The 52,069-nt window shown below is 39.1% G+C and carries 53 protein-coding genes; 52 read left to right on the top strand and 1 reads right to left on the bottom strand.

The window, feature by feature from the left end:
• The first annotated feature begins 268 nt into the window (after positions 1 to 268).
• The 10 genes from AC3A54_RS24365 to rsmI all read left to right on the top strand — a co-directional run bounded on the left by AC3A54_RS24365 (position 269) and on the right by rsmI (position 7,343).
• On the top strand, positions 269 to 487 hold the full coding sequence (locus AC3A54_RS24365) for a sigma factor G inhibitor Gin (RefSeq protein WP_308081643.1): 219 nt from the start codon (positions 269 to 271) through the stop codon (positions 485 to 487).
• 96 nt (positions 488 to 583) lie between these two features.
• A complete protein-coding gene (locus tag AC3A54_RS24360; RefSeq protein ID WP_487656530.1) occupies positions 584 to 2,029 on the top strand; it encodes an aminotransferase class I/II-fold pyridoxal phosphate-dependent enzyme in 1,446 nt (481 codons plus the stop codon).
• Positions 2,030 to 2,059: 30 nt separating this feature from the next.
• The gene (gene tmk, locus AC3A54_RS24355) at positions 2,060 to 2,680 is read left to right on the top strand and encodes a dTMP kinase (RefSeq protein WP_487656529.1); all 621 of its coding nucleotides are present in this window, start codon (positions 2,060 to 2,062) and stop codon (positions 2,678 to 2,680) included.
• A gap of 144 nt (positions 2,681 to 2,824) precedes the next feature.
• Positions 2,825 to 3,154, top strand: a complete 330-nt coding sequence (locus tag AC3A54_RS24350) for a cyclic-di-AMP receptor (RefSeq protein ID WP_308081640.1) — start codon at positions 2,825 to 2,827, stop codon at positions 3,152 to 3,154.
• Positions 3,155 to 3,201: 47 nt separating this feature from the next.
• Positions 3,202 to 4,209: a DNA polymerase III subunit delta' gene (gene holB / locus AC3A54_RS24345; RefSeq protein ID WP_335545152.1), complete on the top strand. Its 1,008-nt coding sequence runs from the start codon at positions 3,202 to 3,204 to the stop codon at positions 4,207 to 4,209.
• Positions 4,202 to 5,029: a PSP1 domain-containing protein gene (locus AC3A54_RS24340; RefSeq protein ID WP_308081638.1), complete on the top strand. Its 828-nt coding sequence runs from the start codon at positions 4,202 to 4,204 to the stop codon at positions 5,027 to 5,029. The genes holB and AC3A54_RS24340 overlap by 8 nt, the downstream gene beginning before the upstream one ends.
• Before the next feature lie 13 nt (positions 5,030 to 5,042).
• Complete coding sequence (yabA, locus tag AC3A54_RS24335; RefSeq protein ID WP_430115443.1) at positions 5,043 to 5,414, top strand: DNA replication initiation control protein YabA; 372 nt, start codon at positions 5,043 to 5,045, stop codon at positions 5,412 to 5,414.
• A gap of 61 nt (positions 5,415 to 5,475) precedes the next feature.
• Complete coding sequence (locus AC3A54_RS24330) at positions 5,476 to 6,216, top strand: tRNA1(Val) (adenine(37)-N6)-methyltransferase (RefSeq protein WP_487656528.1); 741 nt, start codon at positions 5,476 to 5,478, stop codon at positions 6,214 to 6,216.
• Positions 6,206 to 6,493: a GIY-YIG nuclease family protein gene (locus tag AC3A54_RS24325; protein ID WP_308081635.1), complete on the top strand. Its 288-nt coding sequence runs from the start codon at positions 6,206 to 6,208 to the stop codon at positions 6,491 to 6,493. The genes AC3A54_RS24330 and AC3A54_RS24325 overlap by 11 nt, the downstream gene beginning before the upstream one ends.
• Complete coding sequence (gene rsmI / locus AC3A54_RS24320; RefSeq protein WP_487656527.1) at positions 6,471 to 7,343, top strand: 16S rRNA (cytidine(1402)-2'-O)-methyltransferase; 873 nt, start codon at positions 6,471 to 6,473, stop codon at positions 7,341 to 7,343. The genes AC3A54_RS24325 and rsmI overlap by 23 nt, the downstream gene beginning before the upstream one ends.
• A 33-nt stretch (positions 7,344 to 7,376) precedes the next feature.
• On the opposite strand, the gene abrB is transcribed toward rsmI, so the two are convergent.
• Positions 7,377 to 7,661, bottom strand: coding sequence for a transition state genes transcriptional regulator AbrB (gene abrB, locus AC3A54_RS24315; RefSeq protein ID WP_308081632.1), 285 nt, complete (start codon positions 7,659 to 7,661; stop codon positions 7,377 to 7,379).
• Positions 7,662 to 8,169: 508 nt separating this feature from the next.
• On the opposite strand from abrB, the gene metG reads away from it, so the two are divergent.
• The 42 genes from metG (at position 8,170) to lysS (ending at position 51,704) form a co-directional block, all read left to right on the top strand.
• Entirely contained in the window at positions 8,170 to 10,137 is a 1,968-nt protein-coding gene (metG, locus tag AC3A54_RS24310; protein WP_487656526.1) for a methionine--tRNA ligase, read from the top strand.
• 513 nt (positions 10,138 to 10,650) lie between these two features.
• Positions 10,651 to 11,418 carry a TatD family hydrolase gene (locus AC3A54_RS24305; protein ID WP_335546534.1) on the top strand — a complete coding sequence of 256 codons (768 nt, stop codon included), beginning with the start codon at positions 10,651 to 10,653 and terminating at the stop codon, positions 11,416 to 11,418.
• 236 nt (positions 11,419 to 11,654) lie between these two features.
• Positions 11,655 to 12,836 (top strand): ubiquitin-like domain-containing protein, encoded by a 1,182-nt coding sequence (locus AC3A54_RS24300; protein WP_487656525.1) that lies wholly within the window; start codon positions 11,655 to 11,657, stop codon positions 12,834 to 12,836.
• A gap of 209 nt (positions 12,837 to 13,045) precedes the next feature.
• On the top strand, positions 13,046 to 13,609 hold the full coding sequence (gene rnmV, locus AC3A54_RS24295) for a ribonuclease M5 (protein WP_487656524.1): 564 nt from the start codon (positions 13,046 to 13,048) through the stop codon (positions 13,607 to 13,609).
• Positions 13,602 to 14,480: a 16S rRNA (adenine(1518)-N(6)/adenine(1519)-N(6))-dimethyltransferase RsmA gene (gene rsmA / locus AC3A54_RS24290; protein ID WP_335546528.1), complete on the top strand. Its 879-nt coding sequence runs from the start codon at positions 13,602 to 13,604 to the stop codon at positions 14,478 to 14,480. Before rnmV ends, rsmA begins: the two co-directional genes overlap by 8 nt.
• A 114-nt stretch (positions 14,481 to 14,594) precedes the next feature.
• Positions 14,595 to 15,482: a sporulation peptidase YabG gene (gene yabG, locus AC3A54_RS24285; protein WP_308081626.1), complete on the top strand. Its 888-nt coding sequence runs from the start codon at positions 14,595 to 14,597 to the stop codon at positions 15,480 to 15,482.
• 235 nt (positions 15,483 to 15,717) lie between these two features.
• Complete coding sequence (veg, locus tag AC3A54_RS24280) at positions 15,718 to 15,981, top strand: biofilm formation stimulator Veg (protein WP_307282979.1); 264 nt, start codon at positions 15,718 to 15,720, stop codon at positions 15,979 to 15,981.
• A gap of 155 nt (positions 15,982 to 16,136) precedes the next feature.
• Entirely contained in the window at positions 16,137 to 16,322 is a 186-nt protein-coding gene (locus tag AC3A54_RS24275) for a small, acid-soluble spore protein, alpha/beta type (protein ID WP_335546524.1), read from the top strand.
• 265 nt (positions 16,323 to 16,587) lie between these two features.
• Positions 16,588 to 17,457 (top strand): 4-(cytidine 5'-diphospho)-2-C-methyl-D-erythritol kinase, encoded by an 870-nt coding sequence (gene ispE, locus AC3A54_RS24270; RefSeq protein ID WP_335546523.1) that lies wholly within the window; start codon positions 16,588 to 16,590, stop codon positions 17,455 to 17,457.
• Between the two features lie 54 nt (positions 17,458 to 17,511).
• Positions 17,512 to 18,339, top strand: coding sequence for a pur operon repressor (gene purR / locus AC3A54_RS24265; protein WP_308081623.1), 828 nt, complete (start codon positions 17,512 to 17,514; stop codon positions 18,337 to 18,339).
• 1 nt (position 18,340) lies between these two features.
• Positions 18,341 to 18,715 (top strand): 2-iminobutanoate/2-iminopropanoate deaminase, encoded by a 375-nt coding sequence (gene ridA / locus AC3A54_RS24260; protein WP_335546521.1) that lies wholly within the window; start codon positions 18,341 to 18,343, stop codon positions 18,713 to 18,715.
• Positions 18,716 to 19,342: 627 nt separating this feature from the next.
• Positions 19,343 to 19,633, top strand: coding sequence for a septation regulator SpoVG (spoVG, locus tag AC3A54_RS24255; RefSeq protein WP_007084183.1), 291 nt, complete (start codon positions 19,343 to 19,345; stop codon positions 19,631 to 19,633).
• Positions 19,634 to 19,840: 207 nt separating this feature from the next.
• The gene (gene glmU, locus AC3A54_RS24250; RefSeq protein WP_335546518.1) at positions 19,841 to 21,214 is read left to right on the top strand and encodes a bifunctional UDP-N-acetylglucosamine diphosphorylase/glucosamine-1-phosphate N-acetyltransferase GlmU; all 1,374 of its coding nucleotides are present in this window, start codon (positions 19,841 to 19,843) and stop codon (positions 21,212 to 21,214) included.
• 23 nt (positions 21,215 to 21,237) lie between these two features.
• Positions 21,238 to 22,194, top strand: a complete 957-nt coding sequence (locus AC3A54_RS24245; protein ID WP_309857088.1) for a ribose-phosphate diphosphokinase — start codon at positions 21,238 to 21,240, stop codon at positions 22,192 to 22,194.
• Positions 22,195 to 22,350: 156 nt separating this feature from the next.
• Positions 22,351 to 22,980 carry a 50S ribosomal protein L25/general stress protein Ctc gene (locus tag AC3A54_RS24240; RefSeq protein ID WP_335546515.1) on the top strand — a complete coding sequence of 210 codons (630 nt, stop codon included), beginning with the start codon at positions 22,351 to 22,353 and terminating at the stop codon, positions 22,978 to 22,980.
• A 138-nt stretch (positions 22,981 to 23,118) separates the two neighbouring features.
• Positions 23,119 to 23,679, top strand: a complete 561-nt coding sequence (pth, locus tag AC3A54_RS24235; RefSeq protein WP_487656533.1) for an aminoacyl-tRNA hydrolase — start codon at positions 23,119 to 23,121, stop codon at positions 23,677 to 23,679.
• Between the two features lie 141 nt (positions 23,680 to 23,820).
• Positions 23,821 to 24,051, top strand: a complete 231-nt coding sequence (gene fin, locus AC3A54_RS24230; protein ID WP_308081618.1) for an anti-sigma-F factor Fin — start codon at positions 23,821 to 23,823, stop codon at positions 24,049 to 24,051.
• A gap of 130 nt (positions 24,052 to 24,181) precedes the next feature.
• On the top strand, positions 24,182 to 27,718 hold the full coding sequence (gene mfd / locus AC3A54_RS24225; protein ID WP_487656523.1) for a transcription-repair coupling factor: 3,537 nt from the start codon (positions 24,182 to 24,184) through the stop codon (positions 27,716 to 27,718).
• Positions 27,719 to 27,875: 157 nt separating this feature from the next.
• On the top strand, positions 27,876 to 28,412 hold the full coding sequence (spoVT, locus tag AC3A54_RS24220; protein WP_335546509.1) for a stage V sporulation protein T: 537 nt from the start codon (positions 27,876 to 27,878) through the stop codon (positions 28,410 to 28,412).
• A gap of 97 nt (positions 28,413 to 28,509) precedes the next feature.
• Positions 28,510 to 30,171, top strand: a complete 1,662-nt coding sequence (locus AC3A54_RS24215; RefSeq protein WP_487656522.1) for a putative polysaccharide biosynthesis protein — start codon at positions 28,510 to 28,512, stop codon at positions 30,169 to 30,171.
• Complete coding sequence (yabN, locus tag AC3A54_RS24210; RefSeq protein ID WP_487656521.1) at positions 30,155 to 31,621, top strand: bifunctional methyltransferase/pyrophosphohydrolase YabN; 1,467 nt, start codon at positions 30,155 to 30,157, stop codon at positions 31,619 to 31,621. Before AC3A54_RS24215 ends, yabN begins: the two co-directional genes overlap by 17 nt.
• Before the next feature lie 17 nt (positions 31,622 to 31,638).
• Positions 31,639 to 31,911: an RNA-binding S4 domain-containing protein gene (locus AC3A54_RS24205; protein ID WP_308081614.1), complete on the top strand. Its 273-nt coding sequence runs from the start codon at positions 31,639 to 31,641 to the stop codon at positions 31,909 to 31,911.
• 76 nt (positions 31,912 to 31,987) lie between these two features.
• Positions 31,988 to 32,290, top strand: coding sequence for a sporulation protein YabP (gene yabP, locus AC3A54_RS24200; RefSeq protein ID WP_308084278.1), 303 nt, complete (start codon positions 31,988 to 31,990; stop codon positions 32,288 to 32,290).
• Positions 32,287 to 32,919, top strand: a complete 633-nt coding sequence (yabQ, locus tag AC3A54_RS24195; protein WP_335546503.1) for a spore cortex biosynthesis protein YabQ — start codon at positions 32,287 to 32,289, stop codon at positions 32,917 to 32,919. The genes yabP and yabQ overlap by 4 nt, the downstream gene beginning before the upstream one ends.
• 13 nt (positions 32,920 to 32,932) lie before the next feature.
• Positions 32,933 to 33,316 carry an FtsB family cell division protein gene (locus AC3A54_RS24190; RefSeq protein ID WP_308081612.1) on the top strand — a complete coding sequence of 128 codons (384 nt, stop codon included), beginning with the start codon at positions 32,933 to 32,935 and terminating at the stop codon, positions 33,314 to 33,316.
• 94 nt (positions 33,317 to 33,410) lie between these two features.
• Entirely contained in the window at positions 33,411 to 33,836 is a 426-nt protein-coding gene (locus AC3A54_RS24185; RefSeq protein ID WP_308081611.1) for a S1 domain-containing RNA-binding protein, read from the top strand.
• A 398-nt stretch (positions 33,837 to 34,234) separates the two neighbouring features.
• On the top strand, positions 34,235 to 36,703 hold the full coding sequence (gene spoIIE / locus AC3A54_RS24180) for a stage II sporulation protein E (protein WP_487656520.1): 2,469 nt from the start codon (positions 34,235 to 34,237) through the stop codon (positions 36,701 to 36,703).
• A 327-nt stretch (positions 36,704 to 37,030) separates the two neighbouring features.
• A complete protein-coding gene (locus AC3A54_RS24175; RefSeq protein ID WP_308081609.1) occupies positions 37,031 to 37,768 on the top strand; it encodes a VWA domain-containing protein in 738 nt (245 codons plus the stop codon).
• The gene (locus AC3A54_RS24170) at positions 37,737 to 38,747 is read left to right on the top strand and encodes a protein kinase domain-containing protein (protein ID WP_487656532.1); all 1,011 of its coding nucleotides are present in this window, start codon (positions 37,737 to 37,739) and stop codon (positions 38,745 to 38,747) included. Before AC3A54_RS24175 ends, AC3A54_RS24170 begins: the two co-directional genes overlap by 32 nt.
• Before the next feature lie 155 nt (positions 38,748 to 38,902).
• Positions 38,903 to 40,291, top strand: coding sequence for a tRNA lysidine(34) synthetase TilS (gene tilS / locus AC3A54_RS24165; protein ID WP_487656519.1), 1,389 nt, complete (start codon positions 38,903 to 38,905; stop codon positions 40,289 to 40,291).
• Between the two features lie 26 nt (positions 40,292 to 40,317).
• On the top strand, positions 40,318 to 40,863 hold the full coding sequence (gene hpt, locus AC3A54_RS24160) for a hypoxanthine phosphoribosyltransferase (protein ID WP_438825648.1): 546 nt from the start codon (positions 40,318 to 40,320) through the stop codon (positions 40,861 to 40,863).
• 138 nt (positions 40,864 to 41,001) lie between these two features.
• On the top strand, positions 41,002 to 42,951 hold the full coding sequence (gene ftsH / locus AC3A54_RS24155; RefSeq protein ID WP_335546494.1) for an ATP-dependent zinc metalloprotease FtsH: 1,950 nt from the start codon (positions 41,002 to 41,004) through the stop codon (positions 42,949 to 42,951).
• 113 nt (positions 42,952 to 43,064) lie between these two features.
• Positions 43,065 to 43,832, top strand: coding sequence for a type III pantothenate kinase (locus AC3A54_RS24150; protein ID WP_487656518.1), 768 nt, complete (start codon positions 43,065 to 43,067; stop codon positions 43,830 to 43,832).
• A 34-nt stretch (positions 43,833 to 43,866) separates the two neighbouring features.
• Complete coding sequence (hslO, locus tag AC3A54_RS24145) at positions 43,867 to 44,745, top strand: Hsp33 family molecular chaperone HslO (protein WP_487656517.1); 879 nt, start codon at positions 43,867 to 43,869, stop codon at positions 44,743 to 44,745.
• A 21-nt stretch (positions 44,746 to 44,766) separates the two neighbouring features.
• Complete coding sequence (locus tag AC3A54_RS24140; protein ID WP_487656516.1) at positions 44,767 to 45,666, top strand: peptidyl-prolyl cis-trans isomerase; 900 nt, start codon at positions 44,767 to 44,769, stop codon at positions 45,664 to 45,666.
• A 158-nt stretch (positions 45,667 to 45,824) separates the two neighbouring features.
• Positions 45,825 to 46,754 (top strand): cysteine synthase A, encoded by a 930-nt coding sequence (gene cysK, locus AC3A54_RS24135; RefSeq protein WP_335546488.1) that lies wholly within the window; start codon positions 45,825 to 45,827, stop codon positions 46,752 to 46,754.
• A 329-nt stretch (positions 46,755 to 47,083) separates the two neighbouring features.
• The gene (gene folP / locus AC3A54_RS24130) at positions 47,084 to 47,863 is read left to right on the top strand and encodes a dihydropteroate synthase (RefSeq protein WP_487656531.1); all 780 of its coding nucleotides are present in this window, start codon (positions 47,084 to 47,086) and stop codon (positions 47,861 to 47,863) included.
• Entirely contained in the window at positions 47,856 to 48,215 is a 360-nt protein-coding gene (gene folB / locus AC3A54_RS24125) for a dihydroneopterin aldolase (protein ID WP_308081601.1), read from the top strand. The genes folP and folB overlap by 8 nt, the downstream gene beginning before the upstream one ends.
• 2 nt (positions 48,216 to 48,217) lie before the next feature.
• Complete coding sequence (gene folK, locus AC3A54_RS24120) at positions 48,218 to 48,745, top strand: 2-amino-4-hydroxy-6-hydroxymethyldihydropteridine diphosphokinase (protein WP_487656515.1); 528 nt, start codon at positions 48,218 to 48,220, stop codon at positions 48,743 to 48,745.
• Positions 48,697 to 48,903, top strand: a complete 207-nt coding sequence (locus AC3A54_RS24115) for a helix-turn-helix domain-containing protein (protein WP_308081599.1) — start codon at positions 48,697 to 48,699, stop codon at positions 48,901 to 48,903. Before folK ends, AC3A54_RS24115 begins: the two co-directional genes overlap by 49 nt.
• A gap of 11 nt (positions 48,904 to 48,914) precedes the next feature.
• On the top strand, positions 48,915 to 49,916 hold the full coding sequence (gene dusB / locus AC3A54_RS24110) for a tRNA dihydrouridine synthase DusB (protein ID WP_335546485.1): 1,002 nt from the start codon (positions 48,915 to 48,917) through the stop codon (positions 49,914 to 49,916).
• A 303-nt stretch (positions 49,917 to 50,219) separates the two neighbouring features.
• A complete protein-coding gene (gene lysS / locus AC3A54_RS24105) occupies positions 50,220 to 51,704 on the top strand; it encodes a lysine--tRNA ligase (protein WP_487656514.1) in 1,485 nt (494 codons plus the stop codon).
• The last annotated feature ends 365 nt before the right edge of the window (positions 51,705 to 52,069 follow it).

Below are 52,069 nucleotides of genomic sequence, written 5' to 3'. Positions count from 1 at the left end.
TTCTCAGCGCCGATGGTAGTTGGGACGAAAGTCCCTGTGAGAGTAGGACGTTGCCAGGCAAATGAAAAGACAACCTGAAAATGGTTGTCTTTTTTGTGCTTTAATGATAAAAGCCGTGTTTAAGTAAAAAAGTACGAAGTGTTTTAAAAGAAATCGTCTATAGACATACACCCATTTCAACATTTCTACATAGTATATTACAGGATGGAATCGAGATGATTATTCAAAAAATTGTATACAAATGTGAATTGAGGGACAGAATGGATGTATGGAGGTGGAGGGCTTGAGTTCATTTTTAGCACATAGTCATTACGAGGAAACGTGCGTTATTTGTGAGAATCTTAAACCGAAAGGCATACATCTATATACTTCTTTTATCTGTACGGATTGTGAAAGTGATTTAATACAAACAGATACAAATGATCCAAGATATAAATATTTTCTTAAACAACTTAGGAAAATTACCACACCAGAAATTTTCTCTTAACAAGTCCTTTTTAGGGCTTTATTTTTTTGCTATGAAAGGGGAAAGGAAACCACTTTTTTGCTAAAATAAATAAGACTCTTAAAAGGAAGTAATACGATGAAAAAACAAATGAATACGCCTCTTTTTAACGCACTACTTGAACATAACAAAAAGAATCCTATTTCTTTTCATGTCCCTGGACATAAAAATGGACAAAATATTCAAAGCGAAGCAAGCCACTTTTTTGAACAGATATTAAAAATGGATGTAACAGAACTGTCAGGGCTAGATGATTTGCATTCACCTGAAGGAGTTATCTTAGAAGCCGAGCAACTTTTAGCTGAACTTTTTCAAACGAGGAAGAGCTTTTTATTAGTAAATGGATCAACAGTAGGTAATTTAGCAATGATTATGGCCGCTTGCAGAGAGAATGATACGGTCTTAGTACAGCGGAATTGCCATAAATCTGTATTAAATGCTTTAAGATTAGCAAAAGTAAGACCAATATTTTTAGAACCCGAATATGATCACGACTGGAAGGTAGCTACATGTGTTAATGTAGAGACAGTAAAAGAGGCAATTAGTCTTTATTCAAACGTGAAAGCCATCATTCTAACCTATCCTAATTATTATGGAATAGTCTCCGATTTAGAAGGAATTATAAAGGAAGCCCATCTTCATCACATTCCTGTTTTAGTTGATGAGGCACATGGCGCCCATTTTAATATCGGAAAGCCTTTTCCTGCTTCAGCCGTTCAGTTAGGTGCGGATATCGTCGTTCAATCTGCCCATAAAACACTTCCAGCTATGACGATGGGTTCCTATTTGCATGTGAACGGCCACTTAGTTGATGTAAATAAGGTAAAGGATTACTTGCAGATATTTCAATCGAGCAGCCCATCATACCCAATTATGGCATCACTCGATTTAGCGAGAAAATACTTGGCTACATACACACAGCAGGATTTAGTTGCTTTACAAAAGAGCATCAAGCAGTTTAAAGCAGAATTAGAAGACATTCCTGGAATTAAGGTACTAGCATACCCCAATCATCAGGGAGACTTATTAAAGGTAACGATTCAAACTAGGTGTAACTTAAGTGGATTTGAGCTTCAAAAGAGATTGGAAGAAGAGGCTGTCTATACAGAGTTAGCAGATCCCTATAATATACTATTAGTTCTTCCTTTATTAAAAGAAGGTCAAAGGTACCCGTTCGGAGAGACTGGTTGGAAAATAAAAAAGGTGTGTAAAAACTTGCCTTTTCAAAAACAAAAGAGCAAACTGACGATGAGTAAACGAAAAGTCTCAGAACTGGCTATCTCTTATAAAGAAATGGACAACTTAGAGTCAATGGATGTACCTATTGCTGAGGCCGTAGGATTCGTTTGTGCAGAAACAATTATTCCCTATCCCCCAGGAATTCCACTCCTGTTAAAAGGGGAAGAAATAACAAATGAGAGGATTAATCAGCTTCAAAGACTGTTAGAAGCAGGGGCAAGATTCCAGGGAGGCTCCTTATTAACTCTAGGCAAGGTAAAGGTATTTATAAAAAATAAGAAGTAGTTTGCTTTTTTAATATATGGAGGTTTTATTTTGAACAGTGGAATATTTATTACGTTTGAAGGTCCAGATGGTGCCGGAAAAACAACAATTTTAAGTATGGTAGCTAATCACTTTAAAGAGGCCATGGTGACAAGAGAGCCTGGCGGCATCGATATTGCTGAACAAATTCGCCAAGTAATCCTAAACAAAGAGAACACTGCTATGGACCCGAGAACAGAAGCCTTGCTATATGCTGCTGCACGAAGACAGCATTTGATTGAAAAGGTAAAACCTGCTCTAGAAGAAGAGAAAATGGTTTTATGTGATCGGTTTGTTGATAGTTCACTAGCCTATCAGGGGTATGCAAGGGGCCTAGGAATTGATGAGGTATGGTCTATTAACCAGTTTGCCATTGAAGACTTAATGCCCCAGTTAACAATCTACTTTGACATTGAGCCAGAGTTAGGATTAAAACGGATTAACAAAAATAAAGAAAGAGAGATCAATCGTTTAGATTTAGAAAATCTCGAGTTCCATCAAAAGGTAAGAGACGGATATTATCTATTAATGGAACGTTTCCCAGATCGAATTGTGCGTATTGATGCATCCGGTACAGTTGAAGAGGTCTATGAACAAACAGTAAAAATGATAAATGAGAAACTAGCAAAGTAAAGGCCTACAGTAGTTAGGCCTTTTTTTGACATATCAGAATTAATCCCGTGTTCCTATCTATAACAAATGTAAGCAGGACAATAACCTGTTATAATATAGGTAAGAAAACTTTTGCCGAAAAATTAAGAAGAGAGGGTGTTCCACATGAAACTTATCATTGCTGTTATACAAGATCAAGATAGTAACCGATTATCAAAGGCTTTAATAGAAAATAATTTTCGGGCGACAAAATTAGCTAGTACAGGTGGATTTTTAAAATCGGGGAACACCACTTTTATGATTGGGACGGAGGATATTCGAGTTGACCGAGCACTTCAAGTTATTAAAGAAAACTGTAGGGCTAGGGAACAGCTAGTGTCACCAGTTTCACCTATGGGTGGAAACGCAGACTCTTTTGTTCCATACCCCGTAGAAGTAGAAGTCGGCGGTGCAACAGTTTTCGTTCTTCCAATCGAACAATCCTTACATTTTTAATTTGATGAATACCTTAAGCTATCTTAAACAGTAAGTGAGTGATTACAATGGTCAAAACATGGGATCAATTAGAAGAGCTACAGCCAACAGTTCTAAAAATGTTAAAAAACAGCTTAGTGAAAAATCGAGTGGCCCATGCGTACCTATTTGAAGGCATGAGAGGGACAGGTAAAAGAGAAATAGGCATATTGCTAACAAAATCCCTTTATTGTGAAGCGCTAATCGATGGTTACAAACCATGTGAATCCTGCAATAATTGCCGACGAATCAATAATGGAAATCATCCGGATGTTCATATTGTGGAACCGGACGGGCTATCTATTAAAGTCGATCAGATTAGGAATCTACAAGCAGAGTTTGCAAAAAAAGGTGTAGAATCTTTGAAAAAAGTATATTTAATCTCACATGCTGATAAAATGAGTGTAAGTGCGTCTAATAGTCTTTTAAAATTTCTTGAGGAACCTAATCCAGGAACAGTAGCCTTTCTGTTGACGGAGCAAATTCAACAAATATTGCCTACTATTCTTTCTAGGTGCCAAATATTAGCATTCCAACCTTTAGCCCCTCATGTGATGGTTAAAAAACTGGTCGAAAACGGCGTAAAACCAACTAAGGCGCCATTACTGGCTCAGCTTACCAATAATTTGGAGGAAGCTCTTAAATTAAATGTCGATGAATGGTTTGCACAAGCCCAAAAAATAGTGTTAAAATTGTATGAGGTGTTGAAAAAAAATTCGTTGGAGGCAATGGTCACACTCCAAGGGGATTGGTTTTTACACTTTAGAGAAAAAGAACAAATTAATCGTGGTTTAGATCTTTTACTTCTTATTTTTAAGGATTTACTATATATACAGCTAGATAAGCAGGAGCAAATTGTTTTCATTGAAGAAAACGAGCGGTTAAAACAGTTTGCCTTGCAATCATCTGGACGGCGCATATCGGATCAAATGTCAGCTATTCTTGATGCAAAAAGGAAGCTGCAGGCAAATATGAATCCTCAGCTGATGATGGAACAGCTTGTGTTAAAATTGCAGGAGGGATCTTCATTTGTATGATGTTGTAGGAGTACGCTTTAAAAAAGCGGGGAAAATCTATTATTTTGATCCAGGAGAGCTCTCCATTCAAAAGGATGACTTTGTCATTGTTGAAACAGTCCGTGGCGTTGAATATGGAAAGGCTGTCATTGCTCGTAAACAGGTTGAGGAGCACGATGTCGTCCTTCCATTAAAAAAGGTGGTCAGAATTGCGGACCAAAAGGATCGAATGATTGTTGAAGAAAACAAGTTTGCAGCCCAGGAAGCTTATGAAGTATGTAATGAAAAGGTCAATGAACATCAGCTGGATATGAAACTGGTGGATGTTGAATATACATTTGATCGAAATAAAATCATCTTTTACTTTACTGCCGATGGAAGAGTAGATTTCCGTGAGCTAGTAAAAGATTTAGCAGCTATTTTTCGGACACGAATTGAATTGCGACAGATTGGCGTACGTGATGAAGCCAAGATGCTTGGGGGCATCGGCCCTTGTGGAAGAATGCTGTGCTGCTCCACATTTTTAGGTGATTTCGACCCTGTTTCAATTAAAATGGCGAAGGATCAAAATCTTTCATTGAATCCTACCAAAATTTCTGGCTTATGTGGCAGGTTGATGTGCTGCCTAAAATATGAAAATGATGAATATGAATCTGCAAAAGCACTACTTCCAGATTTAGGGGAAATCATTGAAACGCCACAAGGTACAGGAAAAGTAGTAGGATTAAATATATTAGAGCGGGTGCTTCAGGTTGAACTAAAGGAACAAGAGCGGGTTCTGGAGTATACTTTGGATGAAATCACTAAAGAAGGTGCCTTTTCTATACAATCCACAGATTAATGAGGTGGAAGACGTGGATAAAAAAGAAATTTTTGAGTCAGTAAGTAATATGGAAACACAAATTGGACATCTTTACCAGAAGCTAGGAGAATTAAAGCAGCACTTAGCCGAAATACTAGAAGAGAATCATTATTTAAAGCTTGAAAATGAACATCTGAGGCGCCGTTTAGATGTAACCACGGAAGATGACAAGAAAGAAATAAAGAATAAGAAGGGGATAATCCCTGAAGCATCTCCTGGGGTAAAACCATTTGATGTTGGTGAAGGATATGATAACCTCGCCCGTCTTTATCAAGAAGGGTTTCATATTTGTAACCTTCATTTTGGGAGCTTGCGTAAGGAAGGCGATTGTTTATTTTGTCTTTCTTTCCTTAATAAGAAATAACCGAAAGAGGCTGACGAAATCAGCCTCTATTTTCATACATTTTTAGATAGGATGATTACGTGTGGTTAACTTAAAAGATGATGAGCGGCTTGATTATTTACTAGCTGAGAATTTAAGAATTATTCAAAGCCCCTCCGTTTTTGCTTTTTCACTCGATGCTGTATTATTAGCTCGGTTTGTGTACGTACCTATACAAAGGGGAAATCTTATTGATCTTTGTAGTGGAAACGGAGTCATTCCGTTGTTTTTAAGTGCTCGTACTAAGGGGAAAATTACGGGTGTAGAAATACAAGAGCGTTTATATGATATGGCAAATAGAAGTATTGAATATAACGGTCTACAAGATCGACTACATATGATTCATGGAGACATAAAGGAAATACCAAAGCAGCTAGGATATGGAAAATTTGATGTGGTTACTTGTAATCCGCCTTACTTTCCAACTCCGTCAAAGGATGAAATGAATCCCAATGAACATTTAGCGATTGCTCGACATGAGATCCTTTGTACCCTAGAGGATGCGATCAAGGCCTCGAGTCAGTTAGCGAAACAGGGAGGAAAGGTAGCTTTTGTACACCGCCCGAGCAGACTATTGGATATCATCACTCTTATGCGCCAGTACAGACTTGAGCCAAAACGAATTCAATTTGTCTATCCTAAGAAGGGGAAAGAGGCCAATACCCTGTTAGTAGAAGCAATTAAGGACGGCAGCCCTGACTTAAAAATTTCCCCGCCGCTGTTTGTTTATGATGAGGATGATCAGTACACCTCGGAAATAAGGGCAATCTTATATGGAGAATAACAACCACTTCTTTTATGTGCTAACATGTAAGGATGGAAGTCTTTATGGCGGATATACCACGAGCCTTGAGCGCCGAGTGATGCAGCATAATGAAGGAAAAGGGGCCAAATACACTCGGGGAAGAGGGCCGGTAAAACTAACCTATTTTAAAAGGTTTGATAATAAAGGGGATGCACTGAGGGCAGAGCATCATTTTAAAAGTTTAACTCGAAAGAAAAAAGTCGAGTTTTTAATACGCGAAACGGGTGATGAACATGTGGCAGCAGAAAAGCTTTGAGAATGAAGAAAATAAGGGGATTCTATATCTTGTTCCCACTCCGATTGGAAATCTTGAAGATATGAGCTTCCGGGCGATTAGGATATTAAAAGAAGCTGACTTGATTGCTGCAGAAGACACTAGAAATACCAAAAAACTATGTAACTATTTTGAAATTGGCACCCCGATTGTCAGCTATCATGAGCATAATAAAGAAACGAGTGGGGAGAAACTAATTCAAAAGGTACGACAAGGTTTAAAGGTAGCTCTTGTAAGTGATGCAGGTATGCCAGCTATATCTGACCCTGGTTACGAGTTGGTTACGGCAGCAATTAACGAGCAAGTGCCGGTTGTTCCATTACCTGGGGCCAATGCCGCATTAACATCCTTAATTGCCTCAGGAATAGTTTGTCAGCCATTTTATTTTTATGGGTTCTTACATCGCAGCAAAAAAGATAAGCGGGCCGAATTAGAGCTCTTAAAGAGACAAACGGCAACCATTATTTTTTACGAGTCACCCCATCGGCTGAAAGAAACATTAGCCGTAATGCTGGAAGTTCTGGGGAATAGAAATATGGCTGTTTGCCGCGAGTTAACAAAGAAGTATGAAGAGTTTATTAGAGGAACACTTGAAGAAGTAATCGAGTGGGCACATAAAGATGAAATTCGTGGAGAATTTTGTATTATTGTTGAAGGAACAAAAGAAGAGGTAGAAGAGGACACCAACTGGTGGGAAGCACTATCTATTGAAGAGCATGTCAATCACTATATGTCAATTGAAAACATTTCTTCTAAGGATGCTATTAAGCAAACAGCCAAAGATCGAGGTCTGAACAAAAGAGAAGTGTATCAGGTATATCATATTGAATAAAAAAAGCTCCGGCACGTAAAGTGCCCGGAGCTATTATTTTGCTAATTCAAAGTTGCTTTTGATTTCTTCTAGTAATTTCTCTGCACCTTCGCGGCTTAGAATTAATTTCCCGCCAGCAAGAGCTAGGTTATCATCAGAAACTTCACCAGTTACCTGACAAGTCATATTTGGCTTGTATTTTTTTAAGATAATACGCTCATCGTCTACATAGATTTCTAGAGCATCCTTTTCAGCAATACCAAGAGTACGTCTTAATTCAATCGGAATAACCACACGACCTAATTCATCAACTTTACGAACAATACCTGTAGATTTCATTTTAAAGTGATCTCCTCTCATCAATACGAAATTATTTATCTATTTTTATTCGTCATTATTCGACAAAATTCTTACAAATTTATAATACCAGTACTTCCCATATCCGTCAATTACTTTATGTTAAAAATAATAGAAAATTTTTTCCAACAGTACAAACGTTGATTTAATAGGGTTTAACTAAATATTCATACAATTTTCATAGATTTTTAATATTATTGGATTTTCAGATAGTTGCTTTTGCAATATCTACATCATTCGACAAATTTCTACAATAACAGACTTAATCCCCTATATTGTTCGAACATAAGATTTGTTTTATGGGGGCAGGAAAAAGAGTTTTAAAAAAGAGTCAAAAGAAGCGCGTCCTTGCACAAAAGTTTATTTTTCGGTATATTTTGATGATAGAAGCGGGAAAAAAAGGCAATAATGGGTAAATGGGGTTTAGGCTTTTTTACCCGATTATTGTCTATCCCCAGAGCTTGTGCTTTTCTGATGAGGAGGAAAAATAATGGAGGAAAAACTAAAGACCTTTTACCTTACCACACCTATTTACTATCCAAGTGGAAATTTACATATAGGACATGCCTATACGACTGTTGCTGGTGATGCAATGGCACGTTATAAGCGGATGCGCGGTTATGATGTCATGTACTTAACTGGAACGGATGAGCATGGTCAAAAAATCCAGCGTAAGGCCGAGGAAGCAAACATTACACCACAACAATATGTGGATGGGATTGTAGATGGAATTAAAGAGCTGTGGAATAAGCTCGATATTTCCTATGATGACTTTATTCGTACAACAGAGGAAAGACATAAGCAAGTGGTGTCAAAGATTTTTGCGAGACTTTTGGAGCAAGGAGATATTTACCTCGATCAATATGAAGGCTGGTATTGCACTCCATGTGAGTCCTTTTTTACGGATCGCCAATTAGTAGAAGGAAATTGCCCGGATTGTGGCCGAACAGTAGAACTCGTCAAAGAGGAATCCTACTTTTTTAGAATGAGTAAGTATGCCGATCGGTTATTACAATACTATGAGGAAAATCCGGAGTTCATCCAACCCGAGTCTCGTAAAAATGAAATGATTAATAATTTCATCAAACCTGGGTTGGAGGATTTAGCGGTTTCTAGAACTACGTTCGATTGGGGGATTAAAGTTCCTGGCGATCCAAAGCATGTCATTTATGTTTGGATTGATGCTTTATCCAATTATATTACTGCCCTTGGATATGGGACGGAGAATGACTCCAAATATTTAAATTACTGGCCGGCGGATGTTCATCTTGTTGGAAAGGAAATTGTCCGCTTCCATACGATTTATTGGCCGATCATGTTAATGGCGCTTGAGCTGCCTTTACCAAAGAAGGTTTTCGCTCATGGCTGGTTATTAATGAAAGACGGCAAAATGTCCAAATCGAAAGGGAATGTGGTGGACCCTGTTACATTAATTGACCGCTACGGTTTAGATGCTCTTCGCTACTACCTATTAAGAGAGGTACCATTCGGTGCAGATGGTGTTTTTACACCAGAAGGATTTGTTGAAAGAATCAATTTTGACTTAGCCAATGATTTAGGAAACTTGTTAAATCGGACTGTTGCAATGATAGAAAAATATTTTGATGGTGTTATTCCTGAGTACACTGGGTCAGTTGGAGCATTTGATGAGTCATTGTTACAAATGAATCATGAAACCATTCAAAAGTATGAAGAGGCCATGGAGAAAATGGAGTTTTCTGTTGCACTAACATCAATTTGGCAATTAGTCAGCAGGACCAATAAATATATCGATGAAACACAGCCGTGGACATTAGCGAAGGACGGGGAGAAAAAAGGTGAGCTTGCGAGTGTAATGGTACACTTGGCGGAGTCACTACGAAGAATGGCCATTCTTTTACAACCTTTCCTAACTCGTACACCTGGTGGAATCTTTAAGCAACTTGGGATCCATGGTGAGGAGCTTAGAACATGGGAAAGCCTTGAAAACTTTGGATTGATTCCAAGTGGAACAAAGGTTGAAAAAGAGGCGCCTCTATTCCCAAGACTGGAAATTGCTGATGAAGTAGAATTCATTAAAACGAAAATGCAAGGATCAGCTCCAGCAGAGGAAGAAAAGAAAGAGGAAAAGATAGAAGAAAAGCCTGAACCTATGGAAGAAATTTCTATAGATGATTTCATGAAGATTGACCTACGTGTAGCGGAAGTCATTCAGGCTGAACCAGTTAAAAAAGCAGATAAGCTTTTGAAGCTGCAGCTTGATTTGGGTTACGAAAAGCGTCAAGTGGTTTCTGGAATTGCTCAATACTATAAGCCTGAAGAATTGGTAGGACGTAAGGTGATTTGTATTACTAATTTAAAACCAGTTAAACTTCGTGGTGAATTGTCACAAGGAATGATTTTAGCAGGATCAAAAGACGGCCAGCTTTCCCTGGCAACCGTTGATCAAACGTTACCGAATGGTTCCAAGGTAAAATAATTGTTTAATAAAAGCGCCAATTTTGGCGCTTTTCCTTTTAACGTTGTCCAGTTGCAGCGCCTAGGCAGTTTTCATCCTGAATAATCTACCTTGAGTATCTTGTAACAATCATGGCTTGATAAAGCGATGATTGTTACAGCTCGGGTCAAATAACCTTCGGCAATAAAAGTCAAAATGCGGACTTTTTTTGCCGAAGAACATGTGCCTGTCGGGACTGCCCAAGGCGCTTCCGCTTTTCTATGTTTCACGTGAAACAATATTCGCTAAATTTTGTCTTTTTATTAAAGGCTGTGTTAAAGAACAGTGCTGATTTTTACAACCTGTTGATTGGAGCGGAAGGCACGAAGACTCCTGTGGGAGTATGGTTCAGGGGAGACCCCGCAGGCGCTTTTCGCCGAGGAGGCTCGCCGAAACACCCACGAACCGCTTGTGCCTGGAGCGGAAATCAACAGGCAAGGTTAACAGAGCCTTATTAGAAAAATAGAAAGTATTGCAGAAAAAAGGAGAAAAGATATGCTATTCGACACACATGTACACTTAAACGCTGATCAATATAATGAAGACTTAGAGGAAGTAATTGCTAGGGCACAGGAAGCGGGAGTTACCAATATGGTGGTTGTCGGGTTTGACCGTCCAACGATTACAAGAGCAATGGAATTAGTGGAACAATATGAGTTTTTGTATGCCTGCGTGGGCTGGCATCCCGTTGATGCCATTGATATGACAGATGAGGATTTACTGTGGATTGAGGAATTAGCTTCACATCGAAAGGTAGTGGCCATTGGCGAAATGGGCTTGGATTATCATTGGGACAAGTCTCCTAAAGATATTCAAAAAGAGGTCTTTCGTAAACAAATCAGGCTGGCTAAAAAAGTGAAGCTACCCATTGTGATTCACAATCGAGAGGCAACTGCAGATATCGTTGATATTTTAAAGGAAGAGGGGGCAGAAGAAGTAGGAGGAATCATGCATTGCTTCAGCGGAAGTGCAGAAGTAGCAAAGGAATGTGTGAAAATGAATTTCTACATTTCGCTTGGCGGCCCTGTTACCTTTAAAAATGCAAAAAAACCAAAGGAAGTTGCAGCGGAAATCCCTTTAGATAAACTGTTGATAGAAACAGATTGTCCATATTTAGCACCACATCCATATCGAGGAAAGCGCAATGAACCGGGATATGTGAAGCTAGTTGCCGAAGAAATTGCCGAAATAAAGGAGTTGACATTTGAAGAAGTAGCGGATGCAACGACACGAAATGCTAAAAAAGTATTCGCCATAAAATGATAAGGGAATTTGTCGAAGAGACCGGAAGCTTGTCTTAATTTTTTCTGATAACAAAAAGTTCTACATGTCTCCTTTTCTACATAGGATAAACGTGTCGAGAAGTTTTTCTTTGCAAAGATTCCAGTTTTGTGCATAATTAGAAATACCTTCACAGGTGATGCAGGGATTGACCGCCGACAATAGGTTTTCCATAATCTCTCCAAGAAAAGGAGGCGTTTTTCATCGTATTCCAAAACATGAAAAACCTGTTTCCCAAGTCTTTGAGTGGAAGGTCATGGGTCATTATTTTTGCTAGTTTCGTAGTATTGCTAACTACTTTCGGAGTTCTGTTTTTTGAAGGATCGAAGAATACAGTAGCGATAACACTAAATGGCAAAGAGATGGTCGTGAACACACATGCTGATACAATCGATGAATTATTAGATGAAATGGATGTATCGCTTCGCTCACAAGACTACTTGTATCCAAAGGCAAACACTAAGGTGAAGGACCACCTTAAAGTCGTTTGGAAGCAAGCAAACAAGGTTCACATTGTCAAAGACAACGAGAAGAAAACGATCTGGACTACAGCCCAAACGGTGGCTGAGCTCTTAAAAGAGCAGAAAATTGCATTAAACGGACATGATCAAGTTTCACCAAAACCACAAACGGCAATAAAAGATAAGATGAATATAGATATAAAAATTGCTTTTCATCTTACATATGTGGACGGCGGTAAAGAACAACAAGTTTGGACCACTTCGGCTACGGTCGCTGACTTTTTAACACAACAGGGAATTATACTAAATGAATTTGACCGAGTTGAACCGTCATTAACAGAAACCATCTCAAAGAATGGTGTAGTTAACGTCATTCGAGTAGAAAAAGTCACCGATGTAGTGGAAGAACCAGTTCAATTTGCCGTGGTTACGAAAAAGGATGAAAGTCTAGAAAAAGGTAAAGAGAAGGTCCTAAGTGCAGGAATGCATGGCCTCGTGTCAAGAAAGTACGAAGTTGTACTGGAAAACGGCAAAGAGGTAGCTAGGAAACTAGTAAGCGAGCAAAATCTAAAAGAGAAAAAAGATAAAATTGTGGCTGTCGGAACGAAGGATCTGGCTTTACAGGTTTCCCGTGGCGCAGTAGAAACGGGTAAAGAGTTTTATGTAACTTCAACTGCGTATACTGCTAATTGTAATGGTTGTTCCGGTCGTACGGCAACAGGTCTCAATTTGCGGGCTAATCCGAACATGAAAATTATTGCTGTGGACCCTAGAATCATCCCGCTAGGAACAAAGGTGTATGTGGAAGGCTATGGCTATGCAGTAGCTGCTGACACAGGTGGGGCAATAAAAGGATACAAAATTGATGTATTCATGCCCTCTAACCAGGATTGCTATCGATGGGGACGCAAGAAAGTAAAAATTAAAATTTTACAGTAGTTTATTCTGTGCAGAGGGTCCTTCCTCTGCATTTTGCTTTTTTCGAGTTTTTCTTTATACTTACATCGATACATACTTTATCATTTTTTCTTTATTTCTTTACTTTAGTGTATGAATCTGTTCAATAATATAGACGATGGACATTACAGAATTGTTTCAAATTTTTTTCATTTTTTCTTAATTTTATTACGAAGGAATTGGCTTTTATTATGAAGATCAAAGAAATCATTGTGGTAGAAGGGAAAGATGATACCACTGCCATTAAACGAGCGGTTGATGCCGATACAATTGAAACGAATGGTTCAGCTGTCAATCAAGTGACTATTGAAAAAGTAAGACGTGCACAGGGGACAAGAGGGGTCATCATTTTTACTGACCCTGATTTTCCAGGTGAGAAGATTAGAAAGACCATTGCAGAAAGTGTCCCTGGCTGTAAACATGCCTTTTTGACAAAGGCAGCTGCGCTTGCAAAGGGTGGAAAGGGTATTGGAGTTGAGCACGCCAGCCCAGAAGCGATTAGAGAAGCATTGAAGGAGGCCCAAATTTTAAGGGAGACACCTTCAGAGGTCATTACACAGGAAGATCTTCTAACAGCTGGTCTAATTGGTGGAGAAGGCGCCAAAGAGAGAAGAATGCTGATGGGAGAGATTTTAAAGATAGGCTATACAAATGGAAAACAACTGCATAAACGCTTAATGATGTTCCAAATTAGCAAACAGGAATTTGCTGAAGCAATAAGAGTTGTCCAGCATCGGGAGGAAGAATATGAATAAAGATATCGCAACCCCTGTGAGAACAAGGGCTATCTTAGAGAAATACGGTTTTTCATTTAAGAAAAGCCTGGGTCAAAATTTCTTGATTGATACCAATATTTTAAAAAAAATTGTTAGCTTCGCTGATTTGAATGAGAATTCCGGCGCTATTGAAATTGGTCCGGGAATCGGGGCATTAACCGAACAACTTGCCCGCTCGAGTAAGAAGGTCGTGGCTTTTGAAATTGACCAACGCTTATTACCCATTTTAAATGATACTTTGTCGCCATACGCTAATGTCAAGGTTATTCATAAAGACGTGCTAGAGGCGAATGTGCAAAGCATGATGGAGGAGGAATTCCAAGGCATAGAGGATGTAATGGTGGTAGCTAATTTGCCTTATTACGTAACCACACCCATTATCATGAAACTTCTAGAGGAGCACCTGCCCATCCGTGGAATTGTTTGTATGCTTCAAAAAGAAGTGGCTGATCGAATTTCTGCCAAGCCTGGTACAAAGGAATATGGTTCTCTTTCCATTGCCATACAATATTACACAGAAGCTGAGACGGTAATGATCGTACCTAAAACTGTTTTTGTTCCACAGCCAAATGTAGATTCAGCTGTTATCCGGTTAACTAAGCGAAATCAGCCTGCTGTTAGTGTGAAGGATGAGGGCTTCTTTTTCCAAGTGACAAAAGCGAGTTTTGCGCAGAGGAGAAAAACCATTCTTAATAATTTAACTAGTCAGCTTCCTGAAGGGAAACAGAAGAAGGAAGAAATTCTTGCTGCTTTATCGGCGAGCGGGGTTGAACCAACTAGAAGAGGGGAGACGCTTTCCTTAGAGGAATTTGGTATGTTAAGTGATCAACTATATCCATACTTCCATTAAGACTCTTATAAAAGGGTCTTTTTCTTTTTCACCAGGACAATGCACTTAGCATAGCCTAAGGAAGAGAAACTATCTAGAAAAGGCCCTTTTGCTGGTCTTATTGGAGTGACGGCAGTGAATATAAAAATAATGGATATTGTCGGTAGAAAATCATATAACTGTGATATTCTATTTCGCGTTATTGATATTCAACATATAAACGGCCAAAAAGTTGCTATCCTTTATGGTGAGGATTTTCGTCTGATCGCAGATTCACCTTTCACTGATTTAGTCAGTATTGACCAAAATGAAAGAGTGAAACTGGAACAAGAATATAGAACGCTCGAGGAACAATCATTAAAACTGTTTGAACAGGATGTAGATCTGTTAAGGCAAAGGCAAGAATATGAGGCTACTGGGGGATATGTGAAGCCGAGCAATTACTTTCAAATCCCAGGGAAGGTCCTCCATTTAGATGGAGATCCTGCGTATTTAAAAAAATGCATGACTTTATACGAAAAGATTGGAATACCTGTGCTTGGAATACATTGCAATGAAAAGGAAATGCCTGAGAGAATTGGTGAATTAATTGATTATTATCGTCCTGATATTCTCGTTATCACCGGTCACGATGCGTATTCAAAGGCAAAGGGAAAGATAACAGATATTAATGCTTACCGACATTCCAAACATTTCGTTCAAACAGTTAGAGAAGCTAGAAAAAAGATTCCTCATTTAGATCAACTTGTTATTTTTGCTGGAGCCTGCCAATCTCACTTTGAATCCCTCATTCATGCAGGAGCGAACTTTGCCAGCTCACCATCCAGGATCAATATTCATGCATTAGACCCCGTTTATATTGTTGCTAAAATAAGCTTTACACCCTTTATGGAGAGAATAAATGTTTGGGATGTTCTAAGGAATACACTAACTGGTGAAAAGGGGCTTGGAGGAATTGAAACAAAAGGGGTATTACGTACGGGAATGCCCTACAGGCCACACCACGAGGAAGAAGAAGAATAAGCTTATTAGAGAAGCGGAAGTACTAATAAGTACTGCCCCATTATTCTAATGGGCTTATTTTTTTATGTGTGATACATAATCCACGTCCAATACGGTAACGATAGGAATGTTGAAATTTTAGAGAAAAAGTAGAAGAAAAAGGATTGACAATCATTTTGTTGGACTGATATAATTTATGTTTTTGTTTGACAGAACTATGTCAGTGTGTTATACTTTACACAGTGAGGTGGACCGAATGCCAAAAACCTTAGCCGATATTAAAAAGGCTCTCGACACAAACTTAGGGAAAAGGTTACTGCTAAAGGCAAATGGAGGACGTAGAAAGACGATTGAACGTTCCGGTGTTTTAGCTGAAACTTACCCATCTGTTTTTGTTATTGAACTTGACCAAGATGAAAATTCATTCGAGCGTGTTTCATACAGCTATGCGGATGTCTTAACGGAAACAGTTCAAATTACATTCTACGATGAAACAACAGGACATGTAGCTTTAAGTTAGTATATAAGCAATGAGTGGCAGTAAACTTAAAGTTTACTGCTTTTTGCTGTCTTTAGATTACACTAGGTTTGGCTCCAGGAACTCTTGTGATTCCGATTTAATCATTCTCTTTTATCCCATACTAATAATGCTGTGGGCTGAAGGGGGTTGTTTAGATGGCCAGGAGAAGAGGAATTATGTCCGATCGACTGAAAGTAGAGCTTGCAAAAGAGCTTGGTTTTTATGATGTGGTTCAAAAAGAAGGTTGGGGCGGTATTAAGTCCAAGGACGCAGGGAATATGGTGAAGCGGGCCGTGGAACTTGCCCAGCAACAAATGGTCAATCGAGGTTCACATTCTTAATCCTTAAAAAGGTGAGTAAGAATTTCGTTTAAACAAAATCTGTCCCACAGCTGCCAGGGGGCTATGCCCTCTGGTTTTTACATATATTTTGTTTCCAAATTAAGAGAAATTAGTGATAAAATATTAAATTTATTAAGATATATGATAACTGACGTCTTACATTTATCTTTTTGTGGTAAAATAGGACAAAATGTGGATTTTTCGGAAAGCGCCCGTATGCAAATAACTCGCTTAGGGGTGGATAATATAGAAGTAGGTGGACGTAGTGAAGCTTTTAGTAAAAGCACCGGCCAAAATCAATTTAGCATTAGATGTTTTACATAAACGTCCGGATGGCTATCATGAAGTAGAAATGATAATGACTACCATCGATTTGGCTGATCGGGTGGAACTCACCTTATTAAATCAAGATAAAATACATATTCAATCTCATAATCGTTATGTACCTGATGACCAGCGTAACTTAGCTTATCAAGCTGCACAGCTTTTAAAGGACCGCTTTCAGGTAAAAAAGGGTGTTGTCATTACGATTGAAAAAACGATTCCAGTTGCTGCAGGACTTGCAGGAGGAAGCAGTGATGCTGCTGCCACCTTAAGAGGCTTAAATAAGCTTTGGGATCTTGGTTTGACCTTAGATGAATTAGCTGAGCTGGGCTCAGAAATTGGATCGGATGTTTCTTTTTGTGTATATGGTGGAACGGCTTTAGCAAAGGGTAGAGGAGAAATGATTACCGAGCTTCCTGCCCCACCAACTTGCTGGGTTATTCTAGCGAAACCGTTTATTGGTGTTTCAACAGCTGAAGTATACAGAAGACTAGATGTTAATGGAATGAAGCACCCTGATATTCAAGGAATGATTGAGGCCATTAACCAGCATGATTATCAAAAGGTATGCAGTAATATGGGGAATGTCTTAGAGGAGGTTACGTTAAACCTTCACCCTGAAGTTGCCCAGATAAAGGATCAAATGAAGCGCTTCGGAGCAGATGCTGTCTTAATGAGCGGAAGTGGTCCAACTGTATTTGGGATTGTGCAACATGATTCCCGTATGCACCGAATCTATAACGGATTAAGAGGATTCTGTGATCAGGTCTTTGCTGTCCGCTTGTTGGGTGAGCGACACACGCTTGATTAGAGACGTACAATAATATATTCTTTAAGTAGAATATACGGGTTTTGGGGGTTCTTTATGAAATTTCGACGCAGTGAACGTTTGATTGATATGACAAATTATTTACTCGACCATCCTCGTCAGCTTGTTCCACTCACTTTTTTCGCAGAACGTTATGCGTCAGCAAAGTCTTCCATAAGTGAGGACCTAGCGATTGTGAAGGAAACCTTTGAGCAAAGAGGAATAGGGACATTGCAAACCGTTCCTGGTGCTTCGGGCGGTGTAAAATTCTTTGTCAAAGTCAGTAAAGAAGAGGCGGAGCCTTTTGTCAATGAATTATGTACCTTAATTGCAAATCCCGAAAGACTTCTGCCTGGAGGGTATTTATATTTAACCGATATTTTAGGCGACCCTCAGGTTGTGCAAAAGGCCGGACGGATTATAGCATCTGCCTATGCAGATGCAAAAATTGACGTGGTCATGACAGTAGCAACCAAAGGAATTCCCCTTGCTTACGCTGTTGCCAGTCAATTAAATGTCCCTGTTGTTATCGTGAGAAGGGATAGTAAGGTAACGGAAGGGCCAACAGTTAGCATCAATTATGTCTCTGGATCAGCCAAAAGAATACAAACTATGGTTCTTTCTAAGAGAAGCATGAAGCAGAATTCCCGCGTACTTATTGTCGACGATTTTATGAAGGCTGGCGGTACCGTAATGGGTATGATCAGTATGCTAGAGGAATTTAATGCTCATTTAGCTGGAATTGCTGTGTTAGTAGAGGCTGAAAAAATGCAAGAGCGCTTAGTAGATGAGTATATCTCACTCGTGCAGCTCTCAGATGTTGATGTAAAAGGGAAAAAGATAAAAGTAGAAGCAGGAAATTATTTTTCGATATGGAGGAGTTAAAATGAGAACAGTCCAAACTAATCAAGCACCAGCGGCAATCGGTCCTTATTCGCAAGGTATAATCGTAAATAATCTTTTTTATAGCTCTGGCCAAATCCCGTTGACTGCTGAAGGGGATTTAGTAACCGGTGATGTGAAAGAACAGACACACCAGGTGTTTAAAAATTTACAGGCTGTCCTAACAGAAGCAGGTGCCTCTTTTGAAACGGTAGTAAAAGCTACAGTATTTATTAAAAGTATGGATGATTTTGCGGCTATTAACGAAGTATATGGTGAGTATTTCAGCACGCATAAACCTGCACGTTCTTGTGTAGAAGTGGCTCGTCTTCCTAAAGATGTATTAGTAGAAATCGAAGTAATTGCGCTCGTAAAATAATCGAGCGCTTTTTTTTTTGACTGTGTTAAAGAACATTTTTGATATCCTGTTGAGTGGAGCGGAAATCAGCAGGCAAGTTTAACAGAGCCTAAAAGATAAGAAAGTATATAATTCAGCTCCACCAAAATCTTGATAATTGTGGTGTTTTTCTGGAAGAGTGGGTGTAGTTTAGTAATTGGCGAGTAAAATGGGGTTATTGACGAGTAAATCATCGAAAATGACGAGAAAGAAAGAAAATCATATAAAAAAGGAAATTATTAAGGTACTTCAAGAGGTGATCAACACATAAATTTATAGGAGGATACTTGAGCCAGGCTAAACGCCTGGCTTTTTGTATAAAAATTAGGTTATCGAGATTCGAGAAGGTTTCTAATGTTCGTGGAAAGTGATTTTTTTGATAAACCGAAAGTTAATTTTTATACCCTGTAAATTGGAGCGGAAATCGACAGATAAATTTTAACAGAGCCTTTTTATGGGTTAAAAACAGGATATAAGTAGCCATTTTTTACAAATGTTCACTATTTTGCCCTAAATTTTCAAAAAATTTTTTTATTTAAAGAAGGAAAATGAAAATAATTGTTGAATTTATTAAACTAGCTTTTTATACAAAGAAAAGGGTGTGAGCACATGGAAGTAACTGACGTAAGATTACGCCGGGTTAACACGGATGGAAGAATGAGAGCGATTGCATCGATCACATTGGACAATGAATTTGTTGTTCATGACATCCGCGTTATCGACGGAAACAACGGTTTATTTGTAGCTATGCCAAGTAAACGTACTCCAGATGGAGAATTTCGTGACATTGCGCATCCAATCAATTCAGGAACACGCGGTAAAATCCAAGAAGCTGTTTTGGCTGAGTACCACCGTTTAGGTGAAATGGAAGTAGAATTTGAAGAAGCCGGAGCTTCCTAAGGATTTTAGCAACTAGGGCCTTTCTTCTGAGTAAGGCTCTTTTTTATTGCCTATTAATGTCTATTTATAATCCCCTACCAAAATTTCTCCTCCTTAAACAAAAAACTTAATATTATGAAATTAGACACATACCGTTCATTCCTTGAAAACAGAGCCAATTTACGTTAATATTTTTAATGGATAAAAAGGTAAATTGGAGGACTGTCCATGTCTAATCGTTATGCTGTGATTTTAGCCGCAGGGCAAGGTACGCGGATGAAATCAAAGCTTTATAAAGTTTTACACCCAGTATGCGGCAAACCAATGGTACAACATGTCGTTGACCAGATCATGAAACTAAATGTTCAAGAAATGGTCACAATTATTGGCCATGGAGCAGAAATGGTGCAATCACAGTTAGGTGACAGCAGTCTTTACGCCTTACAGGAGCAACAGCTTGGTACTGCACATGCAGTGATGCAGGCAAGTAGTATGCTTGAGGGTAAAGAGGGTGTAACAATCGTCGTTTGCGGTGATACGCCGTTAATAACAGCCGAAACGATGGAGTCAATTTTTAAACAGCATGAAGAATTATCTGCTAAGGCTACAATCCTCACAGCAAAAATAGATAACCCAACTGGATACGGTCGAATCATACGGAATGAAGAAGGCTTAGTTGAAAAAATTGTTGAGCATAAAGATGCTACAGAAGCAGAACGTGAAATAAATGAAATTAACACAGGCACATACTGTTTTGACAATCGAGCATTGTTCGAAGCATTAAGAAGTGTGTCCAATGACAATGTTCAAGGGGAGTATTACTTACCAGATGTCATTGAAATTCTTAAAAAGCAAGGGGAGGTAGTGACTGCCTTCCAAACGAATGAATTTGAAGAAACATTAGGTGTAAATGATCGTGTAGCTCTAGCCGAAGCGGAGAGAATTATGCGCAATCGGACAAATATTGTTCATATGCGTAATGGTGTTACGATTATTGATCCTGCTAACACATACATTGAGACAGAAGTTGAAATCGGACAGGATACTGTCATCTATCCAGGAACCATTATTAAAGGCAACACAATCATCGGTTCTGAATGTCATATTGGTCCAAATTCAGAAATTGATTCTTGTGAAATTGGAAATGAGACAGTTATTCGCCAATCAGTAGCACATAAAAGCTCAATTGGTTCACACGTTAATATTGGTCCGTTTGCACATATTAGACCGGATTCAAATATTGAGGATGAAGTGAAAATCGGAAACTTCGTGGAGATCAAGAAGGCCGTTTTCGGAAAAGGAAGCAAAGCTTCTCATTTAAGCTATATTGGTGATGCGGAAGTAGGAAGTGATGTAAACCTTGGCTGTGGTTCCATTACAGTCAATTATGATGGTAAAAATAAATATTTAACAAAAATTGAAGATGGAGTCTTCATCGGCTGCAACTCAAATCTAGTTGCCCCTGTCACAATTGGCAAGGGTGCATACGTGGCTGCCGGTTCAACCATTACAAAAGATGTACCAGGTGAAGCCTTATCTATTGCCCGTGCACAACAAGTGAATAAAGAAAATTATGTTCAAAAGCTTAATGTAAAGAAATAAGCAATGATAATTGGAGGGCCATCATGTCAAATCAATATTTAGATCCGAACTTAAAGGTATTTAGCTTAAATTCTAATGTTCCACTTGCGAGAGAAATAGCAAAAGTTATCGGAGTTGAATTAGGGAAGAGCTCTGTAACTAGATTCAGTGACGGTGAAATTCAAATAAATATTGAAGAAAGTATTCGTGGCTGTGATGTGTATGTCATTCAGTCAACTAGTTCACCTGTGAATGAAAATATCATGGAATTATTAATCATGATCGATGCCCTCAAGAGAGCGTCTGCTAAAACGATTAATATTGTAATGCCGTACTATGGTTATGCCCGTCAAGATCGTAAAGCACGTGCACGTGAACCAATTACAGCAAAACTATTTGCAAACCTTGTTGAGACTGCTGGTGCAACTCGTGTAATCTGCCTGGATTTACATGCACCTCAAATTCAAGGATTCTTTGATATTCCGATTGATCACTTAATGGGTGTACCGATTTTATCAGAATACTTTAAGACAAAAGATCTAAGTGGTGACATCGTTATTGTTTCTCCAGACCATGGCGGTGTAACTAGAGCAAGAAAAATGGCTGAACGCTTAAAAGCTCCAATAGCGATCATTGATAAACGCCGTCCAAGACCAAACGTCGCAGAAGTCATGAATATTGTCGGTAACATAGAAGGAAAAGTTGCCATTTTGATTGATGATATTATTGATACAGCAGGAACAATTACACTTGCTGCTAATGCGTTAGTTGAGAATGGTGCAGCAGAGGTTTATGCTTGCTGTACACATCCTGTGTTGTCAGGACCGGCAATTGAAAGAATTGAAAACTCAAAAATAAAAGAATTAGTTGTGACTAACTCTATAGCTCTTCCAGAAGAGAAGAAGAGCAGTAAAATTATTAACCTATCGGTTGCGCCATTAATTGGTGAAGCCATTATTCGTGTACACGAAGAGCAGTCTGTAAGCACATTGTTTGATTAATAGTCCTTTAACAGGACCTGGCATAGCAGTCTGGTCCTGCTCCTGCTTTAATACAGCCAGAATTTCGACCTTGTAAGAATACAAAAAAATGTTTAGACCTTCCGATTTTAGGGCATTTTTATATAGACAGATATGAATAGGAAGGGGACTAAACGTATGAGTACTGTATTACAAGCAAAGGAACGGAAGGAACTCCGTCATTCTGCATTAAAGCAAATTAGAGAGAATGGAAACATCCCTGCTGTTATATATGGGGCAAAAGTTGACAGTAAGCCAGTAATGATAAGTTCAGCTGATTTAACAAAAACCATCCGCTCTGTAGGTAGAAATGGCGTCATTTCTCTTGATGTGGAAGGAAATAAACAGGATGTGGTCCTTACCGATGTCCAAAGCGATTTTATCAAAAAAGAAATTATTCATGTTGATTTCTTAGCCGTCGATAAATCATCTAAGATTCATGTTGATGTGAGACTTGTTCTTGTTGGTGAGGCAGCAGGAGTAAAAGATGGCGGTGTCTTGCAGCAGCCGGTTCACCAGTTATCTATTACTTCTACCCCTGATAATATTCCACAGCAAATAGAAGTTGATATTACGAACTTGCAAGTAGGAGAAACCGTATTGGTCGGTGATATTCCTTCAGCTGGTGGATTTACAATCAACCATGAGGACGATGAAGTAGTCGCTTCCATCCTACCTCCAAGACAGGAAGAGGAAATTAACTCTGGTGAACAGCAAGAAGAAGGACATCCAGCTAATGAAGAGGGACGAGAAACAACTCCAGAATAAATCAGCTTTTAATTTAAGAGTAAAAGACGTAACCAACCTGTGGTTACGTCTTTTGCCGCATAAATAAATGAACAATGGGAGAAAACCATGTTTCGAAAACTATTTAAAAGGTTGGCTGAACCGGAAGAGGTGGGTAAGATGAAATGTATCGTTGGTTTAGGTAACCCGGGAAAACAATATGATCAAACGAGACATAATATTGGCTTTGAGGTAATTGATGAACTATCGCATCAATTTTCCATCCCGCTCACACAGTCTAAATTTAAAGGACTGTACGGAATGGGTGTATATAAAGGGGAAAAAGTATTATTATTAAAACCACTTACATATATGAATTTATCAGGTGAATCCATTCGAGCTGTTATGGATTATTACCAAATAGATTTGGAAGATTTATTAATTATTTATGATGATCTTGATCTTCCAGTCGGAAAAGTTAGGCTCCGTCAAAAAGGAAGCCCTGGTGGACATAATGGAATTAAATCAACAGTGGCACATCTTGGTACACAGCAATTTAATCGAATCAGAATAGGTATTGACCGTCCTTCTCCAGGAATGAGCGTGCCAGATTATGTTTTAGGACACTTTCGTAGTGAGGAGAGACCATTAACCCAAGAGGCCGTTAAAAAGAGTGTAGCTGCATGTGAAACTTGGTTGGAGAAACCATTTTTACAAGTAATGAATGAATATAATCAATAATTGTTCATGTAACAAGCCATATTTTCATATGATTGAAAAAGACAGAAATGGAAGCAAATCTCTTGACCGTTCATCTAATTGAATAAGTTCCTCCCAACAGGTACATACTACTAAGGAATCATAGATTAGGGAGGGACAGGCGTGGCCATTCATTATCATTGTCGTCATTGTGGTACAAAGCTTGGTTCCATTGAAAAAGCATCGATACACAGCGAAACCCTTGGTCTTCATAAACTGACAGAACAGGAAAGACAGGAAATGGTTGCGTATGACTCATCCGGCGATATTCACATCTCAGCTATTTGTGAAGACTGTCAGGAAGCTTTAGAACGGAATCCAGATTACCACCAATACGATTTCCTTATTCACTAGCTTTGGAATCATATCCAAAGCATTTTTCTATTTTTAATTTTCTACTATTAAAATGTTAATTATATTTAAATTCGAATATAAAGAACCCATTTTGGGTCATTTGTATATATGTTGGAAGGGAGGAGAAACCTTGGATGGTTTAAAGTCACTGTTCCTTAAACAAGAAGATGTCCACTCGGTGATTGCCGGTGTGGAAGAAGGATTAAGGGAACAACTGGTCGCAGGCTTATCAGGTTCCTCAAGAACAGTATTAACCGCTTCAATTTACGAACAAATGCAGAGGCCAATTATGCTTGTAACCCATAATCTATTACAAGCACAAAAACTCTATGATGATATTGTTAATCTACTAAGTGACAAGGAAGTATTTCTTTTTCCAGCCAATGAATTAATTGCCGCCGAGCTAAGTATTGCGAGTCCGGAATTGAAGGCCCAAAGAATAGAGGCATTAAACCATTGGAGTAAAAATAATAAAGGGATTTTAATTGTCCCGATAGCCGGTCTGAAAAAAACCGTTCCTCCTAAGTCACAGTGGAAACAATATCAGCTCTCGCTAAAATTAGGGGAAGACATCGATATAGATTATCTATTAAATACCTTTGTCCAAATGGGCTACATTCGTGCTGAAATGGTCACAACGCCAGGCGAATTTAGTGTAAGGGGCGGAATCATCGATATCTATCCTCTTACAGAAGCCAACCCGCTGCGAATTGAATTATTCGATACGGAAATTGATTCCATCCGCTATTTTTCTCTTGAAGATCAGCGTTCAAAAGAAAAAGTAAAAAAGATTATGATCGGACCTGCCACTGAAATTCTGTTAGAAGATGAGAATTATAGCCGGATGAGCAATCAATTAGAGACCGGGTTAGCGAAAAGTCTTAGGAAATTAAAAGATGATAAGGCAAAAATTCAGCTTTCGCAAAATATTAGCTATGAATTAGAACTATTAAAAAATAGACAAAAGCCAGACCAGGTGTATAAGTACCTATCCTTAGCCTACGAAAAGCCTGCTAGTTTACTAGACTATCTTCCATCCAATGGTCTAGTGTTTATTGATGAAATAAGCCGAGTCCAAGAGATGAACGATTCATTGGTAAAAGAGGAAGCGGAATGGTATACCGGGTTGCTTGCAGAAGGTCAGATTATCCATGACCTCCACATTTCTCATGACTTGCAGGCCATGCTGCAAAAGAAGGAATTTCCTGTCGTTTATATGTCCTTATTTTTACGGCATGTGGCTAATACCAGCCCGCAAAATATTATTAATGTTTCATGTAAACAAATGCAAAACTTCCATGGACAAATGCATTTATTAAAGGCAGAAATTGATCGATGGAAGAAGGGTAATTATTCTATTCTTTTTTTAGGCCCAGATGAAGAACGGGTAAAAAAATTAGAGCGTGTCCTAGAGGATTATGAAATTGAGGGCAGCATTGTTAAGGGAAACCAGCAGCTTTTGCCAGGAAAAGTGCAAATTATGAAAGGAAACCTCCATTCGGGGTTTGAGCTGTCCATTCAAAAAATTGCCATCATCACGGAAGAAGAGTTATTCAATAAACGGGTGAAGAAGTCGGTCAGCCGCCAAAAACTATCCAATGCGGAACGAATTAAAAGTTACTCAGAGCTTAAAATTGGCGATTATGTGGTCCACGTCAATCACGGGATTGGAAAATACTTAGGCATTGAAACACTGGTAATCAACGGAATCCATAAAGATTACCTACACATTCGATACCATGGGACAGATAAACTGTATGTGCCTGTAGAACAAATTGATCTTGTCCAAAAATACGTAGGGTCAGAAGGCAAAGAGCCTAAGGTCTATAAACTGGGCGGAAGCGATTGGAAAAAGGTGAAGAAGAAGGTTGAATCATCCGTCCAAGATATTGCCGATGATTTAATCAAGCTATATGCAGAACGCGAGGCAGCAGTAGGCTATGCTTTTTCACCGGATGGAGATATGCAGAGGGAATTTGAGACTTCTTTTGCCTATCAGGAAACGGATGATCAGCTTCGTTCCATCCATGAGATTAAAAAGGATATGGAACGAGCGCGTCCGATGGATCGCCTGCTTTGCGGTGACGTTGGATATGGAAAAACAGAAGTGGCTATTCGTGCAGCCTTTAAGGCAATAGCGGATGGAAAGCAGGTCGCGTTTCTTGTGCCAACAACGATTTTGGCGCAGCAGCATCATGAAACCCTACGAGAGAGGTTTCAAGACTATCCAATCAATATCGGACTGTTAAGTCGATTCCGCTCCAAAAAACAACAAACAGAAACGCTTAAAGGCTTAAAAGCTGGAACAGTTGATATTGTAGTGGGTACCCACCGGTTGCTCTCAAAGGATATTGTCTATCGTGATTTAGGACTATTAATTATTGATGAAGAACAACGATTCGGAGTGACACATAAGGAAAAGATTAAAAAGTTAAAAACCAATGTTGATGTATTAACCTTAACAGCCACTCCAATCCCAAGAACACTTCATATGTCAATGCTTGGGGTTCGGGACCTATCGGTTATTGAAACGCCGCCTGAAAATCGTTTTCCGGTGCAAACGTATGTAATGGAATATAATGGTTCATTAGTACGGGAGGCAATCGAGCGGGAGCTTGCGAGGGACGGACAAGTATTCTTCTTATATAACAGAGTAGAAGATATCGAACGTAAAGCAGAAGAAATATCGATGCTTGTCCCGGATGCACGTGTCACCTATGCTCATGGACAAATGACAGAAAATGAGTTGGAGTCTGTGATGCTCAGCTTTCTCGCGGGCGAATTTGATGTGCTTGTCAGTACAACCATCATCGAAACCGGGGTAGATATTCCGAATGTAAATACCTTAATTGTCTTTGACGCCGATCGAATGGGGCTTTCTCAACTTTATCAGCTTCGAGGTCGAGTAGGAAGATCAAACCGTGTCGCTTATGCTTATTTCACTTACCGAAAAGATAAGGTTTTAACGGAAGTAGCTGAAAAACGATTACAGGCCATTAAGGAATTTACCGAATTAGGCTCTGGTTTTAAGATTGCCATGAGAGATTTATCCATTCGGGGAGCGGGTAATCTATTAGGTTCCCAACAGCATGGCTTTATTGATTCGGTTGGTTTTGACCTCTATTCACAAATGCTTAAAGAAGCGATTGAAGAACGCAAGGGAGATCTGGGGGCAGAAGTGAAAAAGTCGGTTGAAATTGACCTTGAGATTGATGCGTATATTCCGGATACTTATATTAAGGACGGACACCAGAAAATCGAGATGTATAAACGGTTTAGGGGTGCCGATTCGCTTGAAGAGATTGAAGAACTACAAGCAGAAATCATTGACCGCTTTGGCGAGTATCCAGAAGAAGTAGCTTTCCTTTTCCAAGTTGCCGAAATAAAGGTTTATGCACTATTAAATGGAGTGGAACAAATTAAACAAGCGAAACAAGAGGTAACAATCCTTATTAATGAGCAAGTTACCCAAAGTGTTGATGGTAGTAAAATTTTCCATATCGGCAGTCAATTTGGCCGAAATGTGACCCCTGGCATGGAGGGACCTAGGTTAAAAATAATGATAAAAACGAAAGAGTATCAGACACAGCAATGGCTCCATATCGTTGGTGAGATGGTAAAAGGAATCTCAAAGGCTAAAAGAGCCCAAGAAAATCCTGTGAACTAATTTCCTGTATATGTGAAAATGTGAAAATTATATGTCTAATGTGTATAGAACTTTCCAGATGAAAGATACTAAGTTCAAAGTTGGTGATGATTTCAATTAAAGGAAGATTATCATTACCAAGTTGAATAATCATCAGATGAAAGTGAGGCAACATTGGATGAAAGCAACTGGAATAGTTCGTCGAATCGATGATTTGGGTCGTGTTGTTATTCCCAAAGAAATACGCAGAACTTTGCGTATCCGTGAAGGGGATCCGTTAGAGATTTTTGTGGATCGTGACGGGGAAGTCATTTTAAAAAAATATTCACCAATCAGCGAGTTAAGCGATTTTGCCAAAGAATATGCAGAAGCCCTATTTGATAGCCTCGGTAATCCTGTATTAATTTGTGATAGAGATACGTATATTGCTGTCGCTGGCGGGTCTAAAAAAGAGTATTTAAATAAGAATATAAGTGATTTAGTAGAAAAGACGATGGAAGAACGGAACTCAGTTCTACATACGCAGCAGGGTGACATTGCACTCTCTGATGGAAATGATGAAGCCGTCGCTTCCTATACCATTGGACCAATTATTGCTAATGGAGATCCAATTGGAGCTGTCATTATCTTCTCTAGAGAAGGTACCCTTGGCGAAGTAGAACAAAAAGCAGTTGAAACAGCTGCAGGGTTCTTAGCTCGACAGATGGAGTCATAAAATTCTTTCATAACAAAAAAGGCAGCCACCCGCTGTCTTTTTTATTTAAACTAATATCAGGCCTTCATATGCTATAATACTTTGGAGTTTATTATTAGTGGGTGAAGCAATGTATTCAACGAAGTCTGCCAATCAATCAAAGGCATTGTTTAGAGGAGCGTTCATTCTAACCATTGCAGCACTAGTGGTGAAAATCCTCAGTGCTTTTTACCGTATTCCTTTTCAAAACATTGTCGGAGATATTGGCTTTTACATATATCAACAAGTCTATCCAATCTACGGGATAGCTATTGTCCTATCTACAACAGGCTTCCCAGTTGTCATATCTAAGCTATACGCAGAGCAGAGAGAAAAAGGGAACGTTGATAAGTCTCGACTTCTTCTTTTTACCTCATTTATATATTTACAACTATTCGGTTTTATTTGTTTCCTGATTCTTTACTTCGGGGCAGATATTATAGCTCTTTGGATGAACGATCCGCATTTAGCCATATTATTGAGGGTCGTTTCTATTGTTTATCTAACCTTCCCTTTTGTCTCAATACTAAGAGGATACTATCAAGGAATTGGTGATATGGTTCCGACTGCTCTGTCGCAAGTGGGAGAGCAAACCATTCGGGTGTTGACGATTCTTTTGCTGTCCTATCTGTTTATGCAGAAGGGATATTCGCCTTACCTTGTTGGCGGTGGGGCGATGTTTGGATCTATTACGGGAAGCATGGTTTCTAGCATTATTTTGTTTATGTTTCTATGGATTCGTAAAGAATGGAAATGGATTGCTCCATCAAGAGGGATGTTTCGAACCTTTGCTGTAGAAATAAAGGGAATTTTCAAAGCACTCACTTTTCAAGGCTTAATGATTTGTTTAAGCGGCATGCTGCTGATCTTCATTCAATTAGCGGACTCATTGAACTTATACTCATTATTAACGATAAATGGAATGGAAAAAGATATGGCCAAAAGCTTGAAGGGTATATTTGACCGTGGTCAGCCACTCATTCAATTAGGAACAGTTGCAGCGACATCGTTGTCTTTAACCCTTGTTCCGCTTATTACCCGTGAGAGATTGTCAGAGAAACAAAGCAATTTAACGGATAAAGTCCAACTGGCGTTAAAGGTCAGTATTGTTATTGGCCTCGGTGCCTCAGCGGGACTATGGGCCATTATAAGACCAACAAACATCATGTTGTTTGAGAATGACCTTGGTTCCACCGAATTAGGTATATTAGGATTTGTTATTCTTTTTACATCGATTATATTAACCATTATTGCCATCATGCAGGGGCTAGGCAGTCTGGTGTTCCCGGCATTAGCCGTAACCGTCTCGTTTCCCATTAAATATGGCTTAAACATGTTGCTGGTTCCCTGGTGTGGCACCAAGGGAGCGGCCATTTCTACCATTATTACCTTGGCTTTTGTTACAATAGTACTTTTATTAAAACTAAAGAAAATGTTCTCAGCTCGCCTTGCCTCATTTCGCTCTTTAGCGACTGTCCTATGGGCAACAACAGCTATGGTTGTATTTTTAAAAGGATACATATGGGGTACAGATATATTTATGGATGATTTTCACCTAGAGAGAATAGGAGCAGCCATGCAGTCCCTAAGTGCAGTCTTTTTTGGAGGGATTATCTTTTTGGTCATCATCCTTAGAGGTGGGGTATTCCTTGAGCAAGAACTGACGTTATTTCCATTGGGTAGCAGGTTAATACATTTTTTAGCGCGAAGGGATAGAGATAAACATGGCGAAAAAAATTGAAGTACTTGGATTGGGAGCAGGAGATTTAGAACAGCTTCCGATGGGGGTATATAAAAAATTATTGGGTTCAAGTCATTTATTTTTAAGGACCAAAGAGCATCCCGTTGTGCAGGAGTTAGAAAAAGAAGGAATGACATACTCCTCCTTTGATTCGGTCTATGAAAAACACGATCAGTTTGAAGCGGTATATGAGGAGATTGTGCAGTCGTTATTGCAAAAAGCGGAACATGAGACCGTTGTCTATGCTGTGCCCGGGCATCCGCTTGTTGCCGAACGGACGGTTCAGCTTCTTTTACAATATGGACCGGAGAACCAGGTTGAAATAAGCATTGGCGGAGGTCAGAGTTTTATTGATGCCTTGTTTGCTTCCTTAAAAATTGATCCAGTTGAAGGATTTCAATTGCTTGATGGAAATGCATTACATGTGGGTCAACTGCAATTAGAGCAGCACATTTTTATCAGCCAGGTGTACGACCAATTTATTGCTTCCAATGTAAAATTAACTTTAATGGAAAAACTGCCGGATGATTACGAGGTGTTTATTGTTACAGCAGCAGGCAGTAAACAGGAGGTTATTGAAAAAGTACCACTCTATGAGCTTGACCGAAATGTATCTATCAATAACCTCACTTCCGTCTATGTACCACCTGTCGTGGAAGAAGAGATTCTCTATAAGAATTTCTCTAAGCTAAGAGAAATTATTGCTATTTTAAGAGGACCAGATGGCTGCCCTTGGGATAAGAAACAAACACATGAATCATTAAAAAGATATTTAATTGAAGAAACCTATGAAGTCATTGAGGCCATTGATAGTGGTGACATTGATCATTTAATTGAAGAACTAGGCGATGTCTTGCTGCAGGTAATGCTTCATGCCCAGATTGGTGAGGATGATGGATATTTCTCGGTTGATGACGTGATTGAGGGGCTATCAGCTAAAATGATTCGCCGCCATCCTCATGTGTTCGGGAACGCGAAAGCTGAAAATGCAGAAGAAGTAGTTCAAAATTGGCAGGAAATCAAGGAACAGGAAAAGGGGAAGGTCTCAGCTTCCTTATTAGAGGGAGTGTCAAAGTCCCAGCCGAATTTATTAAGAGCCTATGAATTACAAAAGAAAGCGGCAAAAGTAGGGTTTGATTGGCAGGAAATTACACCTGCTTTAGAGAAAGTGAAAGAAGAGCTAGATGAATTTATCCAGGAATTAGATGGAACGGATGATGGATTAGAGCTGGCAAAAAAGGAATTTGGAGATTTATTGTTTGCCTTTGTTAACGTAGCTCGATTTTTAAACATACACCCGGAAGAAGCTCTTTTTGAAACGAACGAAAAGTTTATTCGCCGTTTTCAATACGTTGAAGAGAGAGTGAAGGAGAGCGGCAGAGATTTTGAGGAGCACACGCTTGAACAGCTCGACAAGTATTGGGACGATGCAAAAGAAAAAGGATTATAACTGAGGAGGATTCAAATATGCGTTTAGATAAATTTTTAAAAGTATCTCGATTAATTAAGAGAAGGACTTTAGCAAAAGAAGTATCTGATCAAGGGAGAATTGAGATTAATGGGAAGGAAGCAAAAGCAAGCTCAACTGTAAAAGTTGGTGACGAATTAACGATTCGTCTTGGACAGCGTGTAGTTACCGCCCGAATTGATCGAATCCAAGATACAACGCGGAAAGAAGACGCAGCGGAGATGTATACGATTATAAAAGAAGAGAGACTTGGTTCTACGGAGAGCTTCTAATTCAAATGTTCTAATTCATTCATTTGTCACATAGAAATGTACAAAGGGTTGTACAAATGATTGTGAGGGATGAATGATGAGTCAATATTATGAAAGCAATCCATCGAAGAGTAGTGTTCCTGATCATGATGTCGTTATGAGAGGGAGAAAACTCCTTGATATTACGGGCGTTAAACAAGTAGAAAGCTTTGATAATGAGGAATTTCTGTTAGAAACATCGATGGGTTTTTTAGCTATTAAAGGGCAAAACCTGCAAATGAAGAATCTTGATGTCGAGAAGGGCATTGTTTCAATTAAAGGGAAAATTTTTGATTTAGTCTACCTGGACGAACAGCATGGGGAGAAGGCTAAAGGGTTCTTTAGCAAGTTGTTTCGATGACTCTTTCTACGCAATTTCTAACCATGCTTTCGATGATTGGAATGGGGTCTGTGTTTGGCGCCATGTTTGATACGTATCAGCGGTTTTTGAATCGGCCGAAAAGGAAGCAATGGATTGTCTTTATAAATGATTTATTATTTTGGATTATCCAGGCATTGCTCATTTTTTATACGTTATTTATGGTGAATGATGGAGAATTGCGTTTTTATATCTTTATCGCACTTCTATGTGGATTTGCCGCCTATCAAAGCTTGTTTAAAGGGATCTATTTAAAGTTGCTGGAGGTAATTATTCAGACGGTTATTGCAACTATTAACTTTTTGAAAAAAACCTTCAGACTACTCATCTATAAACCTGTCCTTGGCCTGATTCAGCTAGTTATTGCCATTATTATTGCATTTGGCAGGGGCATTTTCACCCTTGTCAAATTTATTTTTAAAGTTGTATTATTTATTCTTAAAATCATTATCTTTCCAGTGCAAAAAATTCTATTACTTTTTTGGAAACTTTTGCCGAAAGGTATTAAAAAAAGCGTCGAGAAGTTATATAATAAAACGGCAGGAAATTTTAAGGAAATCAAGAATTATATTAATACATTCATAAATAAGTGGAAGAAAAGAAAAGAGTAAGGAGGGACGGGAAATGGGAGCGGAACCGAAACGAAATGTATCAAGAATCCAGTCAACCTATGTGCAACAACAAGAATATGCAGAAATCGCCTCAGCGAGGAAAAGAAAACTGTTGATCAGACGACTATCAATTTTTATCGTTCTTGCCAGTTTACTATCATACTTCATGATTTCCAGTACTATTTCCCAATCTGCTAAACTCGAAGCGAAAATAGCACAAAAGAAGCAGCTAGATCATCAGCTAGCGGATTTGAAAAAAAAGCAGGACATCCTTAAAGAGGATATCGTCAAATTAAATGACGATGATTACATTGCGAAATTAGCCAGAAAAGAATATTTTTTCTCAGAAAAAAATGAAATCATTTTTAATATTCCTGAAGATAAGAAAGAAAATTAGCCAATCTGGTGACTTATTGACACTGATTTTTTCCTTTTTGTATAATATAGAGTAAGATTGATTTTTTATATTTTTAAGGAGGAACATTCTTTTTATGTCAATTGAAGTAGGCAGCAAGTTACAAGGAAAGGTAACAGGGATTACAAAGTTCGGTGCATTTGTGGAGCTGCCAGAAGGCTCAACAGGACTTGTACACATCAGTGAGGTTGCTGATAATTATGTGAAAGATATTAACGATCATCTAAAAGTAGGCGACCAAGTTGAGGTAAAAGTTCTTAATGTTGAGAAAGACGGAAAAATTGGCCTATCTATAAAAAAAGCAAAAGATAGACCAGAGCCGCAACAAAGATCCCAATCACAACGTCCTCGTCAGGGTAGAGCAAATGATCGGAATAATGCTAGACCTGAGAATTTTGAAACGAAAATGGCGAAGTTCTTAAAAGAGAGTGAGGATCGTTTAACTTCCTTAAAACGGCACACGGAATCCAAGCGTGGAGGAAGAGGAGCTAAACGGGGCTAACTTTGCTGCTTATTTATATAATCGATCAGGTAAATATCGCCGATAATGATAAATCAAAGACAAGTCAAACGACTTGTCTTTTTTGTTATATTAAGAAATTAATAAATGATACTAGTATGGACTATTGGAATAGTTATCTGAATCTAGCTCCAGCGCCTAGCCCCTCGGGTTAAATAACCTTCGGCGAGAAAAGTCAAAAGGCGGACTTTTCCCACCGAAGAACATTTGCCTGTCGGGGCTGAACGAGGCGCTTCCGCTTTTTGTCTTTATGATGTAATTTGCTTGAATATAGGAAATACCGTCGAACGATTATTTTCATTCATTCACTATTTTGACAAACTTCTAACCCTATTAATTTTATAATTATCTGAACGATGAAAGAATAGGGAGTGTGATTTATGGAAAAGACAAATGCAAGTTTCATAGAACCAATCAGAGAAGTCAACCTTCATTCGTCAAAATGGGATGTAGGGAGGGGACTGAAGAAAGTTCAATTCATGCTCGAGTCCTTTTTTATAAAAAAGGGTTTCCTCTTACTAATCGTCGGCTTTTTACTTGGCCGAGCTTTAATATTGGCGAAGTTAACCCCATTCTGTCTTCCCTTCTTTGCTTCTGTGTACTTAATTAAAAGGGATCGGGCACCGCTTGCCCTTATCGGACTGACTGTAGGGGCAGCTACTATCTCGTTAGGGAATGCCGCTTTTACCTTTATAGTCACCATTCTCTTTCTCGCTGTTTTTCGAATCAGCAGAAAATGGCTGACAAACGAAATGAAAGCCATGCCCTTCTTTGTCGGGATTATTTTAGGGTTAGGAAAACTAGCAGAAGCATTCATCTTAACTAAACAACTAACTGTGTATGACTTAATGATGGTAGGTGTACAAGCTAGTCTTTCATTTATTTTGACACTCATTTTTTTACAAAGCATTCCTCTATTAACCTTAAATAAACGTAGACAACTATTAAAAACAGAAGAAATTGTGTGCTTAATCATTATGCTGGCTTCCATTATGACGGGAACAATTGGCTGGAAGGTGTATGATTTGTCGATTGAGCATATTATGTCGAGATATTTGGTATTAGTGTTTTCCTTTATTGCAGGGGCCACGGTTGGCTCGACGGTTGGTGTCGTAACAGGCTTGATTTTTAGTCTTGCAAGTGTATCAAGCTTCTATCATATGAGCTTGCTTGCATTTTCAGGTGTGTTGGGCGGCCTGTTAAAAGAAGGAAAAAAAATAGGTGTATCCGCAGGGCTAATGATTTCCACTCTATTAATTGGTATGTATGGGGAGGGAGGAGGGTCCATCCTTTTAACGGTATTAGAATCGACGGCGGCTATTTTCTTATTCTTCATAACACCCCAAGTTTTCACTTCTAAATTAGCCAAGTATATTCCTGGTACGCCAGAATATACAGCTGAACAGCAAAAATATATGAGGAAAATGCGGGATGTAACGGCACAAAGGGTGTCGCAATTTTCCAGTGTATTTCATGCCTTATCAAAGAGCTTTTCCAAAATGGAAGTTCAGCCGGATGATAATGAAAATGACAGGGAAATGGATTACTTTATGAGCAATGTAACAGAAAGAACCTGTCAAACTTGTTTTAAAAAGGAACAATGCTGGGCGAAGAATTTTAATACAACCTATGCTTACATGGAAGAAATTATTCATGAAATGGATCAGAATGATGGGAATGTCTCTCCAAGATTATCAAGAGAGTGGGACAAGCATTGCACACGTTCGAAAAAAGTATTCGAAACAATTGGTCAGGAATTAACTTTCTTTCAAGCTAATCAAAGATTAAAGAAACAAGTCCAGGAAAGTCGTAAGCTGGTTGCCGACCAATTGTTAGGTGTGTCTGAAGTAATGGAGAACTTTGCAAAAGAAATCCAAAGGGAAAGGGAAAATCATCATAAGCAGGAAGAGTTAATTATGGAAGCACTCCAGGACTTCGGTATCCACATCGAACAAGTAGAAATTTATAGCCTTGAACAAGGGAATGTAGATATTGAGATGTCTGTCCCATTTTGTAATGGGCATGGTGAGTGCGAAAAATTAATTGCACCAATGTTATCAGATATTCTGGGGGAAACAATTGTAGTGAATAAGGAGGAATGTGCATCCTATCCGAGTGGATTCTGTCACGTAACGTTTCGTTCATCAAAAGCCTATACGGTTGAGACAGGAGTGGCACATGCTGCTAAGGATGGTGGATTGGTATCGGGGGACAGCTATTCAACGATTGAACTAGGTTTAGGCAAGTATGCCATTGCCATCAGTGATGGAATGGGAAATGGCGAAAGAGCTCATTATGAGAGTAAAGAAACACTGCTGTTACTACAAAAAATTCTCCAATCTGGAATTGAAGAAAAGGTAGCAATTAAATCGGTCAATTCGATACTTTCCCTTCGAACAACAGATGAAATATTTTCAACCTTGGATTTAGCGATGATTGACCTTAAAGATGCCTCGGCGAAGTTCTTGAAGATTGGATCTACACCAAGCTTTATTAAGAGGGGAAATAAGATTATAAAAATTCAGGCAAGCAATTTGCCGATGGGAATTCTTCAAGAGTTTGATGTGGATGTGGTCAGTGAGCAGCTTAAGGCCGGAGACTTACTAATTATGATGAGTGACGGAGTGTTTGAAGGGCCGAAGCATGTAGAGAATTATGATTTATGGATGAAGAGAAAAGTACAAGAATTACAGACAGATGACCCGCAAGAAGTTGCTGACTTAATCATGGAGGAGGTCATTCGATCAAGGTCAGGGCTAATCGAAGATGATATGACAGTTACGGTTGCAAAAATAAAACATAACACACCAAAATGGGCATCAATCCCTGTCTACAAAAAAAATGCATAGGAAATGTTTAAGTAATATGTTGTGTTAAAGGTCATGGTTGATTTTTGACACCCGGTTGATTGGAGCGGAAGGCACGAAGACTCCTGTGGGAGTAAGGTTCAGGGGAGCTCCGCAGGCGCTTTTCGCCGAGGAGGCTCGCCGAAACGCCCACGAACCGTTTGTGCCTGGAGCGGAAATCAACAGGACAAATTTATAAAACTAATAAAACCCTTGTGTGATGCCTATACACTTTAAACCGATTATTTTACCCACTCCCTAGGAAACTATGTATAAATCACCCTGAACCCGTCGAAAATGGTACCAATACGTTTATGGAGGGAGAAGGTTATGTACACAGGGAAAATACGCCAGATCCTATTGATAACAGATGGGTGCTCTAATCAAGGTGAAGATCCAATTGCTATGGCTGCTCTTGCGAAAGAACAAGGCATTACGGTAAATGTCATTGGTGTGGTTGAACAGGATATTATTGATGAAAAAGGTATGACAGAAATAGAAGGAATCGCGCTATCAGGTGGAGGAGTCAGCCAAATAGTCTATGCACAGGCTCTTTCTCAAACCGTCCAAATGGTTACTCGTAAAGCCATGAATCAAACCATCCAAGGAGTTGTGAACAGTCAATTAAAGCAAATCTTGGGCCGTTCACAAACAATGGAAGACTTGCCTCCGGAAAAACGAGGAGAAGTGATGGAAGTTGTTGATGAATTAGGAGAAACTGTCGAATTAGATGTGTTGATTCTTGTCGATACAAGCGCCAGCATGAAACATAAACTGCCAATGGTAAAAGAGGCGCTTTTTGACCTCTCTCTAAGCTTAAATGCTCGCTCAGGAGAAAATCAGTTTTCTGTTTATGTATTTCCCGGGAAAAAGAATGATGTCGAAAAATTGCTGGATTGGACACCAAAGATGCAATCTTTGACAAGTGTATTCTCCCAACTTTCGACAGGAGGAATTACACCGACGGGACCGGCATTGCGGACGGCTATTTCAGCATTTAATCAAAAACAATCTTTAAGGAGCCTGCTTTCACGTGATGATGAATCATACTTTGAAGAATCAATGTAAGGTGAGCCCCGGGACTGTCATTTCAGGGAAATGGCATTCAAATAACTATACAATTATAAAAGAGCTAGGATTTGGAGCAAATGGGGTCGTCTACCTTGCGAAACATAAAAACACTCAAGTAGCTTTAAAGATGAGTGATAACGGTATGTCGATTACCTCTGAGGTAAATGTATTAAAATCCTTTGCAAAGGTCCAGGGATCAACCCTCGGGCCTTCTTTACTTGATGTCGATGATTGGCAGAGTCCTCGCGCACGAATTTCCTTTTATGTCATGGAATATATCCAAGGTCCGGATTTGCTAACTTTTATTCGAGAAAAGGGCAAGTCGTGGTCAACGGTATTATTTATTCAGCTGCTTAAGGATTTAGACACGCTTCATGAAAACGGATGGGTATTTGGCGATTTAAAACCAGAAAATCTAATCGTTACCGGCCCGCCTCCGAAAATAAGGTGTATCGATGTGGGAGGTACCACCATTCAAGGGAGAGCCATTAAGGAATTTACGGAGTTTTTTGACCGAGGCTACTGGGGGTTAGGTTCAAGGAAAGCCGAACCTTCATATGATTTGTTTGCCGTAGCCATGATCATGATTAATACCGCTTATCCAAAACGTTTTAATAAAACAACTGGAGGAATACAGCAGTTAAAGGATGCGATCCGACAAAAGCCGGAGTTAACAAAATACGAAAAAATAATCCTGCGTGCGCTTCAAGGACAATACAGTAATGCTAAAAAGATGCGTGAGGATCTTTTAGAGCGAATGACTGATAAAAAATCAGATACTCCTCCTTTAAAATCATCTATGTCTACTCCAACTTCCTCAAACCAGATAAAAGGGGGATTGGCAAAGAATCAAAAACAAGTAACAAGGCAGACTTACCGAAAAAAGAAGAAAAAAAGCGGTTGGCTTGAGTTTTTAATCATTGCGGTCCTTTTAGGTGCTTTCTATGCTTGGTACACATTCGATAAATTACTATAAATAGTTGAAACCTTTTTGAGTTACAAACGTATTAAGAATGTATTCCTGCATTTATAATGCCTAAGTTTTGATAGTTATTTATGGTTAGTGGTAAGCTATTTGTATTCTAAATTTTTTTTTGCAAATACTTTGTTGTAAGGAAAGAGTGCCATACTATGTTGGAAACAAAGATTGAGGATTATCTTAATCGTCACTCGTTTCAATTAGATAACAAACAGATTGTTGTTGGAGTTTCAGGTGGGCCTGATTCCCTGGCACTGCTTCACTATCTGCATTCTCAAAAAGACAGGAAAAATCTTTCCATCGTTGTCGCCCATGTGGACCATATGTTCCGTGGAGAGGAGTCCTATGAGGACGCCATGTTTGTAAAAGGTTTCTGTCAAGAGTACGCTATTCCGTTTGAAATGAGACAGATTGATGTAACGAAAATAATGGATGCTACAGGAAAGAGTTCTCAAGTAGCAGCAAGAGAAGTGCGATACCAATTTTACTCAGAAATAATGGAGAAGTATAATTTCCACTATTTGGCCCTTGGTCATCACGGGGATGATCAGATTGAGACCATTCTCATGCGCTTAACTAGAGGTAGTTCTGGAAGAGCGAGAGCCGGGATTCCATTTACACGCACGTTTGGAAAAGGATTTATTTTTCGCCCGTTCCTTTCAGTGACAAAGGATGAAATCGAGTACTACTGTAAAAAACATGCATTAAAACCGAGGTTAGACCCTAGTAACTTGAAAAGTATCTATAGTAGAAATCGATTTCGCAAACAGGTTCTTCCTTTTTTAAAGGAGGAAAATAATCAAGTTCATGAGCATTTTCAGCGATTTAGCGAAGAATTACAAGGTGATGAAGTCTTCCTTTTGGAATTAACAAAAAAACAGATGAATTCCGTAATGACAAAAAGAGAAAAGGGCAAAATTACTATTGACATAAAAACATTTCTTGAAATGCCTTTACCTTTACAAAGGAGAGGTATTCAACTAATATTAAACTATCTTTACAAAGATAAGCCTGCTTCTCTTTCTGCCGTACATATCGACCAAGTATTTTCAATCATTCATCACCGTGAGCCTTCAGGTAAACTTGATTTCCCAAATGGTTTAAAAGTTATTCGCTCCTACCAGCAATTGTCGTTTCAATTTCAACAACATAAGGCTAAGCCTTATCGGATTGAAATCGAGGAACCAGGAATGGTTATGCTGCCAAATGGCGGGAGTATTCGATTCGATTATTTAGACGGGGAAAATCCTGAATTACATCATCCATTCACAGCCTTGTTTTATGCGGATGTGATCAAATGGCCGCTTGTCATCCGAACAAGGAAAAATGGTGATCGAATGACATTAAAGGGAATGCACGGATCAAAAAAAATAAAGGATATTTTTATTGATCAAAAGGTTCCTGTACAGGATAGGGATACATGGCCTGTAATAACCGATAGTGAAGATTGTATACTCTGGCTTCCAGGTTTAAAAAAATCTTCATTTGAAGGTATAGATTACAACGCTAAGCAATATATACTACTCACATACAATACGTAACGATCTTCTAGGGGGCACATTTTATGATGAATCAGGATATTGAAAAGGTGTTAGTTTCAGAAGAAGAAATTCAAGAAAAAATTAAAGACTTGGCTACACAGTTAACTGAAGAATATAAGGACCGTTTCCCGCTAGCAATCGGTGTTTTAAAAGGAGCAATGCCTTTTATGGCTGATTTACTGAAGCGGATGGACTGCTATCTAGAAATGGACTTTATGGATGTTTCAAGTTATGGTAGCGCCTTTGTTTCTTCAGGTGAAGTAAAAATCCTTAAGGATTTAGATACTTCTGTAGAAGGCAGAGACATATTAATTATTGAGGATATCATTGACAGTGGTTTAACTCTCAGCTACTTAGTAGATTTATTCCGCTACAGAAAAGCAAAATCAATCAAAATTGTTACTCTGCTTGATAAGCCTACAGGCAGAAAAAGTTCCATCCAAGCAGACTATGTAGGATTTATTGTTCCAGACGAGTTTGTTGTTGGATATGGATTGGATTATATTGAGAAATACCGCAATCTTCCATATATTGGGGTTTTGAAACCGGAAATATATAGCAATAATCAATAAATTTCATTGGAAATGGAATCATAATTCCTTCAACGGTGGGCTTTCAACACCCTATAGAATTGAGAGTAATTCCTTGAATTAGTAAGATTTTCTATGATACTATTTAATATAGTTTTTACCCTCGGGAGGAGGTAAGAGATGAATCGGATTTTCCGTAATACCATCTTTTATTTATTGATATTTTTAGTCATTATTGGTGTAGTAAGCTTCTTTAACGGAAGCAATGAGACTACGACTCGTTTAACGTATGATAAGTTTGTTCAAAAGCTCGAAAACGGGGAAGTGAAATCTTTCTCCATGCAGCCTGAACGGGGTGTATTTGAAGTTCGGGGCGAGGATAAAGCAAGTAAGAAGTTTATCACTTACGTACCAAACAGTGAGAAGATTCTTGATCGGATAGATAAGTCAGGGAAAGATGTAGAAGTGATGCCGGCTAAAGAAACGAGCGGCTGGGTTACCTTCTTTACTTCCATTATTCCGTTCGTGATTATCTTTATTTTATTCTTCTTCTTATTAAACCAAGCTCAAGGCGGCGGAAGCCGAGTAATGAACTTCGGAAAAAGTAAGGCTAAGCTTTATAATGATGATAAGAAAAAGGTTCGTTTTAGAGATGTAGCTGGTGCAGACGAGGAAAAGGCAGAATTAGTTGAGGTGGTTGAATTCCTAAAAGACCCTCGCAAATTTGCTGAGCTTGGCGCCAGAATTCCAAAAGGTGTTCTTTTAGTAGGACCTCCAGGAACAGGTAAAACATTGTTAGCAAGAGCAACTGCTGGTGAAGCAGGAGTCCCTTTCTTTTCAATAAGTGGTTCTGACTTCGTTGAAATGTTTGTTGGGGTTGGAGCTTCCCGTGTGCGTGACTTATTTGAAAATGCTAAGAAAAATGCACCATGTATCATTTTCATTGATGAAATTGATGCTGTAGGACGTCAGCGTGGAGCCGGACTTGGCGGTGGACATGACGAACGTGAACAAACCTTGAATCAGCTATTAGTTGAAATGGATGGTTTCGGTGCGAATGAAGGAATTATCATTGTTGCGGCGACTAACCGTGCAGACATTCTTGATCCTGCGTTGTTACGTCCAGGACGTTTTGACCGCCAAATTACGGTGGATCGTCCTGATGTTATTGGTCGTGAGGCTGTATTAAAAGTCCATGCTCGTAATAAGCCTTTAGATGAATCAGTAAACTTAAAGAATATTGCTATGCGTACACCTGGTTTTTCAGGTGCCGATTTAGAAAACTTATTGAATGAGGCAGCCCTTGTTGCAGCCCGTAGCAGTAAGAAGAAAATCGACATGGAAGATATTGATGAAGCAACAGACCGAGTGATTGCAGGCCCGGCTAAGAAGAGCAGGGTTATTTCGGAAAAAGAACGTAATATTGTTGCTTTCCACGAAGGTGGTCATACGGTTATTGGATTAGTGCTTGATGAAGCGGATATGGTTCACAAGGTTACAATCGTTCCTCGTGGGCAAGCTGGTGGATATGCTGTCATGCTTCCAAGAGAAGACCGTTACTTTATGACTAAACCAGAATTACTTGATAAAATTGTTGGTCTATTAGGTGGACGTGTTGCTGAGGAAATCGTTTTTGGAGAAGTAAGTACGGGTGCGCATAATGACTTCCAACGTGCGACCAGTATTGCTCGTAAAATGGTAACTGAATACGGAATGAGTGATAAACTTGGACCACTTCAGTTTGGTCAAGGTCAAGGCGGTCAAGTATTCTTAGGCCGTGACATCCATAATGAACAAAATTACTCTGATGCGATTGCTTACGAAATCGACCTTGAAATCCAAAGAATTATTAAAGAGTGTTATGAAAGAGCTAGAAAGATTCTTACTGAGAATCGTGATAAGCTTGATTTGATTGCTAAGACTCTACTTGAAGTAGAAACGCTTGTTGCTGAACAAATCAAATACTTGGTTGAACATGGTCATATGCCAGATCCTTCTCTTCACTTAGATGCTGTGAAGATTGGACCGAAGAATGATGTGAAGGTAAACATCAGCACGAAAAAGGAAGAGGCACCTAAAGAAGAAAAATCCTTTTTAGATACTCCTCCAGATGACATCGATTATAAGTAAACTACGAAAGAGTGCTTCTCTGAAGCACTCTTTTTTTTCATCTATATTTATTTATGGTATGATGTTTCCGAGTAATGAAAAGTAAAGAAAAATCGGTAAAGTGAGTGATAGATTTGATTTTCGTATTTGATGTAGGAAATACAAATATCGTATTAGGTGTATATCATGGGGATGAACTTAAATATCATTGGCGGATAGAGACAAACCGAAATCGTACAGAAGACGAATTTGGTATGAATATAAAAGCATTGTTTGATCATTCTGGTCTATCTTTTACCGATATTGATGGTATTATTATTTCTTCTGTCGTACCACCAATCATGTTTGCACTAGAAAGAATGTGTCAAAAGTATTTCCATATAAAGCCGCTAGTAGTGGGGCCTGGAATTAAGACGGGACTTAATATTAAATATGAAAACCCAAGAGAAGTGGGTGCAGACCGTATTGTAAATGCGGTGGCAGCGATTCATGAATATGGAAGTCCGCTCATTATTGTTGATTTCGGTACAGCTACTACCTATTGTTATGTGAATGAAGAGCGTCAATATATGGGAGGAGCGATTGCTCCTGGGGTGGGCATTTCTACAGAAGCGTTATACTCAAGGGCTGCCAAGTTGCCCCGGATTGAAATCGCTCGACCTGAAGGTGTTATCGGTAAAAATACGGTCGCAGCGATGCAAGCAGGTATTGTTTATGGGTATGTAGGACAAGTAGAAGGCGTCGTTAAGAGGATGATGGAACAAGGTGGTAAGAGACCAACAGTGATTGCCACAGGTGGCCTTGCCAATTTAATTGCCCAAGAGTCCACGATTATTGATATAGTCGATCCATTTTTAACTTTAAAAGGATTGCAGCTTATCTATAAGCGTAATATGGGATAACCTAAGGTTTAGCAGCGTAGAAGGGAGTTTTACCATGAGTGATTATTTAGTTAAGGCGTTAGCCTGTGATGGAAATATACGAGCATATGCAGTAAGAACAACGGAAACTATCCGAGAGGCACAAGAGCGTCATCAAACCTGGAGGACTGCATCAGCGGCACTTGGCCGCACGTTGACCGCAGGAGTCATGATGGGAGCTATGCTTAAAGGCGAGGATAAGCTTACTATTAAAATTAACGGTGGCGGTCCACTGGGTCCGATCGTAGTTGACAGCAACGCGAAAGGAGAAGTCCGTGGGTATGTAACAAATCCAGAGGTTGATTTTGAATCGAATGAGCATGGTAAGCTTGATGTCCGCCGCGCGGTCGGAACAGACGGGATGTTAGCAGTAGTGAAGGATATTGGCCTACGTGATTTCTTCTCTGGGCAGGTTCCTCTTGTATCTGGAGAATTGGGTGAGGACTTTACGTATTATTTTGCAACCTCTGAGCAGGTACCATCTTCTGTTGGTGTCGGTGTGCTGGTTAATCCAGACGATACAATCTTAGCAGCGGGTGGGTTTATTTTTCAACTAATGCCAGGAACCCCTGAATCTGTTATTTCACAAGTGGAGGAACGGTTAAATACCATTCCACCTGTTTCCAAATTAATTGAGCAAGGGTTAACACCTGAGGAGATTTTAGCGGAGTTATTCGGAAAAGAACAGGTAAAGATATTAGAAAAGATGCCTGTTCAATTCGCGTGTAACTGCTCGAAGGATCGATTTTCCAATGCAATCATTGGATTAGGTAAAGTTGAAATTGGTGCTATGATTGAGGAAGACGGCCAAGCGGAAGCTCATTGTCACTTCTGTAATGAGAAATATCTTTTCACTAAAGAAGAACTAGAAGAAATGAAAAAGGAAGCTAAATAAGCATTCCTAGGGGGAAAGAGATTGGGGAAGAAGCAGCTTTGGATGGTAATTGCTGCCCTTATTTTGGTGAATGTTCTAACGGTTGTTTTTTTTCAGTCGAAGGTGAAAGAAGCAAGCGGGGCAGCGATGAGCGAGGAAACCGTTGCGACAGTGGGAAAAGCGTCTATTTCCAGGCAGGATTGGCTCAATGAATTAGAAGCTAAATATGGAAAAGACGTCTTAAAGGAAATGATCGATCAGAAGGTTGTTACAGAAACAGCGGCTAAGTACAAAATAAAAATTTCAGATCAAGAGGTTGAGCGTGAATTTAGAATGCTCCAATCCACTGTAGATCCACTTAGTCAAAAAAATCATGCAAGCGAGAAGAAGTGGAAAGAAGAAATACGCAACACCCTTCTGTTAGAAGAACTTTTAACAAGAGATGTGGACGTTTCTTCAAAAGAATTAAAAAGGTATTATGAGAAAAATAAAGACCTTTTCAATATCCCTACTGCCTATCACTTATCACATATTATTGTAAAAACAAAAAATGAAGCAACAAAAGCATCAAAAGAGTTAGCGCATGGATCTAGTTTTTCTGCGTTGGCGATGGAACGCTCAATTGATGAATTCTCAGCTAATGAAGGCGGAGATATTGGGTATATTACGGAAGAGGATGAACGGTATCCCCAAAAATATATAGAAACAGCTAAAAAGCTTAAAAAGGGTGCATACAGTAAACCAATAAAGGTGAATGATGGGTACGTCTTAATTAAGCTAGAAGGAAAGCTTAGCGGAAAAAGTTATTCCTTTGATGAAGTGAAAGAACAAATCCGCAGGCAAATAGCCCTAGAGCAAATGAAGACACCTGCTACCGCTTCGACTTTTTGGGATGAGGTTGAGGTAAAATGGTTTTATGGAAAAGATAAAAATAAAGAGTAAATCATGGTAAAAAACACAGCAAAATGTCTGTGTTTTTCTTTTACGAAATTTGCGGAAAATTTCATAATTTTAACGAGCTAAAACGATTGACAAAACAAGTATAAAACTGGTAAATTCATTATAAATCCAATAAAAATACTCGGAATAGAGGTGCCAATATGGTTCGCGTTGCAAATTCAGTTGCCGAATTAGTCGGCCAAACTCCTATTGTAAAATTAAACAGATTAGTAGATGAAAATAGTGCTGAGGTTTACTTAAAGCTGGAATATTTCAATCCTGGCAGCAGTGTAAAGGATCGTATCGCATTAGCCATGATTGAAGCGGCTGAGGAAAAAGGGTTAATTAAACCAGGCGTAGATACAATTATTGAACCTACAAGTGGTAATACTGGTATCGGTCTTGCTATGATTGCTGCTGCGAAGGGATATAAAGCAGTATTTGTAATGCCAGAGACAATGAGCTTAGAAAGACGGAACCTGCTTCGCGCTTATGGTGCTGAACTAGTGTTAACGCCAGGTCCTGAAGGGATGAAAGGGGCAATTGCTAAGGCAGAAGAACTTGTAAAGGAACATGGTTACTTCTTACCACAGCAATTTAAGAATGAAGCGAACCCAGAAGTTCACAGAAGAACAACAGGAAAAGAGATTGCTGAGCAAATGGATCAATTGGATGCATTTATTTCAGGAATTGGAACGGGTGGAACGATTTCAGGAGCAGGAAGTGTGCTTCGTGAAAAATTCCCAGAAGTTACAATCTATGCGGTAGAGCCACAGGATTCTCCGGTATTATCAGGTGGTAAACCAGGTCCGCATAAGCTTCAAGGACTTGGAGCAGGATTTATTCCTGACACCTTAAATACAAATATCTACGACGAGATTATAAAAGTTGGAACAGAAGAAGCTTTTGAAGCATCGCGCCGAGCAGCTAAAGAAGAAGGAATTCTTGGCGGAATCTCTTCAGGTGCAGCTATTCACGCAGCAATCGAAGTGGCAAAGAAACTTGGAAAAGGTAAAAAGGTCCTTGCGATTATTCCAGACAACGGTGAGCGTTACTTAAGTACTCCGTTGTACCAATATGACGCAGAGTAACTAGAAAAGCGGAAGCGCCTTGTTCAGCCCCGACAGGCAAATGTTCTTCGGCAAAAAAGTCCGCACTTTGACTTTTTAGCCGTAGGTTATTTGACCCAGAGGGGCTAGGCGCTGGAGCTGGACAGTTATCCAGGTTAAATGAATTTTATTAAAGTAGAGAGACGCATTGGCCATTGCCAGTGCTCTTTTTTTGCATGAAAAATGAAACAATTATTAATTTCATGTATGATAAAGGGAGTGAAAAATTTTTGCTAGGAGGAATTGGGTTGAACACACACCTAAGACAAATTCATTGTGGACCTTATACCTTAGACTTTACAAAGAAAACTATGATAATGGGAATTCTAAATGTCACTCCAGATTCCTTCTCTGATGGCGGAAAATATAATCATATTGAAAATGCGATTGAATATGCCAAAGAAATGGTAGCGAATGGTGCGGATATTATCGATATTGGCGGAGAATCAACTCGACCAGGCTTTGCAGCTGTTCCTGTAGAGGAAGAGTTAGAAAGAGTCATCCCTATCATTAAGGCGATCTCAGAGCATGTCCAAGTACCAATTTCCATTGATACCTATAAAGCCGAAGTTGCCAAACAGGCCATTGAAGCAGGCGCTCATATTATTAATGATATTTGGGGAGCAAAGGCTGATGAGCAAATGGCCCCTGTGGCTGCTCAATATGATGTTCCCATTGTGTTAATGCATAATCGGCATGACCGGAACTATCGTTTTTTCATGAGAGATGTTATAAATGACCTTTTTGAAAGTATTGCTATTGCAAAAAACGCTGGAGTAAGAGATGAAAATATTATCCTCGATCCAGGTATCGGATTTGCGCGGGATTATCACGAAAATGTGCTGACAATGCAAAATTTAGATAAATTAGTGATGCTAGGCTATCCTGTGCTTCTAGGGACCTCAAGAAAATCGTTCATTGGACAAGCATTAAATCTCCCTGTTGATGAAAGAATGGAAGGTACGGGAGCAACTGTTTGTTACGGAATACAAAAAGGCTGCCAAATCATTCGAGTGCATGATATTAAAGAAATGAGTAGAATGGCAAAAATGATGGATGTACTAATGGGAAAGGGTGAAGTACTTGGATAAAATATTTGTCAACAGGATGGAATTTTACGGGTACCATGGTGTGTTTCCTGAGGAGAACCGATTAGGACAACGTTTTGCTGTTGATTTATCAGTGACAGTCGATTTGAAAAAAGCAGGAGAAACGGATGAGCTTGAGCATTCCGTCAATTATGGTGAACTTTATCAAGTGTGCAAAGAAATAGTTGAGGGAAAACCATATAAGTTGGTGGAAGCTGTTGCAGAAAGAATTGCTAGCAGTGTGTTGAAGCAATTTCCTTTAGTTTTAGATGTAACGGTAAAGGTCATTAAGCCAGACCCGCCTATTCCGGGTCACTATCAGTCTGTAGCCGTAGAAATTACGAGGAGAAGATAAAAGTGGAAAATACAGCATTTATTGCCCTTGGTTCTAACATAGGAAACCGCTATGTTAATCTAATGAGTGCTATTAAACATTTAGTAGATTATTCACAGATAGAACTAGTAAATTATTCCTCGATCTACGAAACAGACCCTGTCGGCTATGAAGACCAGGATCTATTTTTAAATATGGTAATCGAGATTCAAACAACATTTAGTGCAATGGAACTATTAGAAGTATGCCTAAAAACAGAATTAGAACTTGGCAGAAAAAGGGAAATAAAATGGGGGCCACGCACAATTGACCTTGACATTCTCCTTTATAACCAAGAAAATATTGAAACAGAGAAGCTAATCGTTCCGCATCCGAGAATGATAGAGCGGGCGTTTGTAATGATACCACTTTTAGAAACAAATCGTGACATCAGTATTCCAGAAATGGAAAAACCTCTTGCAGCATGGTTAAATGCTATACCTGATAAAGAAGGAGTCCGAATATGGAAGCAGAAAAATGGGGAAGACGTATTCGAGCCTATCGAAAGCTAAAAGGTTTTACACAAGAAGGCTTCTCGAAGGAACTAGGTGTATCCGTGTCAATACTAGGAGAGATCGAAAGGGGAAATCGTCTGCCGGCAGACGATTTACTACAGCGAATCGCACACTCCTTAAAAATAACGATAGAAGATCTAATGCCAAAAGAATAGGAGGTCGCTTTATGTTGAAAATAGGCAACCTTGAAATAAAGAATCCAGTTGTCCTAGCGCCGATGGCTGGGGTATGTAACTCAGCATTCCGTTTAACGGTAAAGGAATTCGGTGCAGGTTTAGTCTGTGCTGAGATGGTAAGTGACAAAGGGATCGTTCTTAAAAACGAAAAAACGATGAATATGCTCTATATCGATGAGCGCGAAAAACCACTAAGCTTGCAAATTTTTGGTGGTGAGAAGGAAACGCTCGTTGAGGCGGCAAAGTTTGTTGATAAAAATACGAACGCGGATATTATTGATATTAATATGGGTTGTCCGGTTCCAAAAATTACGAAATGTGACGCAGGAGCAAAATGGCTGCTTGACCCGAATAAAATCTATGAGATGGTATCTGCTGTTGTGGCTGAGGTAGAAAAGCCAGTTACCGTTAAAATGCGCATGGGCTGGGATGAAGAGCATATTTTTGCGGTTAAAAATGCCCAGGCTGTGGAGCGTGCGGGCGGAAAGGCGGTTGCTCTTCACGGTCGTACACGTGTTCAAATGTATGAAGGAAAAGCAAACTGGGATATTATTCGAGAAGTAAAACAATCTGTTAACATTCCTGTTATCGGTAACGGTGACGTGCAAACGCCACAGGATGCGAAGAGAATGTTAGATGAAACAGGTGTGGATGGGGTTATGATCGGTAGAGCCGCGCTAGGTGATCCTTGGATGATTTATCGCACTGTTCAGTATTTAGAAACAGGTAAATTAATGCCAGAGCCTTCTGTTCGTGAAAAAATAGATGTGTGTATCCTGCATTTAGATCGGTTAATTGCACTTAAAGATGAGTATATTGCAGTTCGAGAAATGCGTAAGCATGCAGCTTGGTATTTAAAAGGCGTACGTGGAAATGGAAGAGTCCGCAATGCCATTAATGAGTGTAATACAAGAGAAGACTTAGTCATCCTTCTTAATGGATTAGTCGCTGAGGTCGAAGAAATAGAACAAAGTGAATTAATCGTAGGTTAGTTTGACATCTAATCTATCTTTTTCTATACTATTTTTGATTATAATGAAGGAGGATGTCCCAAAGGGTCTGACCTCACGTTTAACACTCATATATAGTCGCCTTTTATGAGAAGTTCAGCGATATGTTGAGGTTGTGGGGTCTGACACTTTGTTTTGGGGCATCCTCTTTTTATTCTATATATGAACTTTTTTGATGTCTGAATTCTTAAGTTTGTGTAAAATAATATAGTATGTAAAAAAAGTGATAATGCGTGGATTTGTTTAGCGTTTTACATAATAAAAGAATAAATGGAGTTGATTGCATTGAGTCAGGAAGAATTAAATGACCAATTGAGGGTCAGACGCGAAAAAATGAATAGCATGCGTGAACATGGTCTTGATCCATTCGGTAAGCGATATGACCGTTCTCACAGCGCAGTGGAATTAATTAATCAGTACGGAGAAGTTGAAAAAGATGAACTTGAGACAAAGAATGTATCTGTCTCTCTTGCTGGTCGTATTATGACTAAGCGTGGTAAGGGTAAGGCGGGATTTGCTCATATTCAAGATTTAACTGGTCAAATTCAAGTCTATGTTCGTCAGGATACGATTGGGGAAGAATCCTATAAGATCTTCGATTCTGCTGATTTAGGTGATATTATTGGAATAACTGGTACCCTATTTAAAACAAAAGTTGGCGAGCTTTCTGTAAAAGTAGAGACCTTTGAATTCCTAACAAAAGCATTGCGCCCACTTCCGGATAAGTTCCACGGTTTAAAGGATGTTGAACAACGTTACCGCCAGCGTTATTTGGATCTAATCATGAGCCAAGAGAGCAAGGCGACCTTTATTGCAAGAAGCCGTATTATCCAATCTATGCGTCGCTATTTAGATGACCATGGTTATTTAGAGGTTGAAACACCGATGATGCATTCGATTGCTGGTGGAGCATCTGCAAGACCTTTCATTACGCATCATAATGCATTAGATATGCCGTTATTTATGAGGATTGCCATCGAGCTTCACTTAAAGCGCCTAATCGTCGGTGGACTTGAAAAGGTATATGAAATCGGCCGTGTATTCAGAAATGAGGGTGTGTCTACACGTCACAACCCGGAATTCACCATGATTGAGTTATACGAAGCGTATGCAGATTACAGAGACATCATGAGCCTAACAGAAAATCTAATTGCTCATATTGCTCAAGAGGTAGTAGGGACAACAACTATCCAATATGGTGAATATGAAGTAGATCTTAAACCTGAGTGGAAGAGATTACACATGGTAGATGCGATTAAAGAATATACCGGTGTAGATTTCTGGAAAGAAATGAGTATAGAAGAGGCACGTCAACATGCCAAAGAACATGGAGTGGAGATTAACGACAATATGCTCTATGGCCATATTGTTAATGAGTTCTTTGAACAAAAAGTTGAGGAAAAACTGATTCAACCTACCTTTATATATGGTCATCCAGTAGAGATTTCACCATTAGCAAAGAAAAATGAGGAAGACCCTAGATTTACAGATCGCTTCGAATTGTTTATCGTTGCTCGTGAGCATGCAAATGCCTTTACTGAGTTGAATGATCCAATTGACCAAAGAGAACGTTTTGAAGCGCAATTAAAAGAGCGTGAGCAAGGTAACGACGAAGCCCATATGATGGATGAAGATTTCGTAGAAGCATTAGAATATGGAATGCCACCAACAGGTGGTTTAGGAATTGGTATCGACCGTATAGTAATGTTGTTAACTAATTCACCATCTATTCGTGACGTTCTATTATTCCCATTAATGCGTCATCGTTAATTGCAGTAAAAGTGCCGGATAAAACCGGCACTTTCCTTTTGTATTATTTGTATGAATATTTTTACTTTGTATAAATAGCAATAAAAGCGAAAAAGGCTATTGCACCTAATCATTATTGGTGGTATATTAATATCTGTTGCTGCGAGACAGTAACTTAGTAAGAAAAAAGAAGTTAAAAAAGTTATTGACTTTCAGTTAGTAACTTGGTAAGATAATAAAGTCGCTTTTGAGCGATAAAGACATTGTTCTTTGAAAACTAAACAAACAAAAACGTCAACAAACAAAAAATATTAGTTTCTTATGAAACTAAGCCAACGTAACAAAATGAGCTAATCAACTTTCTTGGAGAGTTTGATCCTGGCTCA

The sequence above is a fragment of the Neobacillus sp. Soil_C_43 genome, from assembly GCF_057656715.1.
The sequence above is the reverse complement of the archived record's forward strand: the minus strand, read 5'-3'. Positions and strand labels throughout refer to the sequence as shown.

Coding starts and splice junctions, on each gene's coding strand:
- AC3A54_RS24365 (WP_308081643.1), top strand. CDS start 269: ATGGAGGTGGAGGGCTTGAGTTCATTTTTAGCACATAGTCATTACGAG.
- AC3A54_RS24360 (WP_487656530.1), top strand. CDS start 584: ATGAAAAAACAAATGAATACGCCTCTTTTTAACGCACTACTTGAACAT.
- AC3A54_RS24350 (WP_308081640.1), top strand. CDS start 2,825: ATGAAACTTATCATTGCTGTTATACAAGATCAAGATAGTAACCGATTA.
- holB (WP_335545152.1), top strand. CDS start 3,202: ATGGTCAAAACATGGGATCAATTAGAAGAGCTACAGCCAACAGTTCTA.
- AC3A54_RS24325 (WP_308081635.1), top strand. CDS start 6,206: ATGGAGAATAACAACCACTTCTTTTATGTGCTAACATGTAAGGATGGA.
- rsmI (WP_487656527.1), top strand. CDS start 6,471: ATGTGGCAGCAGAAAAGCTTTGAGAATGAAGAAAATAAGGGGATTCTA.
- abrB (WP_308081632.1), bottom strand. CDS start 7,661: ATGAAATCTACAGGTATTGTTCGTAAAGTTGATGAATTAGGTCGTGTG.
- metG (WP_487656526.1), top strand. CDS start 8,170: ATGGAGGAAAAACTAAAGACCTTTTACCTTACCACACCTATTTACTAT.
- AC3A54_RS24305 (WP_335546534.1), top strand. CDS start 10,651: ATGCTATTCGACACACATGTACACTTAAACGCTGATCAATATAATGAA.
- AC3A54_RS24300 (WP_487656525.1), top strand. CDS start 11,655: ATGAAAAACCTGTTTCCCAAGTCTTTGAGTGGAAGGTCATGGGTCATT.
- rnmV (WP_487656524.1), top strand. CDS start 13,046: ATGAAGATCAAAGAAATCATTGTGGTAGAAGGGAAAGATGATACCACT.
- rsmA (WP_335546528.1), top strand. CDS start 13,602: ATGAATAAAGATATCGCAACCCCTGTGAGAACAAGGGCTATCTTAGAG.
- veg (WP_307282979.1), top strand. CDS start 15,718: ATGCCAAAAACCTTAGCCGATATTAAAAAGGCTCTCGACACAAACTTA.
- AC3A54_RS24275 (WP_335546524.1), top strand. CDS start 16,137: ATGGCCAGGAGAAGAGGAATTATGTCCGATCGACTGAAAGTAGAGCTT.
- purR (WP_308081623.1), top strand. CDS start 17,512: ATGAAATTTCGACGCAGTGAACGTTTGATTGATATGACAAATTATTTA.
- ridA (WP_335546521.1), top strand. CDS start 18,341: ATGAGAACAGTCCAAACTAATCAAGCACCAGCGGCAATCGGTCCTTAT.
- spoVG (WP_007084183.1), top strand. CDS start 19,343: ATGGAAGTAACTGACGTAAGATTACGCCGGGTTAACACGGATGGAAGA.
- glmU (WP_335546518.1), top strand. CDS start 19,841: ATGTCTAATCGTTATGCTGTGATTTTAGCCGCAGGGCAAGGTACGCGG.
- AC3A54_RS24245 (WP_309857088.1), top strand. CDS start 21,238: ATGTCAAATCAATATTTAGATCCGAACTTAAAGGTATTTAGCTTAAAT.
- AC3A54_RS24240 (WP_335546515.1), top strand. CDS start 22,351: ATGAGTACTGTATTACAAGCAAAGGAACGGAAGGAACTCCGTCATTCT.
- pth (WP_487656533.1), top strand. CDS start 23,119: ATGAAATGTATCGTTGGTTTAGGTAACCCGGGAAAACAATATGATCAA.
- spoVT (WP_335546509.1), top strand. CDS start 27,876: ATGAAAGCAACTGGAATAGTTCGTCGAATCGATGATTTGGGTCGTGTT.
- yabN (WP_487656521.1), top strand. CDS start 30,155: ATGGCGAAAAAAATTGAAGTACTTGGATTGGGAGCAGGAGATTTAGAA.
- AC3A54_RS24205 (WP_308081614.1), top strand. CDS start 31,639: ATGCGTTTAGATAAATTTTTAAAAGTATCTCGATTAATTAAGAGAAGG.
- yabP (WP_308084278.1), top strand. CDS start 31,988: ATGAGTCAATATTATGAAAGCAATCCATCGAAGAGTAGTGTTCCTGAT.
- yabQ (WP_335546503.1), top strand. CDS start 32,287: ATGACTCTTTCTACGCAATTTCTAACCATGCTTTCGATGATTGGAATG.
- AC3A54_RS24190 (WP_308081612.1), top strand. CDS start 32,933: ATGGGAGCGGAACCGAAACGAAATGTATCAAGAATCCAGTCAACCTAT.
- AC3A54_RS24185 (WP_308081611.1), top strand. CDS start 33,411: ATGTCAATTGAAGTAGGCAGCAAGTTACAAGGAAAGGTAACAGGGATT.
- spoIIE (WP_487656520.1), top strand. CDS start 34,235: ATGGAAAAGACAAATGCAAGTTTCATAGAACCAATCAGAGAAGTCAAC.
- AC3A54_RS24175 (WP_308081609.1), top strand. CDS start 37,031: ATGTACACAGGGAAAATACGCCAGATCCTATTGATAACAGATGGGTGC.
- AC3A54_RS24170 (WP_487656532.1), top strand. CDS start 37,737: ATGATGAATCATACTTTGAAGAATCAATGTAAGGTGAGCCCCGGGACT.
- tilS (WP_487656519.1), top strand. CDS start 38,903: ATGTTGGAAACAAAGATTGAGGATTATCTTAATCGTCACTCGTTTCAA.
- hpt (WP_438825648.1), top strand. CDS start 40,318: ATGAATCAGGATATTGAAAAGGTGTTAGTTTCAGAAGAAGAAATTCAA.
- ftsH (WP_335546494.1), top strand. CDS start 41,002: ATGAATCGGATTTTCCGTAATACCATCTTTTATTTATTGATATTTTTA.
- hslO (WP_487656517.1), top strand. CDS start 43,867: ATGAGTGATTATTTAGTTAAGGCGTTAGCCTGTGATGGAAATATACGA.
- cysK (WP_335546488.1), top strand. CDS start 45,825: ATGGTTCGCGTTGCAAATTCAGTTGCCGAATTAGTCGGCCAAACTCCT.
- folP (WP_487656531.1), top strand. CDS start 47,084: ATGATAATGGGAATTCTAAATGTCACTCCAGATTCCTTCTCTGATGGC.
- AC3A54_RS24115 (WP_308081599.1), top strand. CDS start 48,697: ATGGAAGCAGAAAAATGGGGAAGACGTATTCGAGCCTATCGAAAGCTA.
- dusB (WP_335546485.1), top strand. CDS start 48,915: ATGTTGAAAATAGGCAACCTTGAAATAAAGAATCCAGTTGTCCTAGCG.